At 45.5% G+C, this 43,139-nt stretch carries 41 protein-coding genes; 26 read left to right on the plus strand and 15 right to left on the minus strand.

Annotated features, from left to right (window positions below):
- The first annotated feature begins 264 nt into the window (after positions 1-264).
- Both AAEY83_RS09830 and AAEY83_RS09835 read left to right on the plus strand, forming a co-directional pair.
- Positions 265-732: a hypothetical protein gene (locus AAEY83_RS09830; RefSeq protein ID WP_025645640.1), complete on the plus strand. Its 468-nt coding sequence runs from the start codon at positions 265-267 to the stop codon at positions 730-732.
- A gap of 156 nt (positions 733-888) precedes the next feature.
- A complete protein-coding gene (locus AAEY83_RS09835; RefSeq protein WP_025645638.1) occupies positions 889-1,350 on the plus strand; it encodes a DUF5677 domain-containing protein in 462 nt (153 codons plus the stop codon).
- On the opposite strand, the gene AAEY83_RS09840 is transcribed toward AAEY83_RS09835, so the two are convergent.
- Positions 1,347-2,003, minus strand: a complete 657-nt coding sequence (locus AAEY83_RS09840) for an IS1595 family transposase (RefSeq protein ID WP_351058989.1) — start codon at positions 2,001-2,003, stop codon at positions 1,347-1,349. The genes AAEY83_RS09835 and AAEY83_RS09840 overlap by 4 nt on opposite strands.
- Before the next feature lie 181 nt (positions 2,004-2,184).
- Here AAEY83_RS09840 and AAEY83_RS09845 point away from each other — a divergent pair, with 181 nt between their 5' ends.
- Entirely contained in the window at positions 2,185-2,475 is a 291-nt protein-coding gene (locus AAEY83_RS09845) for a hypothetical protein (RefSeq protein WP_025646823.1), read from the plus strand.
- A gap of 92 nt (positions 2,476-2,567) precedes the next feature.
- Here AAEY83_RS09845 and AAEY83_RS09850 read toward each other — a convergent pair whose 3' ends face one another.
- Complete coding sequence (locus AAEY83_RS09850) at positions 2,568-2,828, minus strand: DUF1289 domain-containing protein (protein ID WP_025646822.1); 261 nt, start codon at positions 2,826-2,828, stop codon at positions 2,568-2,570.
- 177 nt (positions 2,829-3,005) lie between these two features.
- Here AAEY83_RS09850 and AAEY83_RS09855 point away from each other — a divergent pair, with 177 nt between their 5' ends.
- The 3 genes from AAEY83_RS09855 to AAEY83_RS09865 all read left to right on the plus strand — a co-directional run bounded on the left by AAEY83_RS09855 (position 3,006) and on the right by AAEY83_RS09865 (position 6,544).
- On the plus strand, positions 3,006-3,596 hold the full coding sequence (locus AAEY83_RS09855; RefSeq protein ID WP_025646821.1) for a YqiA/YcfP family alpha/beta fold hydrolase: 591 nt from the start codon (positions 3,006-3,008) through the stop codon (positions 3,594-3,596).
- 192 nt (positions 3,597-3,788) lie between these two features.
- Positions 3,789-5,678, plus strand: coding sequence for a DNA topoisomerase IV subunit B (parE, locus tag AAEY83_RS09860; protein WP_025646820.1), 1,890 nt, complete (start codon positions 3,789-3,791; stop codon positions 5,676-5,678).
- Between the two features lie 167 nt (positions 5,679-5,845).
- Complete coding sequence (locus AAEY83_RS09865) at positions 5,846-6,544, plus strand: lysophospholipid acyltransferase family protein (RefSeq protein WP_025646819.1); 699 nt, start codon at positions 5,846-5,848, stop codon at positions 6,542-6,544.
- A gap of 42 nt (positions 6,545-6,586) precedes the next feature.
- Here AAEY83_RS09865 and budC read toward each other — a convergent pair whose 3' ends face one another.
- Positions 6,587-7,369 carry a meso-2,3-butanediol dehydrogenase gene (gene budC, locus AAEY83_RS09870; RefSeq protein ID WP_025646818.1) on the minus strand — a complete coding sequence of 261 codons (783 nt, stop codon included), beginning with the start codon at positions 7,367-7,369 and terminating at the stop codon, positions 6,587-6,589.
- A 233-nt stretch (positions 7,370-7,602) separates the two neighbouring features.
- Between budC and AAEY83_RS09875 the strand changes: the two genes are divergently transcribed.
- Positions 7,603-8,988, plus strand: coding sequence for a hypothetical protein (locus AAEY83_RS09875; protein ID WP_025646817.1), 1,386 nt, complete (start codon positions 7,603-7,605; stop codon positions 8,986-8,988).
- Between the two features lie 121 nt (positions 8,989-9,109).
- Here AAEY83_RS09875 and AAEY83_RS09880 read toward each other — a convergent pair whose 3' ends face one another.
- Positions 9,110-10,837: a mechanosensitive ion channel gene (locus AAEY83_RS09880; protein ID WP_025646816.1), complete on the minus strand. Its 1,728-nt coding sequence runs from the start codon at positions 10,835-10,837 to the stop codon at positions 9,110-9,112.
- 571 nt (positions 10,838-11,408) lie between these two features.
- On the opposite strand from AAEY83_RS09880, the gene bamJ reads away from it, so the two are divergent.
- Complete coding sequence (gene bamJ / locus AAEY83_RS09885) at positions 11,409-12,140, plus strand: BamJ family beta-barrel-assembly machinery protein (protein ID WP_025646815.1); 732 nt, start codon at positions 11,409-11,411, stop codon at positions 12,138-12,140.
- A gap of 132 nt (positions 12,141-12,272) precedes the next feature.
- On the opposite strand, the gene argA is transcribed toward bamJ, so the two are convergent.
- On the minus strand, positions 12,273-13,595 hold the full coding sequence (argA, locus tag AAEY83_RS09890) for an amino-acid N-acetyltransferase (RefSeq protein ID WP_025646814.1): 1,323 nt from the start codon (positions 13,593-13,595) through the stop codon (positions 12,273-12,275).
- Positions 13,596-13,825: 230 nt separating this feature from the next.
- Between argA and AAEY83_RS09895 the strand changes: the two genes are divergently transcribed.
- The gene (locus AAEY83_RS09895; protein WP_025646813.1) at positions 13,826-14,431 is read left to right on the plus strand and encodes a hypothetical protein; all 606 of its coding nucleotides are present in this window, start codon (positions 13,826-13,828) and stop codon (positions 14,429-14,431) included.
- Between the two features lie 207 nt (positions 14,432-14,638).
- Here the strand turns inward: AAEY83_RS09895 and AAEY83_RS09900 are convergent, their stop codons facing one another.
- Positions 14,639-15,688 (minus strand): patatin-like phospholipase family protein, encoded by a 1,050-nt coding sequence (locus AAEY83_RS09900; RefSeq protein ID WP_227501953.1) that lies wholly within the window; start codon positions 15,686-15,688, stop codon positions 14,639-14,641.
- 148 nt (positions 15,689-15,836) lie between these two features.
- Between AAEY83_RS09900 and recG the strand changes: the two genes are divergently transcribed.
- From recG to AAEY83_RS09925, 5 genes are all read left to right on the plus strand, one after another.
- The gene (gene recG / locus AAEY83_RS09905; RefSeq protein WP_025646811.1) at positions 15,837-18,167 is read left to right on the plus strand and encodes an ATP-dependent DNA helicase RecG; all 2,331 of its coding nucleotides are present in this window, start codon (positions 15,837-15,839) and stop codon (positions 18,165-18,167) included.
- A 171-nt stretch (positions 18,168-18,338) separates the two neighbouring features.
- Positions 18,339-18,623 carry an FAD-dependent oxidoreductase gene (locus AAEY83_RS09910; RefSeq protein WP_025646810.1) on the plus strand — a complete coding sequence of 95 codons (285 nt, stop codon included), beginning with the start codon at positions 18,339-18,341 and terminating at the stop codon, positions 18,621-18,623.
- Between the two features lie 291 nt (positions 18,624-18,914).
- Positions 18,915-20,243 carry an efflux RND transporter periplasmic adaptor subunit gene (locus AAEY83_RS09915; protein ID WP_025646809.1) on the plus strand — a complete coding sequence of 443 codons (1,329 nt, stop codon included), beginning with the start codon at positions 18,915-18,917 and terminating at the stop codon, positions 20,241-20,243.
- A complete protein-coding gene (locus AAEY83_RS09920) occupies positions 20,240-23,347 on the plus strand; it encodes an efflux RND transporter permease subunit (RefSeq protein ID WP_025646808.1) in 3,108 nt (1,035 codons plus the stop codon). The genes AAEY83_RS09915 and AAEY83_RS09920 overlap by 4 nt, the downstream gene beginning before the upstream one ends.
- Before the next feature lie 55 nt (positions 23,348-23,402).
- Positions 23,403-24,329: a DMT family transporter gene (locus tag AAEY83_RS09925; RefSeq protein WP_025646807.1), complete on the plus strand. Its 927-nt coding sequence runs from the start codon at positions 23,403-23,405 to the stop codon at positions 24,327-24,329.
- 134 nt (positions 24,330-24,463) lie between these two features.
- On the opposite strand, the gene AAEY83_RS09930 is transcribed toward AAEY83_RS09925, so the two are convergent.
- Positions 24,464-24,718, minus strand: a complete 255-nt coding sequence (locus tag AAEY83_RS09930) for a hypothetical protein (protein WP_025646806.1) — start codon at positions 24,716-24,718, stop codon at positions 24,464-24,466.
- Between the two features lie 384 nt (positions 24,719-25,102).
- Here AAEY83_RS09930 and AAEY83_RS09935 point away from each other — a divergent pair, with 384 nt between their 5' ends.
- The 12 genes from AAEY83_RS09935 to AAEY83_RS09990 all read left to right on the plus strand — a co-directional run bounded on the left by AAEY83_RS09935 (position 25,103) and on the right by AAEY83_RS09990 (position 34,641).
- On the plus strand, positions 25,103-25,462 hold the full coding sequence (locus tag AAEY83_RS09935; RefSeq protein ID WP_025646805.1) for a hypothetical protein: 360 nt from the start codon (positions 25,103-25,105) through the stop codon (positions 25,460-25,462).
- Positions 25,463-25,622: 160 nt separating this feature from the next.
- Positions 25,623-26,369 carry a BLUF domain-containing protein gene (locus AAEY83_RS09940; protein ID WP_025646804.1) on the plus strand — a complete coding sequence of 249 codons (747 nt, stop codon included), beginning with the start codon at positions 25,623-25,625 and terminating at the stop codon, positions 26,367-26,369.
- A 3-nt stretch (positions 26,370-26,372) separates the two neighbouring features.
- Positions 26,373-26,906, plus strand: a complete 534-nt coding sequence (locus AAEY83_RS09945; protein ID WP_025646803.1) for a GTP-binding protein — start codon at positions 26,373-26,375, stop codon at positions 26,904-26,906.
- On the plus strand, positions 26,906-27,319 hold the full coding sequence (locus tag AAEY83_RS09950) for a roadblock/LC7 domain-containing protein (RefSeq protein WP_025646802.1): 414 nt from the start codon (positions 26,906-26,908) through the stop codon (positions 27,317-27,319). The genes AAEY83_RS09945 and AAEY83_RS09950 overlap by 1 nt, the downstream gene beginning before the upstream one ends.
- A 223-nt stretch (positions 27,320-27,542) precedes the next feature.
- Positions 27,543-27,929, plus strand: a complete 387-nt coding sequence (locus tag AAEY83_RS09955) for a DoxX family protein (protein WP_025646801.1) — start codon at positions 27,543-27,545, stop codon at positions 27,927-27,929.
- Positions 27,930-28,134: 205 nt separating this feature from the next.
- On the plus strand, positions 28,135-28,842 hold the full coding sequence (locus AAEY83_RS09960) for a pirin family protein (protein WP_025646800.1): 708 nt from the start codon (positions 28,135-28,137) through the stop codon (positions 28,840-28,842).
- Positions 28,843-29,041: 199 nt separating this feature from the next.
- The gene (locus AAEY83_RS09965) at positions 29,042-29,980 is read left to right on the plus strand and encodes a pirin family protein (protein WP_025646799.1); all 939 of its coding nucleotides are present in this window, start codon (positions 29,042-29,044) and stop codon (positions 29,978-29,980) included.
- Positions 29,981-30,151: 171 nt separating this feature from the next.
- Positions 30,152-30,763: a nitroreductase family protein gene (locus AAEY83_RS09970; RefSeq protein ID WP_025646798.1), complete on the plus strand. Its 612-nt coding sequence runs from the start codon at positions 30,152-30,154 to the stop codon at positions 30,761-30,763.
- A gap of 307 nt (positions 30,764-31,070) precedes the next feature.
- Complete coding sequence (locus AAEY83_RS09975; protein WP_025646797.1) at positions 31,071-32,075, plus strand: DUF1852 domain-containing protein; 1,005 nt, start codon at positions 31,071-31,073, stop codon at positions 32,073-32,075.
- Between the two features lie 45 nt (positions 32,076-32,120).
- The gene (locus AAEY83_RS09980; RefSeq protein ID WP_025646796.1) at positions 32,121-33,149 is read left to right on the plus strand and encodes a methionine synthase; all 1,029 of its coding nucleotides are present in this window, start codon (positions 32,121-32,123) and stop codon (positions 33,147-33,149) included.
- A gap of 103 nt (positions 33,150-33,252) precedes the next feature.
- The gene (locus AAEY83_RS09985) at positions 33,253-33,756 is read left to right on the plus strand and encodes a flavin reductase (RefSeq protein WP_025646795.1); all 504 of its coding nucleotides are present in this window, start codon (positions 33,253-33,255) and stop codon (positions 33,754-33,756) included.
- A 66-nt stretch (positions 33,757-33,822) separates the two neighbouring features.
- On the plus strand, positions 33,823-34,641 hold the full coding sequence (locus AAEY83_RS09990) for a sulfite exporter TauE/SafE family protein (protein WP_025646794.1): 819 nt from the start codon (positions 33,823-33,825) through the stop codon (positions 34,639-34,641).
- 69 nt (positions 34,642-34,710) lie between these two features.
- On the opposite strand, the gene AAEY83_RS09995 is transcribed toward AAEY83_RS09990, so the two are convergent.
- The 8 genes from AAEY83_RS09995 to ribH form a co-directional block, all read right to left on the minus strand.
- Positions 34,711-35,043 (minus strand): YnfA family protein, encoded by a 333-nt coding sequence (locus tag AAEY83_RS09995; RefSeq protein ID WP_025646793.1) that lies wholly within the window; start codon positions 35,041-35,043, stop codon positions 34,711-34,713.
- Between the two features lie 101 nt (positions 35,044-35,144).
- Complete coding sequence (gene truC / locus AAEY83_RS10000; RefSeq protein WP_198013367.1) at positions 35,145-35,930, minus strand: tRNA pseudouridine(65) synthase TruC; 786 nt, start codon at positions 35,928-35,930, stop codon at positions 35,145-35,147.
- Between the two features lie 287 nt (positions 35,931-36,217).
- Positions 36,218-38,095 (minus strand): glutamine--fructose-6-phosphate transaminase (isomerizing), encoded by a 1,878-nt coding sequence (gene glmS, locus AAEY83_RS10005; RefSeq protein WP_025646791.1) that lies wholly within the window; start codon positions 38,093-38,095, stop codon positions 36,218-36,220.
- Positions 38,096-38,258: 163 nt separating this feature from the next.
- Entirely contained in the window at positions 38,259-39,623 is a 1,365-nt protein-coding gene (gene glmU, locus AAEY83_RS10010; protein WP_025646790.1) for a bifunctional UDP-N-acetylglucosamine diphosphorylase/glucosamine-1-phosphate N-acetyltransferase GlmU, read from the minus strand.
- Between the two features lie 120 nt (positions 39,624-39,743).
- Positions 39,744-40,322 carry a phosphatidylglycerophosphatase A family protein gene (locus tag AAEY83_RS10015; RefSeq protein ID WP_025646789.1) on the minus strand — a complete coding sequence of 193 codons (579 nt, stop codon included), beginning with the start codon at positions 40,320-40,322 and terminating at the stop codon, positions 39,744-39,746.
- A 3-nt stretch (positions 40,323-40,325) separates the two neighbouring features.
- Positions 40,326-41,342 carry a thiamine-phosphate kinase gene (gene thiL / locus AAEY83_RS10020; protein WP_025646788.1) on the minus strand — a complete coding sequence of 339 codons (1,017 nt, stop codon included), beginning with the start codon at positions 41,340-41,342 and terminating at the stop codon, positions 40,326-40,328.
- Between the two features lie 2 nt (positions 41,343-41,344).
- Complete coding sequence (gene nusB, locus AAEY83_RS10025; RefSeq protein ID WP_025646787.1) at positions 41,345-42,220, minus strand: transcription antitermination factor NusB; 876 nt, start codon at positions 42,218-42,220, stop codon at positions 41,345-41,347.
- Positions 42,221-42,515: 295 nt separating this feature from the next.
- Positions 42,516-43,046 carry a 6,7-dimethyl-8-ribityllumazine synthase gene (gene ribH / locus AAEY83_RS10030; RefSeq protein ID WP_025646786.1) on the minus strand — a complete coding sequence of 177 codons (531 nt, stop codon included), beginning with the start codon at positions 43,044-43,046 and terminating at the stop codon, positions 42,516-42,518.
- Positions 43,047-43,139 lie beyond the last annotated feature (93 nt).

Here is a 43,139-nt window from a genome sequence, read left to right on the forward strand (position 1 = left end):
ATCGTTGCGCCAATGGTAGTGTGGCTCCGGCCATGTGAGAGTAGGTCATCGTCAGCTCTCTATTCCTAAAAGCCCCCGACTAGTTACCTAGTCGGGGGATTTTTTTATGGGGGATGTTTTATAGATAATACCTAATCACTGTTAAAAGGTATGAAAGAGTGCAGGTTGTTGCTTTTGTTGCTATATTACTTGTTCTTGATATCACCTAGATCAATGTATCAAGTGCAATATTAAATAATAATTAGCAAGGTTTTAGGATAAACAATGACTTTTGAACCCGCTGTTGTAAGTGCAATAACTGCTTTGGTAGCAATCATAGTAGGGCCACTAGTAAGCATTTGTATTGCTAAAAATCAAATTAATGCTTCTGTGGTTTCATCTAATCGTCAAGTATGGATAAATCGTCTGCGCGATGAGTTAGCTACTTTAGTAGGTATTATTCATCACATGCCATCCGCTCATGCTAATGAATCAGTTTCGACCAAAGATGTAATTGCTGATTATGGTAAGTTTGTAGAAAAGTTTCAGGTTATAAAGCTCCTTATCAACCCTAATGAGACTGATCATCAAGAGCTAGTTCGGTTGATAGAGTGCGCTGATAAAAAAATTATTGAGTCAATCAATGATAAAACGGCTAATGCCAGTGAATTTGAAACTATTGGTCGAAGTATAGTGACACAGTCTCAAATGGTTTTAAAAAAAGAATGGGAGCGAGTCAAAAATGGTCAGTAGTAAATATTCAAATCTTGCCAATACTTTAGAATTTACTTTAAAAAAGTCTATTCATTATTGGTTGCTTAAATAAATAAGAAATTTATATATCTTTCACAAGCTACTGGTTTTAATTAACTACTATTTAATTTTTATTTGATATTGGGTTCAGAAAGTATGGAAAAAGTTCTAGGTACTTGGGCAGCAATGTCTAGCCAGTTTATTGGCGAATGTTTTGATAATGCAAGGCCATACTTGGAGGAGCGGATTGAGGGGATGGATTCATATGTTCAGTTTGTTAGTTCTCAGCTATTTATTGACTGCCATTTAAGTAGTGAAAGCTCTCTTATTCTAGTTAAAGAATCTAAGGAGTGGGACGCTGATATTATTAACCGATCAGTTATGGAAGGTACGATCAAATATGCATTTATCATGAGTGGTGAGGCATCAGAAGCAAGACAAAAAGCGTTCGAATATTGGGAGCAACTTCCAAATTTCTCTGCAATAAAGCATCATGATAGAGCGTTTGCATTTCTCAACGAAGTTTCTAACCCAGACGATCCAGAGTGGACACCATTTAGAAAATTATTACTAACTCAAGAAGAGATAGATTTAGGGGCTGTAGTAGATAAGGATTAAATATCACACCATTTTTTCAAGGTTTTCAGCTGATTAGATGGTGAACCATAGTTAAATCTAAACTCACATTCTTTTAAAAACAAATGGAAGTTCTTCTTATCGATCCCATTATACTTTCTTAGAGTTCGTTTAGACTGGTTCCAAAAGTTCTCAATGCCATTGATGTGATTGTTTTTACCACAAGTAAACTCTTTAGAGTGATTGACTCTGAAATGTTTGAATTCGCTCACATCTAATGCATTATAACTTCGATAGCTATCCGTATAAACAAAGCTGTCAGGCTTGATGTTACGCTTGATGACAGGCATTAGGGTGGTTTGTTTGGTGTCTGCTACGACAATGGTATAAACCTTACCGTTTCGTTTTAGAATACCAAATACAGCGGTTTTACCAGCAGCCCCGCGACCTCTTTTGCCTTTGCGTACGCCACCAAAGTAACTTTCATCTAATTCGACTTCGCCATCAAAAAGCTCATCAGCTTGTAATGAGAGATGGTAATCTATCACAAGTCTTATTTTATGATAAAAAAGTGCAGCAGTATTAGGCTGAATATCAAGCAAATCTGCGGCTGTTCTAGCAGTCACTTCAGCTGTGAAAAACTCTAACAGCCTTCGCTGTACTTTTTTACTGAGTTTACAATGGGTTATCTTCATAAAAGTAGTCTAGCATAGTGCTTATCTACTACAGCCCCTAGATTTATTAAGAAATGGTACAAACAAAAAGGATAGAAGTCTACTTGAACAGAAATGGTCATTTTCAAATATAACTAGAAATTTCAACCAAAGTCAGTCTAATGGGTTAAAGTTTCTTTCTCATCTCGCTCATGGTTATGGGATGAGTAGCCATTTAATTCATAAGGATGGTGATGGTGTCGCAATGGTTTGGGAGAGATATGGGCGCAATGAACAAGAGCGTTCTGCAGTAAAGTTAGGTCACTGTGCTAGAGTAGTTTCGGATATCTGTTCTTTCTCCAAACTCAGACTATTTCAACTTTTGAGATTCTGTGGACAAGAAACGGATATAATTCAAGATATCGAAAAGCGCTATTTTCTTTTATTTAATGAGTTAGCCAAAGCAAGTAACAATTTTATTGAGGTAGAATATAGTGAGGAACTAAATAAATAAATTCAATCAAATTACCGTTATCATTTTTATTTGGCTACTTATTCAAGATGGTGGTCAAATTAAATTCAGTAATACCCTTCTAATCTAAATATCTAAAACAACTCCCCAACCTCAACGTCTTCTTCAAAATCAAATCCCAACTGCTCGTTTTTACGCAGTCGCATGAGCTCAATACGTAGCTTACGTCCTGCGATCAACCTTAGCACCTCGCGTTGCTGCTCTGTCGTCATATGATGCCATCGTTGGCGCTCGGCTCGACTGCGCAAGCAGCCAAAACAATAGCCTTTCTTATTACTGGTACAAACGCCTATACAAGGATTATCAATGTCAAACAGTTCAATCTGCTCATTCATGACCTCTCCTTGTCGCAATTTTACTTTGGTTAAAGTAGATATTTAAATAAAGCATTCGTAATCGTTCAAATTGACTATACATCAGCGTTTTTAGCACTATTAACGTTATATCCCTAGTGTTATGCTCGTTATTATTCAATTTTTACAGTATAACCAATTATAAAGATGAGATTGCATATGAATATTGTGTACGTCCATGGCTTAGATAGCGATGCCAACTCTAATAAAGGTTTGTTGTTAGAGCAATATTGCCAAGAGAATTATCCAGATAGCAAAGTCTATCGTCCAGATTTAAACCATTCTCCTGAACAGGTATTTAGCTATTTAACAAAGCTAGTCGACGAGCTCAGTCAAGAGGCGAAAACGGTATTGATCGGTAGCTCATTGGGAGGTTACTTTTCAACCTTAGTCAGTAATCGTACTGGCTGCGGCGCATTATTATTAAACCCTAGCACCCAGCCGCATGTCACTTTGCAGCGTTTTAATGATGATAATAGTAACGAAATACTTTATACGACTTCTGGTGGTTGGGCGATCACTAAGAACCATTTACAGTGGTTTGCTGATCATCCATTATTATCTATCGTTAACCCTAAAAAAGTGGCTGCGCTCATTAAAGAGGGTGATGAATTGCTCAATGCCAGTCTTTCAGCCAAATTCTATAGTGAACAAGGTGCTAGAGTTATTTTGCAAGAAGGCGGTGATCATCGGTTTAGTGATTTTAGAGAGCATTTACCAGAGGTTATGAGGTTAGTGCAGCAGCTATAGAGCGAGTCTAGTAGCTTAGATGATAAGCGGTGTAAGAGGGTTCAAAAAGTAGCGTCAAGCGCTTAAATGTAAGCCCTAGAACTAGACGACATTATCTGACGTAAGCCGCTGACGATTGACGTAAAGCGCACTGTTTTTGGTTATAATGGTCAGATAGAAACCGTTATATGTGAATAATAAAGGAAAGCATTTGTGAGTCAATATAATGCACAATCGTTAGAAGTTTTAGAAGGATTAGAGCCAGTACGCCGTCGCCCCGGTATGTATACAGATACCACACGCCCTAATCATTTGGCGCAAGAAGTCATTGATAACTCTGTCGATGAAGCGCTAGCCGGATATGCTAAAACCATCAAAGTACAACTGCATGAAGATGGCTCACTGTCGGTGGAAGATGATGGGCGCGGCATGCCAACCGATATTCACCCTGAGTTTGGCCAGTCGGGTATCGAGCTGATTTTGACGCGCCTGCATGCCGGTGGTAAATTCTCAACCTCTAACTATCAAGTGTCAGGCGGTCTGCATGGCGTTGGTATCTCTGTCGTCAATGCACTATCAACTCGCGTTGAGGTTACGGTCTGGCGTGATGGTACGCAGTTCGATATGGCACTAGAGAATGGTGCACCAGTGACGCCTTTGACCGAATCGGTCAGCTCCAATAAACGTAAACGCGGTACGCGAGTGCGCTTTTGGGTCGATGGCAGTTTTTTTGACACGCCTAAGTTCAGTGTTAAGCAGCTCAAGCACAACCTAAAGGCCAAAGCAGTACTGTCAGCGGGTTTGACTATCGAATTTACCGATAATATAAATAATGAAAAAGTCGTATGGCAGTTTACTGATGGTGTCGTTGAGTATCTCGCTGAGCAGCTCGATGGTCTTGAGACGCTACCTGATGTGCCTTTTTACTATAATCATGATGCCGCGGATGGTGAGCGCGCAGGGATCACTTTTGCGTTATCTTGGTTACCTGAAGGCGGTAATCCGGTGCAAGAGAGTTATGTCAACTTAATTCCCACGGCGCAAGGCGGCACGCACGTTAATGGACTACGTACAGGTATTTTGGAGGCACTGCGTGAGTTCTGTGACATCCATAATCTATTGCCGCGTAACGTTAAATTAACTGGCGAAGACGTTTGGGATGGCATCAACTATATCTTGTCACTCAGATTCTCTGAGCCGCAGTTTTCAGGGCAGACCAAAGAGCGTTTATCAAGCCGTGAGGCCGCAGGCGCTGTACAGGCACTGGCCAAAGATGCGTTTAGTCTTTGGCTCAATCAGCATGCCGATATAGGGGCGCAAATTGCAGAGCTGGCGATCAATAAAGCCGGTCGTCGCCTTAAGTCCGCCAAAAAAGTAGCACGTAAAAAAATTACGCAAGGTCCAGCACTGCCGGGTAAGCTTGCAGACTGCCGCGGTGATCTACGTGACGGTGCTGAGCTGTTTTTAGTAGAAGGGGATTCGGCAGGTGGTAGTGCCAAGCAGGCGCGTGATCGTCATTATCAAGCGATATTGCCGCTGCGTGGTAAGATTCTCAATACTTGGGAAGTGTCGTCCGATACGGTGTTATCCAGCCAAGAGATTCACGATATTGCCATTGCCATCGGTGTCGATCCAGCCTCTGATGACCTATCTGAGCTGCGCTATGACAAGATCTGTATTTTAGCCGACGCTGACTCTGATGGTCTGCATATTGCTACCCTCATTTGTGCGTTGTTTGTCAAACACTTTCCAGCCTTAGTTGATGCCGGTCACCTGTTTGTGGCGATGCCGCCTTTGTATCGAGTTGATATTGGTAAAGAGGTGCATTACGCGCTAGATGAAGGCGAGCTTGAGCATATCTTAGCCAATGTCCCTGGCAATAAAAAAGCGCAAATCACTCGCTTTAAGGGCTTAGGGGAGATGAGCGCAGAGCAACTGCGTGAGACGACAATGAACCGCGATACTCGCCGACTGGTGCAGTTAGACATGGACGATATGATGCTGACCAATAGCATTATGGATATGCTACTGGCCAAAAAACGTGCTGCTGACCGTAAGTCATGGCTTGAGAATAAAGGTAACTTAGCCGATATTGCGTTATAGAGTTACAAGGCTGTTAAACGATTCTTACAAAGGGATAAGCGTTAAGCGTTATCCCTTTTTTATGACCAAAATCTAGTCAAGCTATACAGATAAAGCAAAAGATAAATAATAAGTTAGTCCGCTCAGGTTAATGCTATGATGGGGTATTCTCATTGTGTAGTGCTATTATGTCCTCAAACTCAAAAACCAGTCCCACTGCTAAACCTACTGCGAACAGACGCTCTAAAGTATTGCCTGAGCTTAATAAAAAAGATCTGGGCAACTTAATCCCTAGGCGCGGCGGTAAACTGACTCCTAAGATAGGTCGTATGCTGATGAAGTCGGCGGGCTGGAAGACCGTAGGCTCTATCCCTAATATCTCACAAGCGGTGGTCTTGGCTGTCCCTCATACCTCCAACATCGATGGGATATATGCGCTACCTTGCTTGTTTGCACTGGATCTCAAAATCAGTATCATGGGCAAGCATACGCTGTTCAAGATACCAGTGCTGGCGCAGCTCATACGCTGGCTTGGTATCATACCTATTAATCGCGAAGCCAAAGGCTCAGTGCTACAAGCGAGTATCGATAAGTTTAAAAATAATAAGACTTTGTTTTTGGGTTTGGCGCCTGAAGGCACGCGCAAATATACTGACAGCTGGAAAACAGGGTTTTATTACTTGGCAGTAGGGGCGAATGTACCTATCTTGCCAGTAGCGTTAGATTATAATACTAAAGAAGTGCGCTTTTTGGAGACGGTTTACCCGACGGGTGATATCGAAGAGGATTTGCCAAAGATTTATGCGCAGTACGGCGGGGTAATGCCTTATCATCCTGAGCGACTCTCACAGCCGCTACAAGATGTCAATCGGGCCTTTAAAGGGTAATATACTAGTAAAGGGTAATAGTACTAGTAGAGGATAGTGAGTTTAGAAATTAGGCTGACCGTTCGAGGCGCTCACGCCGCCATCGACAGGCAAATTAACACCCGTGATCATTGCCGCATCTTCGCTGGCTAAAAAGGTAATCGCGGCAGCGATATCTTCAGGAGTCACAAAGCGTCCTAGAGGGCAGCGCGCTAAAAATTTATCGACCTTTTCTTGATCTTCTCGCATGTCTTTGGTCATGCTGGTCTTAGTCGCGGTAGGGTTGACCGCATTGACGCGCACACCATCAGGGCCATGATCCATCGCTAACGTACGTGTCAAGTTGGTGACGCCTGCTTTGGCGGCGTTGTAAGCGGCCATGTTCCAGTCACCGCCGATACCTGAGAGCGAGGAGACATTGACGATATTGCCTTGCGTCTTGATGAGATGCGGCATTGCAGCCTGACAGACATAAAAAGTACCATTTAAATTGACATCAATAGCTGCGCGCCAATCCTCACCAGATAAGTCCGTTATTTTGCCTTCCATACCTTTGCCCGCATTATTGACGACGATATCGAGCTTCTCAAACCTCTCAATCACTCGTTTTACCATTTCTTGTACTTGGCTTTGTACGCTAATATCACAGGTGATGGTCATGTAGTTGTCGGTATGAATCCAGGTTTTGTCATGTGGAAACTGTTTTGCGGTCTCCTCTAAAGTCTCAGAGGTCCGTCCCACTAGTACCACAGTCGCGCCTTCGTTAGCGAAACGCAGAGCAGTGGCGCGTCCCATACCTGAGCCGGCTCCAGTGACAATGACGGTTTTTTCTTTGAAACGTTTCATAATATCTAATCCCTGTTATGATATAAATTTTAGATAAGTTTTTTAGTAGTGATTTCGAGTATGGATAGTGATAAATCTACCATAGCCTTATCGACTTGTCATAACAAGCCATGGTTATAAAAAGATACCAAATCACCTTCTTTGCTAGGTTTAATTTTACGATAACCCGCTCGAAGTAAATCGATAGATAAACCACTTGATTGCCAATAGCACTAGAAAAAAAGGCCTTTGCTTTGACACCACCGAACCCCACATCTGAGCCGCATAATCAGCTAACACAGTGGCTAGAAAGTTACTTGCAAACTCCCAAGTCACCAGACGATAAACAAGATACCCATAATAAAAAGTCCACAATGCAGCAGCTCTATCAGCTACCTTTAGGGCAACTTAGAGTGCTGAGAGTGACGGCAGCTCCTTCTGTAAGCGATACTAAGACTACTATGAATGCTACGCGCTCAGCGGCTATAAAGTTTGGCTTAAGATGGAAAAAGGCATTATTGAAACAAGATGAAGCTCAGCAAATAGCCAGCGCTTATGTACTGATAGTAGAGATCAAACCTACTGTCAATAGCGACACTTCGATCGACCATCAGCACCGTAGTCATAATCATAATCATAATGCATCGGCTATGAGTATGAGCTTTGCTACAAAGGAGGTTATAGAGCAGCAAAGCGCGGATGCTAAAGCATCTGGAGTAGTGCTACAGGTCTTTGGCCGGCAAGACTGGCTGCAAATATTAGCCACTCTGCAGACGCCAAATGAGCTGTGGCGACTATTGGACTATCATAAAGCCGCACTGCAAAAAGCTTTTGTAAATGCTAAGTCAAGCTTTGCATCTGAGCAGACTTTGCTTAGCCAGTTTATGGCTAGTCCAGCTATCTACACACAAGCGCTTACTATCGATAATGCTTTAATAAAGTATGGTATTCAAGATGAGCCGAATAGTAGGTTAGTGGCTATGAGTCTGGCGCAAAGAAACAAAGCGGCGACTACCAAGCGCTTTCATGAGCAGATGAGGCAAGCGTCCATCTTATGGTATCAGCTCAGCGCGCAGATGCTCTCAGAGTCGTCATCAGCTGGGCCGTTGCCATTTTGGCAACGCCAGTTGTTAGCAGAGTCATTGTTTTCGCGCTATGAGCTGATCCGCACCCTCTATCAGCATCCAAGTCGCAGCATGGAGCAGCAGCAGACCGGTTATGTGGTACATCAGCACTCTTATGAGAATTTAGGCCAGCATTATGTGCTGATATTTTATGGTCAACAATCAGGCGGTAAACAAAGCCGCGAAGCTCTCGCGCCCAATTTGGCTACCATAGCCAAAGATGTCTCGACGCGGCTACCTATCGCCGAGCTACACCATGTTATCGTGCTAGGTATAGAGTTTATAGTAGAGGCGGCAGATACCTTTATTGATATTGACCTGTTTATTCAGCCAGTCACCGCAATGAGTGAAAAAGAGCGGCAACTGACTCGGCAGCTACAACGGCTCCATAACCAGCAGCAGCGTACTCAAAAAGGCGATGCGACAGACAATAAGTCCGATGTCGATAAAAGCAAAAAACCGCTACCCGCTATCCATCTTAGTCTCAATATTCCCGCTAGTAAGAAAAAGCCATAGCGCCAAAAAGCTTAGCAGCTATACCTGCCTTTTATCCCCACGCATAAAAAAAGACAGCCTAAGCTGTCTTTTGTTTTATCGTTATCAATACATGTCTAGCAAAGCTTATTTATAGCAAAGCTTACTTATTGGTATCGTCAGCAAGACCGCTACCCGGTAAGATTTCATTATCATTACCAGTGTTCAGCTCAGAGTCCGTATCTCCTCTAGCAGGCACGATATTGACAGTGTCAGTATCAAGATTGCTAGTATCTACGGTATCTGTACGCAAGTCTTCTGTTGCAACGCTTGGCGCAGCTGGCGTGCTTGTAGCAGTAGGCGTGTTATCGCGAACCGACTCTTTAACCTTTTCTTGCGTTGATTTGCTTGGCTCTACAGCTGATTTAGCTTTGGCTTCGTCACGCTCTTTGTCCATTTTATCTTGCATCTTACGTAACAAACGAGCGGCTGCTTCTTGACCACCAAGGCCGAATGATAGAGCAAAGGCTACGGCTACCGCGCCTAAAGTCAGACCAAAGGCTAGGTTAACAATAGAGTCAGCAATCCCCATTGCTTTTAGGCCCATAGCGAGTACTAAGCCCATGATCAATACACGTACGATATTGGCTAAGAACTGTGAACCTTGTTCTGAGCGCTCAACCACACCAGCGATGATGTTAGCAAGCCAAAAACCGATGAATAGAATAATTGCGCCTAGGATGATGTTGGCACCAAAAGCGATAAACATCGTGATAATCGCTGAGATAGGCTCAAAACCTAATAGGTCAGCGGCTGCAACTGCAGCAAATAGCATCGCAAAGAAAACGATAGCATAGCCAACGACATCAGAAACTCTCTTCTCACCCATCATCTCTTGTAGACCGACTTTAGCAGGTAAGCGGTTGACTTCTGTGTTCTCAAGCAAGCCTTTGATGATGTTTGCAACCATACGTACGACATAGTAAGTCACAATCAAGATAGCAGCGGCCATAAAGATATTTGGCAGAGCTTCCATGATTTTATTGAGCATGTTAGTCGCAGGACGAGCGATAACTTCGATTTTTAATGCGTTTAAAGCGGCGATAATCGTTGGAATAATCACTACTAAAAAGGCTAAAGACCCTGCAATATTAGGCAAGCTGTTCTCTTCGCTAAGACCGGCTTTAGAAGCAAGCTCTTGAACGTTAAAAGTAGATACAAGGTTAGTTACGATACCGCGTACCACTTTGGCAATAATATAACCAACAACAAAGACTACACCTGCAATAATGATGTTCGGAAGGAAGCTAAAGATTTTGTCGACCATATTGGTTAAAGGCGCAAATAAACCATCAAGCTCTAATTGACCTAGTACTATAGTTAGGACAATAAGTAAGATGAACCAATAAACCATATCAGCAATAGTGCTGCTCATAGGTTTAACGCCTGCTTGCGCGCTCAAACGCTCATCCATCGTCGTCTTGGATAGTGCAGTATTAAGCGCTGTACGGGCCACAGTAGCCACAACCCAGCCAATAATACCGATAGCAATGGCGGCAATAAGATTAGGAATAAAGGACAACACTTGACCCACCATGTTGGCAAATGGCACTGAGATAGAGTTTAAGTTAAGTGTGTTTAGAGCCGCTGAAATAGCGATGATAAAGATAAACCAAAAAACGATCTTGGATATAATACCTTCCAAGTCATACGATTTACCTGTAGAAGTGTCCATACGTTGGTTTAAATTTACTTTGGCCAATACATTGCGTACTAAAGCTGCTATGCCTAAAGCCACTAACCAGCCAATAATAAAAATCAAGATAGCCCCAATGATAGAGCCAATCGGCCCACCAAGATAACCATTAAAAGATGTAAACATTGGATTCATCTTATCCTCCTTTAATAATCATGCCTTGATAATGAATAAATTGTGCACATTCACTAAAAGATGACATCATTATTTATAAATAGTATTTTAATAAAATTATTTAATTATAAAGCTGCAATATAGAGCAGATGATTATGAGAATGGCAGTCCATTACACAATAAAAGCTCTGTTATTAAGCGTTGATCCTAAACTGCTATTGTAACTGATAATTTCTATACCAACTGACAACCTGATAAAAGGTTGTTAGAAGAGATAAATAGAGAGAAATTAAACCAGCTAAGCTATTTTGGTAATCTAATGATTAATATAGAAAATATGACTCTTCGTTACATATTCTTTAATCTGGTTAAGCTTAGCTGATATGATGTTTGGTTTAAAGACATAATGCTTTACTTAACGCTATAGTTGTGTGATAACTTGTTATCATGATTAGAATTGTTAACAAAAAATGTACACCTGTAGATTAAATATCATCTTAAAGCTGATAGCAGACGTAGTTACGAAAACCAAGATTTGTTATGATGACGAACCAATAACTTATTATCACCTCCTTAACCTTGAGAGTATTTTATGAAAAAAATCACTACCTTTACGATGGGTACGCTAGCTGGCGCCATGCTACTAGTAACGGGCTGTAGTACCAATAACGGCAATCAAGATACGTCAGCTGCAAGCGTAGCTGTGACTGAGCAAAGCTCACAAACCCAAAAAGTGGGCTATAGCTTGGGCTATATGATGGCAGAAGGTAATAAAGAGGCGGTTGCAGATCTTGACTTAGATACCTTTGAGCTAGGTTTCCGTGACGGTTACCAAGGTAAAGACTCTGCTTTGACCGAGGAGCAGATGCAGCAAGTATTGATGGATTACCAAAAAGAGCAAGAAGAGAAGTTCGTCAGTGATATGCAAGAAAAAGCCGCTGAGAACACTGCAATAGGCGAAGCGTTTCTAGCCGAAAATGCAACCAAAGAAGGCGTGAAAACGACTGATTCAGGTCTGCAATATAAAGTGCTGACTGCAGGTACAGGCGAATCACCAAAAGCGACTGATATTGTCGAAGTCAACTACGAAGGCAAACTGATCGATGGTACGGTGTTTGATAGCTCATATGAGCGCGGCGAGCCTATCGAGTTTCCGTTGAATCAAGTTATCGCTGGCTGGACCGAAGGCCTACAGCTAATGAAAGAAGGCGGTAAATATGAGTTTTATATTCCAGCTGACTTAGCTTATGGCGAAGCGGGTAATCAGGGCATTGAACCTAATAGTACTTTGATCTTTACTGTTGAGCTACTATCAGTAAAATAATCAGCTCTGTGACTGGTTTTATGGCTAATAAATTTTAGTCTTAATCATCGTAGCAGAAATAATGGTAATAAAAAAAGCTCTCATTATTATGAGAGCTTTTTTATGTCGCCAAAATATTATTTACAATTTTATTTATAACATCTTTTGGAAGACTTTGGAGTTGCGGCCGTTATTGTACTGCTCACGGCGCGCCTCAGGAAGATCACTACTGTCGACCTCAGCGAAGCCTTGCTCAACGAACCAATGCGCGGTACGCGTTGTTAAGACAAATAACTTATGCACTCCGTGGCTGCGCGCCTGCTGCTCTAAAAACGCTAATAAATCCGCACCGCGGCTACCGCTACGATAATCAGGGTGGATAGCGACACAGGCAACTTCCGCTGAGCTCTCATCTATAGGATTCAGGGCGGCACAACCTAAAATCATCCCATCACGCTCGATGACACTATAGTTGTCAATCTCTTGTTCGATACGTTCGCGCGAGCGGGCCACTAAGATGCCTTGTTCTTCAAGCGGCGTTAATAGCTCGATCAAACCGACCACATCATCGATATTGGCTCGGCGAATCTCTTCGTAAGGGTCGTGGCTGATTAGCGTGCCTGAACCATCGCGCGTAAACAGCTCTTCTAGCAGTGCGCCGTCTTTGGCATAAGAGATAATATGAGTACGATGCACGCCTTGACGGCAAGCATCGCTAGCACAGTGGAGGAAATAATTGATCTCATGGTTGATATCGCGCTCACGTAAAAAGCGATCGACTTCGTTTGGAATCATCTCATGTAGCGGACGACCATTATCCTCAATATCCGCCTCTTCCCCTAAGAAGATCAGCTTATCAGCATTCAGAGCGACAGCAGCGCTAAGCGCCACGTCTTCTGCTAATAGATTGAAGACTTCACCAGTAGCAGAGTAGCCCATAGAGCCCAAAATGACGATATGATTGTGCAGTAAGTTATTCTTTATGGCATCGACATCTATTGAACGCACCTCGCCGGTCATCTGATAATCGACGCCATCGCGGATACCATAAGGGCGCGCGGTGACAAAGTTACCAGAAACAGCATCAATGCGCGAGCCATACATTGGTGAGTTGGCAAGGCCCATTGATAGCTGTGCTTCAATCTGCAGACGTATCGCGCCTACTGCTTGCAGAATACTGGGCATCGCTTCTCGCGGCGTTAACCGGATATCTTTATGCAGTGGCGAGGTGATATTGACTTCTTTTAGGTTGGTTTCAATTTGTGGCCGCGCTCCATGCACTAAGACAAGCTTTATACCTAAGCTATGCAATAAAGCAAAGTCATGAATCAGCGTACTAAAATTTGGGTGCTTCACCGCCTCGCCGCCAAACATAATCACGAACGTCTTGCCGCGATGCGTATTGATGTAAGGCGCAGAGTTACGAAACCAATGGACATATTCAGGGTTAATCTGTGGCATGGCGCTAGTAGTCATAATAGAAACAGTAATAGTAGGATAAATAGGAAGGTTAGAGATTTACCATAGCAAAAAACCAAGTTATGAGCTATCTTTTTATTTAACGACTCTTGGCGCTTTATAGATAGTTATCGATATACATAACCTAAACACGGGGCTGATGTAGCTAGAATCGCTTTTTGCTATGCTAAGCGTTATTGTTTGCCCATCTACTGTTTTTGCTATCTCAACTAGGAAAGATAATCATTATGAAAAAAAGCAACCATTTTGCCAACCCATTTGCTGCTTGGGGCGGTCACCGTTTATTTCATGTTGTCGCAGGCACACTCGTCGGAGCAATGGTCGTCACTCAAGCTTCAGCTATGCTGCCCACTCCGGAGCCGGCACTTGATAACAGCTCAGCTGCTTTGCAAACAGCAGCTCTCAATGCTAACAACCCCTCTAATACCAACTCCAACGCACAAGCAGTGAATACCAAGATTACCGCCTCGCTTGTTGGTGTCGATGCCAATGGCAATGAAACGTTAGTGCCAGTCACTGCTGAGACGCGCCTACAATCGGGAAACATCTTGGAGTATCAAGGCTACTTTACCAATACCAATGCTGATCGAGTGCGCAAAATGACAGTCACGATGAGCATTCCTGAGCAAGTAGAGCTGCTAGGCGGAGTGATGCCAGACTTCCCTTATGGTAGCGTCGATGGCAACTCTTTTTCACGTATGCCATTACGAGGTAATGTCAACGGCCAAAACCAAGAGATTCCTTTAGGATATTATAAAGCGGTGCGCTGGGATATCGAAGGCGTGGGCCTAAACGATACGGTAATGGTGCAATACCGCGCCAAAGTAAAATAGTAATAGCGTAAAAGAGTTAATAGTATAACAAGAGTTAATAGTATAACGAGGCACTGCCATTGAGATTGGCGGTGCTTTTTTATGACCTATTCATAGTTCACGAACCATTTATAGTCAATCAGTAAGATACTTCAACGACTAAACTTGGACTACATTTAACAATCAACTTCAGGCATTGACGTTCGTTATCGAGCGCCGCCAAAGGGTTTACTGAAGCTTTGTATATTTGCTAGACGTTTTAGCGTTAATTAAGCGTTTGATAGCGGGTATTTGCTCATTAGCAGCCCGCTCACCAGCACTGATAAGGGTCTGGCGTTGACTACTATCTAATGAGCTTAAGTGACCAACGTCTGGAATAATAACGATGTCGGCACGATCGCGCTCAAGGCGCATCTGAGTGCTACGGTTATTGCTTAAGCCGTTTGCACTAGCACTGGCATTCGCGATAATGCTGTTCTCTAACAACCCCCAAAAGCTACTCAGTGAACGGAGCTGAGATAAGTTAATCTTATAGCTATTGGCGCTGGTATTTTTGATGCTTGGGGCAGTGACATCGACCGCGATCACGATATCTGCTCCTAAATCGCGAGCGCTATCAACAGGGACTAAGCTGACGACACCGCCATCGATGTATTTTTTGCCGACCTTTGCGGGAATACGCGGCGCAATAAAGATATTGGGCACGCTGCTAGAGGCTTGCACTGCAAGTCCGGTGTCACCAGTAGTTAATACCGCCTTTTTTAAACTATGCTTTTCGGCTACAACTGCGGCGAATGCAATGGGCAAGTCTTCTATCGGTCGCTGCCTGACATGCGTATTGATAAAGTTTTTGAGCTTATTACCTGCTACAAAACCTTGATTGGACAGGGTAAAGTCCATCAGCTCGCTGTCGGTGGTCGTTAGTGCTAATTGCTCAAGTCTAGCAGGGGTGTAGCCGCTGGCGTAAATACTACCGATAATACTACCCGCGCTAGTACCGACGACTAAGCTTGGCTTGATGCCATTTTTCTCCAGCGCCTTGATAACCCCAACATGGGCAAATCCTTTGGTACCGCCGCCACCTAATACTAAGGCCACACTAGGGGCAGCAAGTGTAGGCGGCTCTGAATGGGCTGCGGACGTAAGGCTATTGCAGGCGCTAGCCAGTAAGCTTATAGTAGTGAGTAAGCTTACTTTTATGAATAAAGTGAGTGAGCGCTGAAAGCAATAAGTTTTTATGTTATTGAGCATAACCATCTCAAGAGTAGCAGTACTCAATAGCTTAGCATAATAAAGCGGCTTGTCAGTGATAATACAAGCGTGTATTGAGCTATCAGTAGTGCTTGCTTATGAATGCTGGACACGCGCTAAAATACAGGGCCTATGACTCTACAGACAGTGAGTCAAAACTGAATTAGGATTTGTGATGCCTCTCTCTGCGACTCACTCGATACCGCATCCGGTCAATAGCGAGCCGGCCTCAGCACTAGATATGCCCGTTTCTGCATTAGCAGGCGTGGGGCCAAAAGTTGCTGAGCAATTGGCGCAGTTAGGTATCGCGCGTATCTTTGATCTGTTACTGCATTTGCCAAGAGACTACGAAGACCGCAGTCGCCAAGTCGCTATCAGTGACGTGTCCCACGGACAAGCGGCGCTCATTACCGGCCGAGTCGTGCATATCGACAATAAGCGCGGCGGCATGACCGTCATTATCGATGATGGCACCGGAACGGTAGGCCTACGTTTTTTTAAAGTCTATCGGGGACTGGCACAAACGATGAGTTTAGGGACTCGGTTGCAGCTGTTCGGTGAGGTCAAAGTCAGCCGTTATGGTAAGCAAATTCATCATCCTGAATATCAGATCATCACCGATGGGGCGCCGATCACTGATATCGGCCTGCAGCCTATCTATCCGACGGTAAAGGGCTTGCACCAAAACAAGCTACGCACTTTGATTAAGCTGGCATTGCAAACGGTGCGTAGTCAAGGCCTACCGATGACGCTGTTTACTAGCGCTGATTTTGCAGTTGTCAGTGATTTACCGTTAGCGCCGTTTGAACCTAGCAAAGCTATTGAGCAAGATGTTGAGGATATCTTCTCAACGCTTGCTCGCAGCGTGCCAGATAATAGTAGTGTGAGTAAAGCTGAGCCTGCACCTTATAATCACTCAGAAGCGTACTATCCCGCTGCTGTCACTACTGACAATAAACAGCATGATAACGTCTATAATTTATCGATATTTGAAGCGTTAGTACTACTGCATACACCGCCGACTTATACCGATGCCGACCAACAATATAAGCTGCTGACTCAGCTAACCGCGCGTACGCATGCCGCTTGTCAGCGTTTGATTATAGAGGAGTTGACCGCGCATCAGCTCAGTCTCTTGTATCGCCGTCAACAGTTGCATCAGTATAAAGCGCCAAGATGTACGGCTCACAGTGCGCTGACTGATCAGCTGTTTGCCGCCTTGCCTTTTGAATTAACTGGCGCGCAGCAAAGGGTGATGAAAGATATCACTAGCGATATGGCGACTTCTATCCCGATGCTCAGGCTAGTGCAGGGCGATGTCGGTGCCGGTAAGACTTTAGTGGCGGCAGGGGCGGCAGGCTACGCGCTTGATAGTGGCTGGCAGGTTGCTGTGATGGCGCCGACGGAGATCTTAGCTGAGCAGCATTTGCTCAATTTTAGACAGTGGTTTGAGCCGTTAGGTATCGAGGTGGGCTGGCTTGCGGGTAAGCAAACGGCCAAGCAGCGCCGTGAAGCCTTGGCAGCGGTGGCGGAAAACAGCGTACAAATCGTCGTTGGTACTCATGCGCTGTTTCAAGATACGGTTGAGTTTGCAAAGTTAGGGTTAGTAATTATCGATGAGCAGCATCGTTTTGGCGTTGAGCAGCGTATGGCTTTGACCAACAAAGGCGTCGCCGGTAGCACCCCGCATCAGCTGATTATGACTGCAACGCCGATTCCGCGGACGCTGGCGATGAGTGTTTATGGCGATATGGATACTTCTATCATCGATGAGCTACCGCCTGGACGCACACCGATTACGACGGTGACCATTGACCGCAATCGCCGTGATGAAGTGATCGAACGTATCGCGGCTAATTGCGCTCAGGGCAGACAAGCTTATTGGGTCTGCTCACTGGTCGAGGAGTCTAGCGTCTTAGATGCACAAGCGGCTGAGGCGACTTATGAGGACTTAAACGAGCGCTTAGATATTCGCATCGGTCTGGTACATGGCAAAATGAAAGGCGTTGATAAGCAAGCCATTATGCAGGAGTTTAAGGCTGGGAAGCTGGATTTATTGATCGCGACGACAGTGATTGAAGTCGGCGTTGATGTGCCCAATGCCTCGCTTATGGTCATTGAAAATGCCGAGCGTCTAGGGCTATCACAATTGCATCAATTGCGCGGACGGGTAGGACGAGGTTCAACCAAAAGCTTTTGTGTACTGTTATACCAAACACCGTTATCAGAGACCGGAACTGAGCGCTTAAAGGTACTGCGCGATAGTACTGATGGTTTTGTTATTGCACAAAAAGACTTAGAGCTGCGCGGGCCAGGTGAGCTACTCGGCAAACGGCAAACGGGTAATATTGGCTATTATTTGGCGGATCTGATTCGTGATGAAGAGCTGTTCGCTATTGCCCAGCGTTTGGCGAGACATTTAATAGATGACCCAACGCGCAAAGCTGACGTCAGCCAACTCATCCATCGCTGGATGCCTGAGGCCAGCCGCTATACCAATGCTTAATAGTTTGCTCTGGCTACATCGCTGTTTTTAATGGACGCTCGGTTACTGATCGACAAGGAAGTAAGGCTATTATGGCTAATGAGCAATCAAGGTGTAAAGAGAAATCGTTTTGGTTACATAGCTATGGCCCTTATAGGGCGAATCCGCCACTGACCGCTGCTATAAAAGTGGATGTTTGTATTATCCAATCTCGATATGACGCCGGAGATCGGTTATCTGAACTCTAAAAAAATTATCTATAGCTGCGGCTGTATCGGTCATGGTGTCTCCCTGACGCACCTCAATGGCAAGCTAATCGCGCAACTCTTGAGCGAACAAGATAGCGATTTAACTGACTTTTGGATCGTCAATCGCAAAACCATTCGTTTGCCGGGCGATATTATCAGTTGGTGTAGCGCAAAAGTACTGAGTCAGGGCTTAAGCTTGGCCGATAAGTTCGATGAGCGTCATCTTTAGACTTAAGTCAAATTAATAATGCTATTAGCGACATTACGACCACTACCATGCTGCTCATTTGCTATCAGCAACAGCAAATTCTCAATGAGATTCAGTGACTTGCTCTCTTATTCTAGTACCAGAATATAGACGCGCAAGATACCCATACGCATTGACGCGCTAATGGGATAAGCTACAATGTTCAAAACTTATGCCTATTTTTTTGACTGTTTATCATCATTAACAGATGGATAGGTGTTAGATTTTCAGACGCTAGATTTTCGCTATGGCCCTTATCTATAGAGACCGCTTATGAGTGACCTTCAAGACCCTAATGGCAAGCCAGTTGTTGATGATAAAAAAACGCCTAGCAACGCTGACTTACCGCCTTATCGTCAACCTGAAGTCGCTAGCAATAGCACTAAAATGCCGCCGTGGTTGCTACCGGTCTTGGCGATTATGCTGGTAGTCGGCGTGCTGTTAGGAAGGTATTGGGGCACGAATGAGGCCGCAGGTGATGAGCAAGTCATTACCAGCTCAGATACAGTCAGTAGCACCTCTGAGGTAGACCGCGCAGAGCAAGCGGTACTGTCGGTAGAAACGGTAACGCCAAGCCAAGATAGCATCGGTAATAATTTGCGTGCTGATGGCACCATTAGCCCCAAAGATACCGCTAATGTCAGTGCCAAGGTCAACGGAGTAGCGATCGAACAAGTGCTCGTAGAAGAAGGTCAACAGGTCAAGGCTGGTCAAGTGCTTGCCGTGTTTGACTCCGATGCCGCCGAGCAGCAAATCCTGCAAGCCGAGGCGGAGGTTGCCGAAGCAGAAGCGACGCTCGCTAATGCTAGTGCCGATGCTGCTAGGGTATTGCCTTTGATCGATATCGACGCAATCAGTCGTCAAGAAGCGGATCGTTATCGTACGGCAGAGCTGCAAGCAAGAGCGGCATTACAAGCGTCAAAAGCGCGTCTCAGTAATCAAAAGCTAAATCTCAATAATTCGCAAGTGCTCGCGCCCGTCAGCGGTATTATCAGTAAAAAGATGGCGGAAGTCGGCATGGTATCAGCAGGCGTATCAGCAGGCGAGCCGCTATTTACAATTATCAAAAACGGTATTTTAGAGTGGCAAGCGGATATCGATCCTAAGCTTATCGGTGAGGTCACGGTAGGCACGCCAGTCAGAGTCAGCCTACCGAATAACCAATCGGTAATGGGTCAGGTAAGCCGCATTGCGCCAACTGCTGACAACAACCGCCAAATTACTATCTACGCCAGTCTCAATAAAGATCCAGCAGCGCGCTCAGGTATGTATCAAACGGGCGAGTTTTTATTAGGTAGCGCCAGCGCGCAAACCATTCCGAACGCGGCTATCGTGAGTAATGACGGCTATGATTATGTGATGCTAGTCACTGACATAAAGACCCAAGAGGGCAAAACCCTTGGTCGTATCCGGCAGCAGCGCGTGACTTTGGGTGAGCGTCTCGGCGATAAAGTCGCGGTAACAGAGCCATTGCCTGCCGATAGTCGTCTGGTTAAGCAAGGCGGCAGCTTCCTCAATGATGGCGATTTAGTGCGGGTAGTGGATGACAACACGGCTCAGCAAGCACAAGTAGCGACTGACGCGCCGCAGGCACCTTTATGAATTTAAATGTCTCCGCTTATTCGATTAGAAACCCACTAGTTGCTATTTTGCTCTTTGTACTGCTCACTTTGGGCGGTATTTATGGCTTTATGCAAATGAAAGTCCAACAGTTTCCGGATATTGATTTGCCAGCCGTCGTAGTGACTGTCACCTTGCCGGGTGCTGCGCCCTCTCAGTTAGAAAACGATATTGCTAAAAAGATTGAAAACAGAATCACCAGTATCGAGGGCATCAAGCATATTCGTACTACCCTTCAAACAGGTGCGGCGACGATTGCCTCGGAGTTTGTACTCGAAAAAGACATCCAAGAAGCGGTCGACGACGTACGCTCGGCAGTCGGTGAAGTCAGAGGCGATCTACCGGCAGCAGCGAACGACCCGATTATCACCAAAGTCTCGACCGCTGGTTTCCCTGTGATTACCTACTCAGTCGCCGCTGAGAATATGAGCGTCGAGGACTTGTCTTGGTTCGTTGATGATACCATTACCAAGCGCCTCTCTGATATTCCGGGCGTCAGTGAAGTTGGCCGTATCGGCGGACTTGAACGCGAGATTACCGTCGCCGCTGACCCTATTGCCCTAAGCGGCTTACAGTTCTCCATTGTGCAGCTCTCGCAGCAGCTGGCTGGTATTCAGCAAGACAGCTCAGGCGGTGAGGCCGAAGTCGGAAATACCACGCAGACCATTCGCGTATTGGGCGCGGTGGATCGTGCTGATGCTTTGAATAATTTGCAAATCACCGTACCAACTACCGGCACGACACAGGCGCTCGGGCGTCTGTCACAGATCACCGATGGCGCCGCAGACCCCACCTCAATCGCTAAGCTCGATGGTCAAACAGTAGTAGCCTTTGATATCACCCGCTCTCGCGGCGCCAGTGAGGTGGAGGTGATGGAGCGTGTCGATGCCGAGCTTGCCACCCTCAATGCAGAGATGAGCAATATCAGCGTCGAAAAAGTCTACGATAGAGCCACGCCAGTCGCAGAGGATTATCAGGCTTCGATAAAAATGCTAATCGAAGGCGGTATCTTAGCCGTTGTCGTGGTGTTCTTATTTCTAAAAAACGTCCGAGCCACTATCGTTGCTGCGGTAGCACTACCTTTATCAGTTATCCCGACTTTTTTGGCAATGTATCTGTTCGACTTTAGTCTTAATATCATCTCGCTATTGGCTCTATCTTTGGTCATTGGCGTGCTTGTCGATGATGCTATCGTTGAGGTGGAAAACATCATTCGCCATCTGCGCATGGGTAAGACGCCTTATGAAGCAGCGATGGAGGCGGCTGATGAGATTGGCCTAGCGGTAGTCGCAACGACTTTTACCTTAATAGCAGTGTTTTTACCGACCGCCTTTATGGGCGGCGTCGTCGGTCAGTTCTTCCGTCAGTTCGGTTGGACCGCGGCGTTGGCTATTTTTGCCTCATTAATGGTGGCACGATTGATAACGCCGATGATGGCCGCTTATGTATTACGGCCAGAAAAACATCGAGTAGAAAAACAAAGCAAGACCATGGACTGGTATCTCAAAGTGGTGTCTTGGACGCTACATCATCGCTGGCTAACGATGGGCGTGACTTTAGTCCTGTTTGTCGCCTCGCTGATGCTCGTCAAATTGCTGCCGACTGCTTTTATTCCGGATAATGACATCGATCAAACCCGAGTCGCCATCGAGCTGACCCCCGATGTAGCGCTAGAGGATACTGAGCGCGTCGCTGCGATGGCAAGCGAGCGTATCTTAGCGCTGCCAGGGGTGACTAATATATTTACCTCAGTGGGTGAGGCGCAGGCGGCGATGGATCCCAATTCTACTGGCGGCAAGTCAGATAATATTGGTAGTTTAGATATCGTGTTAGCGCCGCGTGCCGAGCGTGCCTCTAAGCAAGAGATTGAGCGTCAGATCAGTCAATTGCTCGCCGAGGTGCCAAGCGCGCGCTTTACCGTGGGTTTATCGAGCGGCGGCGAGACCGGTTATAACTTCTCACTTACCAGTACCAACCCTGAGATCCTGGAGCAAACCGCTCAGCAAATCATGGCAGATATTCGTAAATTACCGATGGCAGGTGACGTGACTAGCGATCGCAGCTTACCGCGGCAAGAGCTGACGGTCACCCCAGACCGGCTAGCGATGGCAGATTTGGGCGTGACCACCCAAGATATCGCGACCACGTTACGTATTGCCACAGTTGGCGATTATGAGCAGCAGTTGTCTAAGCTCAATCTCGATACGCGGCAGATTCCCATTGTCGTGCGCTTGCCTGATGTTGCCAAAGAGAACGTCAATCAGCTAGAAGGCCTCTATATGCCTAGTAGCAATTCTAGTGGGCCTACCGGTCAAGGCGTCAGAGTAGGGGAAGTGGCAAGCCTCGACTTCGGTACGGGTCCGGCGCAAATTAAGCGCTTAGATCGTGAGCGGGCTATTAGCATTACTGTACAGCCTGCTGATGGTGAGCTTGGAGAGCTGGTGCAAGCGGTGAAAAACACCCCGGCGATGCAAAATATACCCACGTCGATTACCATTATCGATCAAGGACAAGCGGAGAACATGGCCGAGCTATTTAGCGGCTTTGTTATCGCGATGACCGTCGGCATTATCTGTATTTTTGGGGTATTAATCTTACTATTTGGCAAGTTATTGCAGCCGTTCACTATCCTAATGGCGCTACCGTTATCGATAGGCGGCGCTTTTGTGGGCTTAGTGATTACTAATAGTAGCTTGTCAATGCCTTCGATGATTGGTTTTATTATGCTGATGGGCATCGCCACCAAGAACTCTATCTTGCTCGTGGATTATGCGATCATTGCGCAAAATCGCGGACTGGCACGCTTTGAGGCGATTATAGACTCTTGCCGCAAACGCGCACGGCCGATCATTATGACCACTATCGCCATGGGCGCGGGCATGCTGCCGCTAGTGTTCGGTTGGGGCGATGCCGATCCGACTTTCCGTCGTCCTATGGCGGCAGCGGTGTTAGGCGGTTTAGTGACTTCTACCTTGTTGAGTTTGGTGGTGATTCCGGTAGTTTATACCTTGATGGATGATGTCTCTAACTGGTTTAGCAAGTGGCTTGTGCCGCATGGCCGTGATAAACAGCAGGCTACTGATTAGGGCGCGATTATCTTGCTATGCTAGCATTCAAACACTCGAGACATTCGGATAATTTATGAGTGATGTTAAGGAGAAGACGGCTTCTGACCATCGACAATTATGGTGGATACCGCTTCTTTGTCTGCTGGTCGGCGGCGCTTTGTTAGGTATCGCTACTAACTTGGCTAAGTTTGCAGTTGAGATTGGCCTGACGCCATTAGCGTTTTTATTTTGGTCGATCAGCGGCGCCGCTATCATTTTATCAATAGTGGCTTATATGCGCGATGAGGTGTTGGCACCAAGCGCTCGTAGCTTTGAGTATTACGTCATCGCAGCTCTAGTCAGCGTGGCGGGTTCTAACTTGATTTTCTTCTCAGCGATTCCGCATGTCGGTGCCGGCTTTGTGGCACTGATTATCTCTTTACCGCCACTGCTTACCTATCTTGCTGCGCTTGTGATAAACATAGAGCGTTTTAATATTTGGCGCGCGTTTGGTGTGGCGGCGGCGCTTGCTGGCGCCGGCGTACTTGCTGCACGTAAATTCTCAGCGCCGGAGGCCAGTGTGTTTTGGATAGCGTTGGCACTCTGCGGACCGGTGCTTTTAGCTATTGGCAATATCTATCGTAGCCTGCGCTGGCCAGATGATGCATCGCCTATTGCACTGGCGCCAGGAATGCTGATAGCCGCCGCTGTTATACTAGGCTTAGTTGGTTTACTGCCAGGTTTTACGCTAGCTGTTCCGCTGGCTACGGCGCTGCCTATTGGCTTAATCGTCTTGCAAGCTAGTATCTTTGCCGGTCAGTTTTTATTATTGTTTGTACTACAAAAGACAGGAGGTCCGGTGCTACTCAGCTTACTCGGAGCAGTTGGTGCAGTGGTGGGCGTACCGGTGGCAGTATTTTTGCAAGGAGAGGCAATACCAGAAGGTTTAGTGTTAGGCGGATCATTGATCGCACTTGGTGTGGCGCTAGTCACGTGGGGCGGGTTAAAAATGACAAAGTGAAGCCGCTGTTAGTCTTAATACTTGTCTCATTGATGTATAACAGTCTACTAAATTACTTTATTTATAACGCTTAGCGTCTGCTAGCCATTGCTCGTAGGGCGTAGCTGTAACTTTGTGAATTATGATTTAGACGTTTAGATATCCGCTATAGTACAGCGATCTAAAATACAGGCTTTATCCAGATGAATATGACTGTCATAAAAGCCGCCACAGACAAACTTACCTTGAGCATCGTAACTCGCGGCTGCTGGATTTGACTGACTGTCTTGACTGTTAGCATTATTGTCAGCTATCTCCTCAATACGAGCGATATGCTGATCTGTTATTAGAATATTGACAAGGGTTTTATGAGTCGCTAAACGAGCGTTTTTTATGATTAAGTCAGTCATTATGAGTTATTCCATTAGGTGATATTGGATTAAAAATAGTGCAAGTTAAACAGCTTTTCTCGAATATTACGACCAGCCTGCCGCGCCAAAGGAGAACGAAAAACTCAATAATTATTGAGTTTTTCTTTAAGCGGTAGCTATATAGCGATGACTGGTTGGTTATAGTGATGCTAAGAGTCGACTTATTTATTATAATAGCCGTCACTGAAGTTATCATGTAGACTATCTAATTAGTTAAATATAATAATTTAGATTCACTAATTATAGTGTGGTTTTATTATTAATACACAGTGATAGCTTTAGACAAAAAACGGCGCAAATGACCGCTTTATTTTTAAAATAAAGTATAAGTGCTTCACCATTTAAAATAATTGAGGAAAGAAAATGTCAAATATCGATCAGTCTTTACAAGAGTTAATGCAAGTTGATGGCGCTATGGGTACCTGTATTGTCGACTATATGTCAGGTATGGTGCTAGGTATGGCTGGTGGCGGCGTGGATTTAGAGCTTGCTGCTGCTGGTAACTCGCAAGTGGTCAAAGCCAAAATGGCGACGATGGAATCATTAGATATCAAAGGTGAGATTGATGATATCTTAATTACTTTAAGCTCGCAGATCCATATTATCCGCCCAGCTTCAAAGCACGAAGGTTTGTTTTTGTACTTGGTACTCGATAAAGCTAAATCAAACCTAGCTTTGGCGCGCCGTAAAGTACAAGGCATCGAAGGCAAGCTTGAGGTATAAAAAGCTTGAGATACAAGTAATCTTCACGCTTCTCATTATTGAATTATCGCTCTTCCTGCCACTTCGAAGAGCGACAGCTCGATGCTCACCCTTTAACTATCAGTAGCTATCGGCATCGTTGAACAAGCTACTTTATATGCCTTATTTAAGTGAGGGCAACATGAAATGTATTGCGTATGTCAGTAGAACCACTGCCAATGAGCGCGGTATCAATCTGCCTGCCGGTTTGTCAAACATCGTGCAGATATCTCGCAAACGCAATCCAGCCGCGCAAATCTCAGGTGTTCTATCCTATCGCCGAGGCCAATACGTGCAAGTGCTAGAAGGGCCGGCTATCGAGATCGATAACTTGATGAAAAAGGTATTGGCTGATCCTAGGCATGACGATATATGGGTGTTTGTCGATGAAAAAGTGACGAAGCGTAGCTTCGATAATTGGAGGGTCAGTATCTTTGATTTTATCGATCAAGGCCCTATTTTTAAGACATTTATTGAAGACCATCAACAGACATTAGATGCTTTTACGTTTGAGCAAAAAGCACGTCTGCAAGATTTTATCAATTTAGGCAATAACAATGCCGTAGCGACTCATTATTACGATGGCAAATATCTAAAACTGCTGGCATGGCCTGACCTTAATCGGACCAGTCAACCGCAGCTGATTATGAATCTTTGCGTCAAATTGACCAAAAACCCTTATCCTTTTGACAGTTTAGTCGCGAGTGATGAATTTGGGACTTATGATCAGGTCACTGATATTATCAAAGATTTTGAGTCATTAGGGATACTGACGGTGACCGAGCCTGCGCCCAGTGCTGTGTCAGAGCCGGCTAAACCACAAAATATACCAGCAAAAAAACCGAGCAGGTTTTATGGTGCGATTAAAAGATTTTTAGGAATGGGGTAAGCAGTGGACTATCAGAAGCTAGCGATAATCGGAGAAGTAGGTGCCGGAAAAACTCAGCTGGTCAAGACTTTAAGCGAGATAAGTCCTCTTGAAACTGAAGCTAAGTCTAGTATCGATATAGGCAAAGAATATACGACTGTCGGTATCGATTATGGGCGTATTACTTTAGCCGATGATATGGCATTAGGTATTTATGGGGTGCCAGGTCAAGAGCGTTATTCTTTTTTGTGGGAGTTTGTCAATAGCTCTTTGTGGGGTCTGCTTATTTTGATTAAGTATGGCGACACCCCTGACTATAATAACTTGGACAAACTGCTGACTTTTTTTGCGCCAGAAAAAAACCAGACCACTTGTATCGTAGGAGTGACCCACTGTGAGGACGCCGACCCTGCAAGCCTAGCGGCGCTAGGACAAGAGGTTAGAGCGGTGCTCATGCATCATAATGTAGTCGCGCCTATTATCAATGCCGACCCTAGAAGCCGAGAGTCCGCTATTGGTCTATTGCAGCTATTTAATACTCTTAATAATGAACAGTAATGTTAGATACGATTATGGTAAATGAAAACTCCCAAGCAAAAGCGGTGCTCTCAAGCTGTATCAAAGAGCTTTGTGAAGCCAATAGAGAAATTGCGCTCGTGACTTTGTGTACCACTGATGGCTTTCCCATTAGTTGTTTTTCGATAAACGAGCTGAGCAATCAAGCAGATAAGTTTGCGGCGATGAGTAGCACGCTTTCAGCACTCAGCGATTCGTCTGCTAGTCAAATGCAGCAAGGAGAGTGTGAGATCACTATCGTGGAGGCGACGTCGGGTAATATGCTGTTTGTAAAAACAGACTATTTGAGTAAGCCTTGCGTGCTGACTATGGTTGCCAAAAACAAGATGACGTTAGCTGAAGCCAGATATAAGACGAAAAGACTCGCTAGTGAGATAACGGCTATCAGTACATAAAGCGACTCAAGATATCCTCTAAGCTTATAAAAAGCGCTGACTGAATATGATATTTAGTCAGCGCTTTTTTATTAGCTGGTATAAGCGAGCTACCATAAGTTAGGTGCTATACTCGATAAACAAACATTATCAGCATGGCTATAATCAATACTCATAGGCGGCTTATATAAGGTGTATTACCAATCACGATATAAAATCAATACCGAAAAAGGGAAGCGCCATCATGGAAAGATTTCAAGATATTAGTATGTTATTAGGCCGGGTGTTCTTATCACTGATGTTTATTGTATCAGGATTTAATAAGATCACTGACTATGCTGGGACCCAAGGATATATGGAGTCTATGGGCGTGCCAGCATTGATGTTGCCATTGGTTATTATACTTGAGCTGCTCGGTGGCATCGCTATTCTTATCGGCTTTAAGACTCGTATAGTTGCTCTTTTATTCATCGGTTTCAATGTGATATCCGCGCTCTTATTTCACAGTGATTTTGGCGATCAGACACAGATGACGATGTTTATGAAAAACATCGCTATCGCTGGTGGGTTTTTATTGTTATTTGCGCAGGGAGCTGGCGCTTATTCTGTTGATAATCATAAATACTATTAACATAAGCAACTAGCATAAACTGCTGATGCAGACTGCAAATAGCATAGCCGTAAACAGCTCAGTGCTAGCGTCGGTCTCTATAAAAACCATCCATTGTTCTTATTATAAGAATAGTTATTTGTTTTTAGTGCTGTTTATCTGTCTATAGTTAATAATTATAATAGGCCCATCGCTTAAACAAGCCAAACGAATATAAGGACAAATTATAAAAACGATCTATCATGCAGCAGACTCTCGCGGTAATGCCGATCACGGCTGGCTAAAAAGCCGTCACACTTTTAGCTTTGCCAATTACCACAATCCTGAGCGTATGGGCTTTGGTGCTCTTCGCGTCATCAACGATGACCAAGTGATTGCCGGACAGGGCTTTGGTAAGCACTCACATCGCGATATGGAAATTATTAGTATCCCACTATCGGGTAAGCTTGGTCATGGCGATGATATCGGTAACAACGGTATCATCGAGACCGGAGAGATCCAAGTGATGTCAGCGGGTACTGGTATCACCCATAGCGAGATGAATGCTGATAATAATGAGCCCGTGAAGTTCTTACAGATTTGGGTCATCCCAAACAAAGCCGGAGTTACGCCGCGCTATCAGCAGCTGCGTATGGATGAGAATATGCCGCACAATACGTTCAATCAAGTGCTGTCATCTAATGCAGACGACGCTGGCGTGTGGATTCATCAAAACGCTTGGTTCCATATGGGCCGCTTCGATAAAGGCGTGACTGAAACTTATGAGCTAAAAGATGCCAATAATGGTGTTTATGTACTAGTGCTAGAAGGTCAAGTGACCATCAATGATAGCACTTTAGATACTCGTGATGGCCTCGGTATTTGGAATACTAAGAGCTTTACAATGGATGCCAATGCAGAAGCTCGCGTGCTGCTTATGGAAGTACCTATGTAAATATTGAGTGTAGATATTGAGTAAATACTGAGTAGGTGCTGAGATGAAGTGTGGAATAGCGCTGATATATAGTACTACAGTGCGGCGTAATGATACGGTAGCTAAGATTACAACTGATATCACTAAAATAGCTATGTCTTATATTGCGACTATAGCTATTTTAGCATCATAATCGATAACACATAATAAGAGGCGCACGATGAGCATTCAAACCCTAGAGCCAAGAATAGCAGACGTCGGTGGTATCCCTATCGCGCGGTTATTACCCAATACTGGCAAAAAGCCTATCGGTGCTTGGTGCTTTTTGGATCACGCTGGCCCCGCTGAGTTCGGTCCCGATGACAGTGGTATGCAAGTCGGTCGCCATCCGCATACCAACTTGCAAACCTTTAGTTGGATGCTCAATGGTGAGGTGCTACATAAAGACAGCTTAGGTAATGAGCAAGTCATCACCAAAAACCAAGTCAACGTCATGACTGCAGGCACCGGCCTAAACCAAGGCATTAGCCATACCGAACAAAGCGTATTTCCTGATACTGGTGGCTCGCCTGATGCTGCGCGTGCCCTGAACATGGTGCAGCTATGGATCGCATTGCCCACCGATCAAAAAATCGAACGCGGTTTTCATCATTATCCCAATCTGCCTACTTGGACAGAGGATAATGCCGAGATGATACTGACTACGGGTAGCTATACCACAGCGGCAGGCGAGCGTTTCGAGGCACCTACGATTCAGTACTCAAAAATGGTTGGTATCGATGTCTACTGGAAGGAAGATGGAGAAGTGACCCTTACTCTAGAGCCAGGATTTGAGTACGGTATCTTAGTCTCAGAAGGTGAAATTGAGTCAGAAGGTAAAGTTTGCCCACAAGATCAGCTACTGCGCTTTCATGATCACGATGTGGCTAATAATAAAAGCATCAAGTTGGTCGCAAAAAAAGGTACTCGCGTGATGTTTATCGGTGGTGAGCCGCTAAACAACCAAGTACTACTGTGGTGGAACTTCGTGGCCGATAATAAAGAAGAGATCGAGCAGTCTATTATTGATTGGAACAATGGTCATGAGCGCTTTGGCAATGTTGACTCAGATATGAAGCGTTTGCCTGCCCCTGAACTACCAGAAGGCTTTAAAGGATAAAGGAAAAAGAAATCTATAAATGACTATTCGTTAAGTTAGCTTCTAAATTGTAATGTATTGCTTAGTTTAATTACAAAAAGAGAATATGGCTTGAGTCCGAATGTCTTTACAATATCTTCATTAAATTAAGTTCCATGTTTTATTTTTAATCAAAATCTATTGGAGAAAATGATGTCAAATTTACAAGATCTACAGCAATTAGCCGAAAAGCGTCGTTCTATTTACGCGCTAGGCGATCAGCTACCAGTGTCTAATGAAGAAGTCGTCAAGCTAGTTGAGCATGCGCTATTGCATACGCCCTCATCATTTAACTCACAGTCTGCCCGTCTAGTTGTCTTATTTGGCGAAGACCATAATAAACTGTGGGATATCACAGAAGAGACCTTAAAAGCTATCGTTGGCGATAATGAGCAGTTCCAAGCCACTAAAGACAAAATCGCCGGCTTTAGAGCGGGTGCGGGTACGGTACTATTCTTCGAAGATAAGGGCGTCGTCAGAAGTATGCAGGAAGCCGCGCCACTATATGCTGATCAGTTCCCAATTTGGGCACACCAGACCAACGCTATGCATCAGTATGTGATTTGGACGGCGCTTGCTAGCCTAGATATTGGAGCCAACTTACAGCACTATAATCCAGTTATCGATCAAAGAGTCGCTGCAGAATGGAATATCGCTGACGATTGGGAACTAAACGCCCAAATGGTGTTCGGTAGCATTGAGCAGCCTGCAGGCGACAAAGAGTTCAAGCCCGTTGAAGAGCGCATGAAAGTATTTGGCGCGTAAGTTACTGTTGTAAATACAACAATAGCCAGCACTAAAAATAAAACCCCGCTACTATGAATTTAGTAGCGGGGTTTTATTTATGAGAAACGGTTTGCACGGTAATGGCTACAATTTTATGATAATAGTCCCCTCTCCAAAAGCGTTATATCAATATAGCTTACAAATAACCATGAATTTTATTCATCTTATCTTTAAATAACATCGTTTTTATTCATGTGAGGTTCAAGGTATGATTCATCCCATACACAAATTAGCTTTTATCTGAGGCCTCGAGACGAGAGCTATCAGAGTAGTAAAGGGGACTATCATGACTCAGCCATTTACCTATACCATATCTAGCATACGTTTTGATGAACACTATCAGCCTGCCGACAGCACGCGACTAACGACCAACTTTGCCAATCTAGCGCGCGGCGTAAACCGTCAAGACAACCTTTGTAAGACACTGACAATGATAAACAACCGCTTTAATGATTTAGCGCATTGGGACAATCTCAACGCCGATCGTTATTCGGTAGAGGTTGATATCATCTCAGCAGACTTAGACGTGGCAGGCGACGGTCATACTTTCCCCAGTATCGAGATGCTACAAACCACGATTGTCGATCACAAGGATAACTCCCGTATCAGCGGTATGGTCGGCAATAGCTTCTCATCTTACGTGCGCGATTATGACTTTAGTGTGATACTGCCAGCGCATTTTGCCAACCATCCAGAATCAAAGCCGCCAGCGGAGTTTGGTGTGCTGCATGGTAAGCTATTTCAGCATTTATTGCGTTCAGACGCTTATCAAGAGCAGTTTGATAAGCAGCCGGTGATTTGCTTGAGTGTGTCCAGTAAGAGAACCTATGTGCGTACGGGCAACCAGCATCCGGTATTGGGCGCGGAGTACAAACAGGATGAACATTCATTAACTGATGATTACTTTTATAAAATGGGTCTTACGGTGCGCTACTTTATGCCGACAGGAAGCGTAGCGCCATTCGCATTTTATTTCGCCGGTGATTTGCTCAGCGACTACAGCGATCTGGAGTTGATTAGTGCTATTGCGACGATGGAGACTTTCCAGAAGATTTATCGCCCTGAGATTTATAATGCCAACTCCAGAGCAGGCGCGGTCTATCAGCCCAGTCTCAATTACCAAGACTACTCAAAGACGCAAGTGGTGTATGACCGTGAGGAGCGCAGCCAGCTGGCAGTGAAGCAAGGCAAGTTCACCGAAGAGACATTTATTACGCCTTATCAAGATATTCTAGATGAGTGGGCAGCAGGCTTTGCGGTAGACAAAAGCGCTGATGAACAAGTGGCTTAATAGAGCTTTAGATATTAAATATTACGATACAAAAGATGAGACAACATGGATATATTATTACCGACCTCAACCGCTGGCAGCTTGCCCAAACCCTCATGGCTGGCCGAACCTGAGAAAATCTGGTCACCTTGGGCATTAGAAGGTGATGAGCTGATAGAGGCAAAACAAGACGCCTTACGTCTGACCTTACAAGAACAGCAACATGCAGGGATAGATATCGTCAGTGATGGCGAGCAAACCCGCCAGCATTTTGTCACTACATTTATCGAACACTTAGACGGCGTCGATTTTGAAAACCGTAAAACCGTTAAAATTCGTGATCGCTATGAAGCAAGCGTGCCATCAGTCGTGGGTGCGGTGAGCCGTCAAAAGCCAGTATTTGTGGACGATGCAAGGTTCCTACGCGCGCAAACCGATCAGCCAATCAAATGGGCGCTGCCCGGCCCGATGACCATGATCGATACGCTGTATGATGGTCACTACAAGAGCCGTGAAAAACTGGCATGGGAGTTTGCTAAAATTCTCAATCAAGAGGCCCGCGAGTTAGAAGCGGCTGGTGTGGATATCATTCAGTTCGATGAACCTGCATTTAATGTATTCTTCGATGATGTCAACGACTGGGGCATTGCGACACTAGAGCGTGCTATAGAGGGACTTCAATGTGAGACAGCAGTACATATCTGCTACGGTTACGGCATCAAAGCCAATAATGACTGGAAAAAAACGCTGGGCTCAGAGTGGCGTCAGTATGAGCAAGCGTTTCCTAAATTGCAGCAGTCCAATATCGATATCGTCTCATTAGAATGTCAAAACTCGCATGTGCCCATGGATTTGATAGAGCTCATCCGCGGTAAAAAAGTGATGGTTGGTGCAATCGATGTCGCCACTAATGATATTGAAACTCCTGAGGAGGTAGCCGATATGCTACGCAAGGCCTTACAGTTTGTCGATGCGGACAAGCTGTATCCCTCGACCAACTGCGGTATGGCGCCGTTGTCTCGTGAGGTGGCACGCGGCAAGCTACATGCGCTGAGCGCTGGTGCGGCAATCGTGCGGCAAGAGCTGAGCGTTTAGCAAAACTTAACAAGTTCTGGCTTGTTTAAGCTTATGAGTGGCCTCAGTTAACAAGGTACTTATAGATTTAACGTTTCTCAGGATTGTAGTAATGATAAAAGATATGATTGAAGCCACTGATTTTAGAGATGCCATGGCGCTATTGCCCACGGCGGTCAATGTGATCACCACCAATGGTCCGTCAGGCACTCATGGGTTTACTGCCTCGGCGGTATGTAGCGTCACTGATACACCGCCGACACTGCTGGTATGTATGAATCAAGCGGCGCGCTCGCATGGGCATTTTGTGGATAATAAAGTCTTGAGCGTCAATGTGCTTGGTGCCCAGCATGAACACTTATCCAATGCTTTTGCTTCTAAACTAAGCTCAGATGAGCGCTTCGAGCAAGGAGTTTGGACTGAGCTTGTGACAGGCGCGCCTATCCTGAAAGATGCGCTAGTGAGCTTTGATTGTGAGATTGAGCACATTCAAGAAGTGGGTACGCATAGTGTGCTGATGTGCCGAGTGGTCGCTATCAAACCTCCAGAATCCCCAAGCGGGCAAGATGAGAGTTTAGTGTATTTTAACCGTGCTTATCATTACGTCGGTCAAGTTGAGCTTGTATAAGTCATAACTGGCATTAATATAGAGCACTTGCTCAGAAAATAAATCAATATAAGAAGACACTATCCCGTGGAACTACTCATTTTTTTAATCATAGGTGCACTAGCAGGTTTTGCGGCCGGGCTTTTCGGCGTGGGCGGTGGCACCATTATCGTACCGCTGTTATTTATCGTCTTTACCCAAATGGGCTACGATGCCGATACCATTATGCATCTGGCTTTGGGGACGTCGCTTGCGACCATTATCGTCACTTCGATCAGCTCGCTGATGGCGCATAATAAAAAGGGCGGCGTCATGTGGCCGGTCTTTAAAAATCTAGCACCTGGTTTGGCGCTAGGGTGCTTTTTGGGAGCAGGGATAGCAGGGCAAATATCAGGGTTATATCTGCAGCTGATTGTCGGGGTGTTTTTACTGTGGGTCGCTTATAGAATGTTTACCGCTGGTAAAAGACGTACACATATGAGTGATGCGAGTCATACGCCTGTGGTATTACCGTCTAAACCCAAGCAACTTGCGGCAGGTGGTGTTATTGGTGTGGCTTCGGCCATTTTTGGTATTGGCGGTGGCAGCTTAACGGTGCCATATCTCACCCGTTATAATGTGGTCATGCAAAAGGCGGTAGGCACGTCGGCGGCGTGTGGTTTGCCTATTGCCATTGCTGGTGCGCTCGGCTTTATGTTCTTTGGTATGCAGCAGCAAGTTGATGTACCCAATACCATTGGCTTTGTGCATATTTATGCCTTTTTGGGCATTGCGAGTATGAGCTTTTTTACCGCTAAAGTTGGGGCAAAAGTCGCTCATATGCTCTCACCGCCACTGTTAAAGAAGTGCTTTTCGGTATTGTTATTCGTAGTGGGACTTTATTTTCTTTATAAGGGGTTGGTTTGAAGGTAGCTTGGGCTTAGGAGGATTTCCAATCAATGCTTTTAGAGTGAAGGGGCTTTATTGAGGTACAGCCTACGTATTGCGCGGTGCAAACATAATAATAGCCATACCTAGCAGTGCCACTGATGTCCCTAATATATCCCATGTCGTTGGCCGAATACCATCGACCGCCCATAACCACAAAATTGCGATCGTGACATACACGCCACCGTAGGCGGCATAAACTCTGCCAACAGCGGTTGGATGTAAAGTTAGTAGCCATACAAAAGCGGCCAAACTAAACGCACTAGGGACAAGAAGCCATATAGACTTACCTTCTCTTAGCCATAAGTAGGGTAAATAGCAGCCTACAATCTCTGCTAATGCCGTAACAGCAAAAAGCCCAACGGTTTTTAATTCAGACAAAACACTTACCTCTTTAGTCATTGGTGTTGTGGCGTTAGCGTGTATTGTCTCACTATAAAAACACTTTCAAAAAACACACTATTATGTACATTAGATCTTTACTAATGACCTGAACCTTCAACACTATCTACCCAATCAAACGCCTCCAAAATGTTCATCCATTGCTCATCTAATCCTGCTTGTATGAGCAAAGGCTCACCGGTGACGGGATGACTAAGCGCTAAACACTGCGCATGCAGCAGCATCCGCGTACACTCATATTGACTACGAAAAAATCGATTGTGCCGTCCATCACCGTGGCTAGTATCGCCTACTATAGGATGGAATAGATGTTTCATATGCCGGCGCAGCTGATGCTTACGCCCTGTCTTAGGTATCAAACGCATAAGACTATAGCGGCTAGTGTCATGCTTTCTTGATACCGCAAATGGCAGCTCTATTTGAGCCAGACGTTGCCAATGAGTCACTGCTTCTTGGGCAGGCTTGTCCAAATTGGCAAACTTGTCAGCGATGGCATCGGGCTTAAAACTTAATGCATAATCAACACTACCTTGCTCTGACATAAACCCGCGCACCACGGCTAAATATTGCTTGGTGACCCTGCGCTCCGTAAACGCCTCGGTCAGACTGCGCGCCACAGCAGCGCTTTTAGCAAAGAGCAATACCCCTGAGGTTGGTCTATCCAGTCTATGTACTGGATAGACATGACAGCCTACCGCATCACGGGTCAGCTGCAAGGCAAAGCGTGTCTCGCCCTTATCTAGCCAGCTTCGATGCACGAGTAGACCTGCCTCTTTATTGATTGCTACCAAAAATTCATCCTCATAGAGGATCTCTATTGGATCGCTGTGTTGGTCAGTGTTGCCGTTGTCGTGATCCATATTCATATCGTCAGCGCCCATACTGTAGAGACTATTATTATATATCTACTGCCTTTTATACCTATCGTCTTTACCGCATTGATAACGGCATAGTAAATTTGTGTCCTGTCTATAATTTATAAACAAATGTACGATAATATTAAGGTATCGACGAGTTGTTGGATTTTCCCATTTTTATAAAAAAATCCTCCACCATCTATTTTGTATAAGATAGCGGAGGGTTTAGTACGTCACTATAAGTTTTGGAATAAACGATATTTACTAATAAATTACTTTAAAATCAGTACCTTATATTATTCGACTGTGACGCTCTTGGCCAAATTACGTGGCTGATCGACATCGGTTCCGCGCATCACTGCTACGTGATAGGACAGTAGCTGCACGGGTACGCTGTAGACGATTGGCGCAAGATCTTCGCAAACATCAGGTATATAAACGACATGCAGACGATCCTCTGCCACCATCTTGCTGGATTCACCAGCGAAGACAAACAGCTCACCGTGGCGCGCGTGCACCTCTTGCATATTAGCTTTGAGCTTATCGAACATACTGTCCTTAGGCGCGAGCACGACGATAGGCATGTCCTTATCGACTAGCGCTAATGGCCCATGTTTTAGCTCACCTGCCGCGTAGCCTTCTGCGTGAATGTAGGAGATTTCTTTGAGCTTAAGCGCGCCCTCTAAAGCGATTGGGAATTGTAAGCCGCGACCTAAGAACAGACAGCTTTTCTTATTCTCGAATTTTTCGCTCATTGCTTGGATATCGCCATCAAGATGGAGGCTAGCGTACAACTGACTAGGCAGCTTATGCAGTCCAGCGAGTAGAGTCGTTAAGCGCTCATCGTCCAAACGCGATTGAGTGACGCCAATCTTTAGTACCAGTAGCATCAGCGCCACTAACTGAGTGGTAAAGGCTTTGGTCGAAGCAACGCCAATCTCAGGGCCGGCATAGGTAGGCAGATAAATATCGGTTTCACGCACTAGTGAGGAAGTCGGTACGTTACATAGAGCTAAGCTGACAAGGCCGGTAGGCGCTTGCTTTTGGGTGTCACGTAGCGCCGATAGCGTATCTGCCGTCTCACCTGATTGCGAGATGCAAATGACTAAGGAGTTATCAATGACGACCGGATTGCGATAGCGGAACTCGCTTGCCACTTCGACTGAGCAGGGTAGACGCGTTAAATTCTCAAACCAATATTTGGCCACCATACCGGCGTGATAGCTAGTACCACAAGCGATCACTTGAATGTGGCGAATACCAGCAAGCTTAGATTCATGACGCTGTAAAAAGTCGGCTTTTAGTTGGTAGCTGTTTTTAGCGTCGTCATCTATCTGCTCATTTGAGACAGTGCTCTCTAGTGCCATCTCAAGCGTGCGAGATACCGCATCTGGCTGCTCGTAAATCTCTTTGAGCATATAGTGTTTGAACTCGCCTTTATCGGCGTTGTGCTGCTGCGCGTCAATCTCATTGATCTTACGACTGACCTCTACGCCATCGGCATAAACGCTAACCTTATCGCGCGTGATTTTAGCGATATCGCCTTCTTCTAGGTACATAAAGCGATTAGTCACAGGTAGTAGCGCCAACTGATCTGAGGCAATAAAGTTCTCGCCGATACCGACACCGATGACCAGTGGCGAGCCAAGTCGTACCGCAATTAGCTCATCTGGGCAGTCGACATGGACGATACCCAAAGCAAAAGCGCCATGTAGCTTTGGGATAACAGCGCGAACCGCTGCTAGTAAGTCGTTATTTTGGCTATATAAGTCATTGATAAGATGTGAGACCACTTCGGTATCAGTCTGCGATGTAAACTCGTAACCTTTCGCGATGAGCTCTTCTTTGAGCTCAGCATAGTTCTCAACGATACCATTATGGACGACGGCAATTTTACCTGAGATATGCGGATGCGCGTTACGCTGCGCAGGCTCACCATGAGTCGCCCAGCGGGTATGAGCGATACCGATATGACCATCGAAAAACTGCGGATTGACCGCTACAGCATTGACCAGTTCTTGCACTTTGCCCACTTGGCGCTCACGATGTAGCTCATTATTACGAATCACCGTGAGACCTGCAGAATCATAGCCTCTGTATTCTAGGCGTTTGAGTCCTTCTAGTAAGATATTAGCGATATTACGCTCAGCGACCGCGCCGACTATTCCGCACATAGTGATTCCTTAAATTCGATGTTTTAGAGTGACAATATTTGTGATTTCGATAGCTGTCTTGATAAGTTTGTTTGGAGCCATATAGCAGTAAGCAGCACCACTAGTGTTGTCGCGCTGCTTATTTCTGACTGCAGTGTGTAGCAAGCCAACTACTGAGCTACTGCTATTTTTTGGTCGGACGTTGAAAATTGTCCTTTTGTACTTGGCGGCCTCGGCCGAGTGCTAGTGCATTGGCATCGACATCTTTTGTGATGACTGAACCTGCTGCCACTGTTGCGGTATCACCGATGGTCACGGGTGCTACTAAGCTTGAGTTGGAGCCGATAAAAGCGTTGTCCTCGATGATAGTCTGCGACTTGTTAACGCCGTCATAGTTACAAGTAATGGTACCTGCACCGACATTGACATCCGTGCCGATAGTGGTATCACCGATATAGCTTAGATGATTGACCTTACTGCCTTGGCCGACGACGGACTTTTTAATCTCAACGAAATTACCGATTTTGCTGTGGTCGGATAGTACAGTGTTAGGACGTAGGTGGGCGAAAGGACCGACATCCACGCCTGCACCGATATTTGCTTGATCGATGACGCAGTTTGGCTTGATATAGCAAGCATTACCGATTTGTGAGTTTTTGAGCACATTGCCCGCTTCGATGTAGACGTTATCACCGAGTACGCAGTCGCCTTCGAATACCACATTGACATCGACAAACACATCTTGCCCCGCGCTGAGGCTACCACGAATATCGACACGAGTAGGATCAGCAAACTGCACGCCCGCGACTTGCAGATCGTGCACCAGCTTATTTTGCCATGAGCGCTCTAAGCTTGCGAGCTGCTGACGGTTATTGACGCCTTCGATTTCAAAAGCATGCTCCGGCTCGATAGCAGCAATAGCGATACCATCAGCGACTGCCATTTTGACAATATCGGTTAAATAATACTCATTTTGCGCATTGTCATTTGACAACTTAGGCAGGTATTTATGTAGCAGGGCATTATCGACACAATAAATACCGCTATTGATCTCAGTGATTTGCTGCTCTGCGTCACTGGCATCTTTTTGTTCGACGATGGCTTCGATATTGCCATTCGCGTCGCGCTTGATTCGACCAAGGCCAAACGGATTATCAACGGTTAGTGTCAACATCGACATACCATCAGTATTAGCGGATTGCAGTGCGCTTAATGTCTGACGACTTACTAGGGGCACATCGCCATATAAGATTAGGCTTTGACCAGTTTGTGGTAGTTTCTCCAAAGCGACTTTGACCGCGTGCCCCGTCCCTAGCTGCTCTGTCTGCTCTACCCAAGCCAGATTATAAGCGCTCATCGCTTCTTGAACTTGCTCCCCGCCAAAGCCATAGACGACGATAGTCTCATCCACTGTCAAATGATGACAAGTATCTAATACATGACTCAATAAGGGCTTGCCAGCAAGGGTTTGCAGTACTTTAGGTTTAGCCGACTGCATACGCGTGCCTTTGCCGGCAGCGAGGATAATTACAGAAAGAGAAGAGGTCATAATAGCTCGATAGTTGTAACAAAATATATTGAAATTATAGCCTAAAGCCAAACAAAAATCATATAGGCTTTGTATGGATTTGGCTGCACTCTTTGTAAAAAGTCTCGTCTTATATCGAAGCTATAGCAGCATACCCGCCATAACTATCAGCCAAACTACAGCGGCCATGATACCGGCGATAATGTCGTCGAGCATAATACCTAAGCCGCCAGCGACTTTTTTATCTGCCCAGCCAATCGGCGGCGGCTTGATAATGTCAAAGAAGCGAAACAGAATAAAGGCAATAATGAGCGCAAAGATAGCGATAGGCTGGCTAATATCTGACCAAAAGCTAGTGGTACTGACGCCTAAATAAGAGAAGGGCAGTAAGGTAATCCAAATACCTGCCCATTCATCCCAAACGATATGCGGATCATCATGGACACCCATCAGCTCTGAGCTGCGATCACAGATCCAGACGCCAATGACACAAGACAAAAGGGTAATAATCAAAAAGGCAGTAAAGCCTAAGCTTAATAAAGGAATAGCGACAATCAGTCCACCAACCGTACCCCAAGTGCCAGGTGCGCGGCGCGGCAGGCCGCTGCCTAAACCTAATCCTAGCCAATACACAATAGTATCGAGGGTACTTGCACCCGCTGGCAGGGGCGGGCAGTCATTGGCTTTACTAATATCAGGTTTATGCAGGTCGTCAGTCATGGGCTAACCTATAAAATGTTGATAACCCGTAAATGAGGGTAGCGTAGTAAAAGGAGCGGGATGCTCTTTGGTAACGGCTTGTCCATTATAAAACAGCCGTGGGCGCGGCTCTTGTAGCGCCGAATCGGTCGCCGCGACTTCGCCGATACAAGTGATTTGCGTGTTAGTCAATTGGCTAGCAGGCGGCTCGACATCAGCAGGCAACGTAAAGGCCAGCTCGTAGTCATCGCCGCCGGTTAACTGACACAATAAGCGTTCAGCTTCATCTACCTGTAACAAGGGCTGGCTCGTCGGCAGCTTTTCTATATCGATACGCATGGTGACGCCGCTTTGCTGACAGATATGCGAGAGGTCCTGATATAGGCCATCGGAGATATCTATCATCGATGTAGCGTCAGTCTTTGCAAGCGATGCGCCAAGCTGAATGCGCGGTGTCGGCATATGTAACCTGTGCGCTAACTGTCGCCCCGTCTCACTATCAGGATGATTGAGTGCATAAGCGGCATCACCAAGGGTGCCTGAAACATAGACCTTGTCACCTGCTTTTGCGCCTGAGCGGTAGACAGCGTTCGTATTGGCAGTCAATAGCCCTTGCGCGTTAACGCTTAACACTAAAGTATCATTGCGCGTGGTATCGCCGCCGATTAAGGTCACGCCAAATAATTGGCAGGCGTGATGCAGGCCTTTAGCAAAGCCGCTTAGCCACTGCTCATTTGCTAAGCGCTCAGGTAGCGCTAAGGCTAATAAAATACTGTGCGGCGTCGCACCCATAGCGGCGATATCTGAGACATTGACTGCGACGGCCTTATAGCCAATCTGAAAAGCCAGCTCATTAACCTCATTCCAATCCGCGCTAAAGTGGCGGCCTTGCACCAAAGTATCGATACAACTGACCAAGCGCGCGCCTGTTGGCAGACTCATTACCGCAGCATCGTCACCGATGGCTTTTTCTATACCAGCAGAAGGCTGCTCATCTTGCAGAGTGCTAAATATACGCTCAATCAGCTCAAACTCAGTCATGGCTAGTCTTTATTATTAGTAACAGTATTATTAGTGTTATTGCTATCATCGACGCTATCAGCAGTTGCTGGCGCGGCAGCTGCATTTTTAATCGCTTGCTTGGTGGCGGTACTGGATTTATTCGGGCGGTCGCGCTTAACGTTGGTTTTATTAGCGCTGATACGCAGCTTATTAGAAGCGGTAGGCTTATCGGCAGGACTTGTAGCTGACTCGGTATTGGTAGTCGCTTGCGACACGGCTTGCGGCTGAGCGGCAGCTTTTTGCGAAGTACGTTTATTGGCTTTAGTATCAGCATCAACCTCAAGCGCGCGTAATTCAATCGCGAGTCTATCGAGTACCGCATTGATCAATTTGTGCGCGTCAGTTGCACCGAAGTGATTATTGAGCTTCATTGCTTCATCAAGCACCACTTTATAGGGAATCTCAAGACGGTTTTGCAGCTCATAAGCACCAATCAACAAAATCGCGTGCTCAACAGTATCGAGCTGTTCGACTTTGCGGTCAAGGTGTTGCTCAATTAAAGCGTCCAGCGCTTCGATTTGCTCTGGGATATCGCGCATCATTTCGTGATAGTAGCCAATGTGTACGGTGTGCATAGCGTTCGTGGCACGGGTACGCGCGGCGATATCGTGAGGGGCGTTGTCTTTCCAGCCAAGCTTATCTGTGGTCTCAAAACGGCGATCGGTTACTAGCCACTCATACAAGCCTTGCATCGCAAAGCGGCGCGCCTTACGTACGGCAGTATGGGTCGTCTTATAAGTCGACTCACTCATATCGAAGTTTTGTTCCTCACTGCTAGCAACCGCTTTATCAGTAGGATTGCTAGTAGTTTTTGCCGTCTTTGCTTCATGGATAGCGCGTTTGAGTTGGTCAGTCATGAAAAATACCTAAGGTTTAAACAAAAAGTTTAACTAAGTGAATAAATAGCCAATAAAATGTTAAATAGTAGTCGATTGGCAACTTTGCCAGTCCGTTGTGGCGCTTAAGCGCCATGATTTTTGACCATAGCGCCTATTAAAAGTATTTGTAAAAGTACTTATTGAAAACTTGAAACGTTATTCTTGGTTTAGCATGAGCTTTTAAAACCCGCATTCGAGGCAGTCTTTGTCATGTCAACCTAATCATAAAAAGCTCTACGTAAAGAGCCGTATGATAATGCTTTATCTTTTAAACCTAAGCATCATCACTAGTATCATAGTCATCATCAACGTCTAGCTGCGAGAGTACCGCTAGCATCTCCAGCACCACCATAGCGGCTTCTGAGCCTTTATTACCGGCTTTCGTGCCAGCGCGCTCAATCGCCTGCTCGATGCTGTCGGTGGTCAGTACGCCATTAGCAACAGGAATATTATAATCGATCGCAACGCTGCTTAAGCCTTTAGCAGACTCGCTCGCCACAAAATCAAAGTGCGGGGTGCTGCCACGGATGATCGCGCCTAAAGCAATAATGGCGTCAAAACGATCCGACTCTGCGGCGCGCTGGGCAACCAAAGGCAGCTCAAAAGCACCAGGGACGCGAACGACAGTGATATTGCTACCAAGTACGCCATGACGTAGAAGTGCATCGATCGCGCCATCGACTAAGGATTCAACGACGAAGCCATTAAAACGACCGACGACGATACCGATACGTGCGTCTTCATTCTGATGCAAATTACCATCGATATGCGTCACATCATTGCGCTGCTGTTGTAAATTTGACATAAAAATATCCTTTGATTTTATTAGGGCGTGTTGAACATTCGACCATGGCACTGACAGCGACTATTTTTTAGGCGATTCGATGTTAAAAATAAT

The sequence above is a fragment of the Psychrobacter sp. TB20-MNA-CIBAN-0197 genome (assembly GCF_040309765.1).
In the GTDB taxonomy this organism is placed as follows: domain Bacteria; phylum Pseudomonadota; class Gammaproteobacteria; order Pseudomonadales; family Moraxellaceae; genus Psychrobacter; species Psychrobacter submarinus.

Bases quoted from the DNA above. Each gene is read 5' to 3' on its own strand.
- AAEY83_RS09950 (WP_025646802.1), top strand. From the start codon at position 26,906: ATGTTAGATACGATTATGGTAAATGAAAACTCCCAAGCAAAAGCGGTG.
- thiL (WP_025646788.1), bottom strand. From the start codon at position 41,342: ATGACTGAGTTTGAGCTGATTGAGCGTATATTTAGCACTCTGCAAGAT.
- AAEY83_RS09985 (WP_025646795.1), top strand. From the start codon at position 33,253: ATGATTGAAGCCACTGATTTTAGAGATGCCATGGCGCTATTGCCCACG.
- argA (WP_025646814.1), bottom strand. From the start codon at position 13,595: ATGACTACTAGCGCCATGCCACAGATTAACCCTGAATATGTCCATTGG.
- ribH (WP_025646786.1), bottom strand. From the start codon at position 43,046: ATGTCAAATTTACAACAGCAGCGCAATGATGTGACGCATATCGATGGT.
- AAEY83_RS09930 (WP_025646806.1), bottom strand. From the start codon at position 24,718: ATGACTGACTTAATCATAAAAAACGCTCGTTTAGCGACTCATAAAACC.
- AAEY83_RS09920 (WP_025646808.1), top strand. From the start codon at position 20,240: ATGAATTTAAATGTCTCCGCTTATTCGATTAGAAACCCACTAGTTGCT.
- recG (WP_025646811.1), top strand. From the start codon at position 15,837: ATGCCTCTCTCTGCGACTCACTCGATACCGCATCCGGTCAATAGCGAG.
- AAEY83_RS09910 (WP_025646810.1), top strand. From the start codon at position 18,339: ATGTTTGTATTATCCAATCTCGATATGACGCCGGAGATCGGTTATCTG.
- AAEY83_RS09925 (WP_025646807.1), top strand. From the start codon at position 23,403: ATGAGTGATGTTAAGGAGAAGACGGCTTCTGACCATCGACAATTATGG.
- budC (WP_025646818.1), bottom strand. From the start codon at position 7,369: ATGAAACGTTTCAAAGAAAAAACCGTCATTGTCACTGGAGCCGGCTCA.
- AAEY83_RS10015 (WP_025646789.1), bottom strand. From the start codon at position 40,322: ATGACTGACGACCTGCATAAACCTGATATTAGTAAAGCCAATGACTGC.
- AAEY83_RS09955 (WP_025646801.1), top strand. From the start codon at position 27,543: ATGGAAAGATTTCAAGATATTAGTATGTTATTAGGCCGGGTGTTCTTA.
- AAEY83_RS09980 (WP_025646796.1), top strand. From the start codon at position 32,121: ATGGATATATTATTACCGACCTCAACCGCTGGCAGCTTGCCCAAACCC.
- glmU (WP_025646790.1), bottom strand. From the start codon at position 39,623: ATGACCTCTTCTCTTTCTGTAATTATCCTCGCTGCCGGCAAAGGCACG.
- AAEY83_RS09915 (WP_025646809.1), top strand. From the start codon at position 18,915: ATGAGTGACCTTCAAGACCCTAATGGCAAGCCAGTTGTTGATGATAAA.
- AAEY83_RS09850 (WP_025646822.1), bottom strand. From the start codon at position 2,828: ATGAATGAGCAGATTGAACTGTTTGACATTGATAATCCTTGTATAGGC.
- AAEY83_RS09830 (WP_025645640.1), top strand. From the start codon at position 265: ATGACTTTTGAACCCGCTGTTGTAAGTGCAATAACTGCTTTGGTAGCA.
- truC (WP_198013367.1), bottom strand. From the start codon at position 35,930: ATGAATATGGATCACGACAACGGCAACACTGACCAACACAGCGATCCA.
- AAEY83_RS09840 (WP_351058989.1), bottom strand. From the start codon at position 2,003: ATGAAGATAACCCATTGTAAACTCAGTAAAAAAGTACAGCGAAGGCTG.
- AAEY83_RS09935 (WP_025646805.1), top strand. From the start codon at position 25,103: ATGTCAAATATCGATCAGTCTTTACAAGAGTTAATGCAAGTTGATGGC.
- AAEY83_RS09940 (WP_025646804.1), top strand. From the start codon at position 25,623: ATGAAATGTATTGCGTATGTCAGTAGAACCACTGCCAATGAGCGCGGT.
- glmS (WP_025646791.1), bottom strand. From the start codon at position 38,095: ATGTGCGGAATAGTCGGCGCGGTCGCTGAGCGTAATATCGCTAATATC.
- AAEY83_RS09965 (WP_025646799.1), top strand. From the start codon at position 29,042: ATGAGCATTCAAACCCTAGAGCCAAGAATAGCAGACGTCGGTGGTATC.
- bamJ (WP_025646815.1), top strand. From the start codon at position 11,409: ATGAAAAAAATCACTACCTTTACGATGGGTACGCTAGCTGGCGCCATG.
- AAEY83_RS09880 (WP_025646816.1), bottom strand. From the start codon at position 10,837: ATGAATCCAATGTTTACATCTTTTAATGGTTATCTTGGTGGGCCGATT.
- AAEY83_RS09855 (WP_025646821.1), top strand. From the start codon at position 3,006: ATGAATATTGTGTACGTCCATGGCTTAGATAGCGATGCCAACTCTAAT.
- AAEY83_RS09970 (WP_025646798.1), top strand. From the start codon at position 30,152: ATGTCAAATTTACAAGATCTACAGCAATTAGCCGAAAAGCGTCGTTCT.
- AAEY83_RS09895 (WP_025646813.1), top strand. From the start codon at position 13,826: ATGAAAAAAAGCAACCATTTTGCCAACCCATTTGCTGCTTGGGGCGGT.
- nusB (WP_025646787.1), bottom strand. From the start codon at position 42,220: ATGACTGACCAACTCAAACGCGCTATCCATGAAGCAAAGACGGCAAAA.
- AAEY83_RS09845 (WP_025646823.1), top strand. From the start codon at position 2,185: ATGAGTAGCCATTTAATTCATAAGGATGGTGATGGTGTCGCAATGGTT.
- AAEY83_RS09975 (WP_025646797.1), top strand. From the start codon at position 31,071: ATGACTCAGCCATTTACCTATACCATATCTAGCATACGTTTTGATGAA.
- AAEY83_RS09865 (WP_025646819.1), top strand. From the start codon at position 5,846: ATGTCCTCAAACTCAAAAACCAGTCCCACTGCTAAACCTACTGCGAAC.
- AAEY83_RS09835 (WP_025645638.1), top strand. From the start codon at position 889: ATGGAAAAAGTTCTAGGTACTTGGGCAGCAATGTCTAGCCAGTTTATT.